This window comes from Oceanobacillus sp. E9, from assembly GCF_001741975.1.
GTDB classification, from domain to species: Bacteria; Bacillota; Bacilli; order Bacillales; family Amphibacillaceae; genus Oceanobacillus; species Oceanobacillus kimchii.
Map to the genome: position 1 here is coordinate 55420 of NZ_LSNA01000010.1, position 56506 is coordinate 111925.

The 56506-nt window shown below is 38.3% G+C and carries 76 protein-coding genes and 2 other annotated features (2 of these 78 running past the window's edge); of the genes, 6 read left to right on the forward strand and 70 right to left on the reverse strand.

The annotated features are described in order from the left end of the window. From AQ616_RS18015 to AQ616_RS18035, 6 genes are all read right to left on the reverse strand, one after another. A protein-coding gene (locus AQ616_RS18015; RefSeq protein ID WP_069686513.1) for a YqaJ viral recombinase family nuclease crosses the window boundary here: on the reverse strand, window positions 1-85 show its beginning. The gene continues 848 nt to the left of window position 1, outside the view; the window shows 85 of its 933 coding nt (coding positions 1-85); the start codon lies at window positions 83-85; its stop codon lies off the left edge, out of view. A gap of 89 nt (window positions 86-174) precedes the next feature. Then, window positions 175-390 carry a hypothetical protein gene (locus AQ616_RS18020; protein ID WP_017795158.1) on the reverse strand — a complete coding sequence of 72 codons (216 nt, stop codon included), beginning with the start codon at window positions 388-390 and terminating at the stop codon, window positions 175-177. Between the two features lie 10 nt (window positions 391-400). Then, window positions 401-529, reverse strand: a complete 129-nt coding sequence (locus AQ616_RS20130; RefSeq protein WP_017795157.1) for a hypothetical protein — start codon at window positions 527-529, stop codon at window positions 401-403. Continuing rightward, the gene (locus tag AQ616_RS18025; protein ID WP_017795156.1) at window positions 526-783 is read right to left on the reverse strand and encodes a hypothetical protein; all 258 of its coding nucleotides are present in this window, start codon (window positions 781-783) and stop codon (window positions 526-528) included. The genes AQ616_RS20130 and AQ616_RS18025 overlap by 4 nt, the downstream gene beginning before the upstream one ends. A gap of 3 nt (window positions 784-786) precedes the next feature. Next, window positions 787-981, reverse strand: coding sequence for a hypothetical protein (locus AQ616_RS18030; RefSeq protein ID WP_017795155.1), 195 nt, complete (start codon window positions 979-981; stop codon window positions 787-789). A 77-nt stretch (window positions 982-1058) separates the two neighbouring features. After that, window positions 1059-1403, reverse strand: coding sequence for a helix-turn-helix domain-containing protein (locus AQ616_RS18035; RefSeq protein ID WP_069686514.1), 345 nt, complete (start codon window positions 1401-1403; stop codon window positions 1059-1061). Window positions 1404-1643: 240 nt separating this feature from the next. Here AQ616_RS18035 and AQ616_RS18040 point away from each other — a divergent pair, with 240 nt between their 5' ends. After that, entirely contained in the window at window positions 1644-1919 is a 276-nt protein-coding gene (locus AQ616_RS18040; RefSeq protein ID WP_017795153.1) for a hypothetical protein, read from the forward strand. Here AQ616_RS18040 and AQ616_RS18045 read toward each other — a convergent pair. Continuing rightward, window positions 1916-2116: a hypothetical protein gene (locus AQ616_RS18045; protein ID WP_017795152.1), complete on the reverse strand. Its 201-nt coding sequence runs from the start codon at window positions 2114-2116 to the stop codon at window positions 1916-1918. The genes AQ616_RS18040 and AQ616_RS18045 overlap by 4 nt on opposite strands. Next, window positions 2117-2344, reverse strand: coding sequence for a helix-turn-helix transcriptional regulator (locus AQ616_RS18050; protein WP_017795151.1), 228 nt, complete (start codon window positions 2342-2344; stop codon window positions 2117-2119). A gap of 151 nt (window positions 2345-2495) precedes the next feature. Here AQ616_RS18050 and AQ616_RS18055 point away from each other — a divergent pair, with 151 nt between their 5' ends. From AQ616_RS18055 to AQ616_RS18075, 5 genes are all read left to right on the forward strand, one after another. After that, window positions 2496-2843 carry a helix-turn-helix domain-containing protein gene (locus AQ616_RS18055; RefSeq protein WP_017795150.1) on the forward strand — a complete coding sequence of 116 codons (348 nt, stop codon included), beginning with the start codon at window positions 2496-2498 and terminating at the stop codon, window positions 2841-2843. Window positions 2844-3034: 191 nt separating this feature from the next. After that, window positions 3035-3724: a hypothetical protein gene (locus tag AQ616_RS18060; RefSeq protein WP_069686515.1), complete on the forward strand. Its 690-nt coding sequence runs from the start codon at window positions 3035-3037 to the stop codon at window positions 3722-3724. Between the two features lie 22 nt (window positions 3725-3746). Further along, window positions 3747-3941, forward strand: coding sequence for a DUF6007 family protein (locus AQ616_RS19995; RefSeq protein WP_017795148.1), 195 nt, complete (start codon window positions 3747-3749; stop codon window positions 3939-3941). Window positions 3942-4184: 243 nt separating this feature from the next. Continuing rightward, window positions 4185-4670, forward strand: a complete 486-nt coding sequence (locus AQ616_RS18070) for an ImmA/IrrE family metallo-endopeptidase (protein ID WP_069686516.1) — start codon at window positions 4185-4187, stop codon at window positions 4668-4670. A gap of 14 nt (window positions 4671-4684) precedes the next feature. Then, entirely contained in the window at window positions 4685-5707 is a 1023-nt protein-coding gene (locus AQ616_RS18075; RefSeq protein ID WP_069686517.1) for a tyrosine-type recombinase/integrase, read from the forward strand. Window positions 5708-5857: 150 nt separating this feature from the next. Here the strand turns inward: AQ616_RS18075 and rpsI are convergent, their stop codons facing one another. The 62 genes from rpsI to AQ616_RS18380 all read right to left on the reverse strand — a co-directional run. Continuing rightward, entirely contained in the window at window positions 5858-6250 is a 393-nt protein-coding gene (rpsI, locus tag AQ616_RS18080; protein ID WP_017795145.1) for a 30S ribosomal protein S9, read from the reverse strand. A 19-nt stretch (window positions 6251-6269) separates the two neighbouring features. After that, on the reverse strand, window positions 6270-6707 hold the full coding sequence (rplM, locus tag AQ616_RS18085) for a 50S ribosomal protein L13 (protein ID WP_017795144.1): 438 nt from the start codon (window positions 6705-6707) through the stop codon (window positions 6270-6272). 163 nt (window positions 6708-6870) lie between these two features. Then, window positions 6871-7632 (reverse strand): tRNA pseudouridine(38-40) synthase TruA, encoded by a 762-nt coding sequence (truA, locus tag AQ616_RS18090; protein WP_069686518.1) that lies wholly within the window; start codon window positions 7630-7632, stop codon window positions 6871-6873. Window positions 7633-7658: 26 nt separating this feature from the next. Further along, complete coding sequence (locus tag AQ616_RS18095; protein ID WP_017795142.1) at window positions 7659-8456, reverse strand: energy-coupling factor transporter transmembrane component T family protein; 798 nt, start codon at window positions 8454-8456, stop codon at window positions 7659-7661. Beyond that, the gene (locus AQ616_RS18100) at window positions 8449-9318 is read right to left on the reverse strand and encodes an energy-coupling factor ABC transporter ATP-binding protein (protein WP_017795141.1); all 870 of its coding nucleotides are present in this window, start codon (window positions 9316-9318) and stop codon (window positions 8449-8451) included. The genes AQ616_RS18095 and AQ616_RS18100 overlap by 8 nt, the downstream gene beginning before the upstream one ends. Beyond that, the gene (locus AQ616_RS18105; protein WP_069686519.1) at window positions 9294-10133 is read right to left on the reverse strand and encodes an energy-coupling factor ABC transporter ATP-binding protein; all 840 of its coding nucleotides are present in this window, start codon (window positions 10131-10133) and stop codon (window positions 9294-9296) included. Before AQ616_RS18105 ends, AQ616_RS18100 begins: the two co-directional genes overlap by 25 nt. A gap of 410 nt (window positions 10134-10543) precedes the next feature. Further along, window positions 10544-10897, reverse strand: a complete 354-nt coding sequence (gene rplQ / locus AQ616_RS18110) for a 50S ribosomal protein L17 (protein WP_017795139.1) — start codon at window positions 10895-10897, stop codon at window positions 10544-10546. 45 nt (window positions 10898-10942) lie between these two features. Beyond that, window positions 10943-11887 carry a DNA-directed RNA polymerase subunit alpha gene (locus AQ616_RS18115; protein ID WP_017795138.1) on the reverse strand — a complete coding sequence of 315 codons (945 nt, stop codon included), beginning with the start codon at window positions 11885-11887 and terminating at the stop codon, window positions 10943-10945. A gap of 208 nt (window positions 11888-12095) precedes the next feature. After that, the gene (gene rpsK, locus AQ616_RS18120) at window positions 12096-12485 is read right to left on the reverse strand and encodes a 30S ribosomal protein S11 (RefSeq protein ID WP_017795137.1); all 390 of its coding nucleotides are present in this window, start codon (window positions 12483-12485) and stop codon (window positions 12096-12098) included. Between the two features lie 21 nt (window positions 12486-12506). Further along, complete coding sequence (rpsM, locus tag AQ616_RS18125) at window positions 12507-12872, reverse strand: 30S ribosomal protein S13 (protein WP_017795136.1); 366 nt, start codon at window positions 12870-12872, stop codon at window positions 12507-12509. Between the two features lie 23 nt (window positions 12873-12895). Beyond that, window positions 12896-13009, reverse strand: a complete 114-nt coding sequence (gene rpmJ, locus AQ616_RS18130) for a 50S ribosomal protein L36 (RefSeq protein WP_010095733.1) — start codon at window positions 13007-13009, stop codon at window positions 12896-12898. Between the two features lie 31 nt (window positions 13010-13040). Continuing rightward, window positions 13041-13259: a translation initiation factor IF-1 gene (infA, locus tag AQ616_RS18135; RefSeq protein ID WP_010652072.1), complete on the reverse strand. Its 219-nt coding sequence runs from the start codon at window positions 13257-13259 to the stop codon at window positions 13041-13043. Between the two features lie 461 nt (window positions 13260-13720). Then, window positions 13721-14368: an adenylate kinase gene (locus tag AQ616_RS18140; protein ID WP_011064543.1), complete on the reverse strand. Its 648-nt coding sequence runs from the start codon at window positions 14366-14368 to the stop codon at window positions 13721-13723. A gap of 32 nt (window positions 14369-14400) precedes the next feature. Beyond that, window positions 14401-15693: a preprotein translocase subunit SecY gene (gene secY / locus AQ616_RS18145; RefSeq protein ID WP_069686520.1), complete on the reverse strand. Its 1293-nt coding sequence runs from the start codon at window positions 15691-15693 to the stop codon at window positions 14401-14403. Window position 15694: 1 nt separating this feature from the next. Next, window positions 15695-16135, reverse strand: coding sequence for a 50S ribosomal protein L15 (gene rplO / locus AQ616_RS18150; RefSeq protein WP_011064541.1), 441 nt, complete (start codon window positions 16133-16135; stop codon window positions 15695-15697). Window positions 16136-16166: 31 nt separating this feature from the next. Next, window positions 16167-16349: a 50S ribosomal protein L30 gene (rpmD, locus tag AQ616_RS18155; protein WP_017795133.1), complete on the reverse strand. Its 183-nt coding sequence runs from the start codon at window positions 16347-16349 to the stop codon at window positions 16167-16169. Window positions 16350-16362: 13 nt separating this feature from the next. Further along, window positions 16363-16866, reverse strand: a complete 504-nt coding sequence (gene rpsE, locus AQ616_RS18160) for a 30S ribosomal protein S5 (RefSeq protein ID WP_017795132.1) — start codon at window positions 16864-16866, stop codon at window positions 16363-16365. A 23-nt stretch (window positions 16867-16889) separates the two neighbouring features. After that, a complete protein-coding gene (gene rplR, locus AQ616_RS18165) occupies window positions 16890-17249 on the reverse strand; it encodes a 50S ribosomal protein L18 (RefSeq protein WP_017795131.1) in 360 nt (119 codons plus the stop codon). Between the two features lie 30 nt (window positions 17250-17279). Beyond that, on the reverse strand, window positions 17280-17816 hold the full coding sequence (gene rplF / locus AQ616_RS18170) for a 50S ribosomal protein L6 (RefSeq protein WP_017795130.1): 537 nt from the start codon (window positions 17814-17816) through the stop codon (window positions 17280-17282). Between the two features lie 31 nt (window positions 17817-17847). Continuing rightward, window positions 17848-18246 (reverse strand): 30S ribosomal protein S8, encoded by a 399-nt coding sequence (rpsH, locus tag AQ616_RS18175; protein WP_017795129.1) that lies wholly within the window; start codon window positions 18244-18246, stop codon window positions 17848-17850. A 29-nt stretch (window positions 18247-18275) separates the two neighbouring features. Then, entirely contained in the window at window positions 18276-18461 is a 186-nt protein-coding gene (rpsN, locus tag AQ616_RS18180; protein ID WP_011064535.1) for a 30S ribosomal protein S14, read from the reverse strand. 29 nt (window positions 18462-18490) lie between these two features. Next, entirely contained in the window at window positions 18491-19030 is a 540-nt protein-coding gene (gene rplE, locus AQ616_RS18185; protein ID WP_017795128.1) for a 50S ribosomal protein L5, read from the reverse strand. 26 nt (window positions 19031-19056) lie between these two features. After that, the gene (gene rplX, locus AQ616_RS18190) at window positions 19057-19368 is read right to left on the reverse strand and encodes a 50S ribosomal protein L24 (protein WP_017795127.1); all 312 of its coding nucleotides are present in this window, start codon (window positions 19366-19368) and stop codon (window positions 19057-19059) included. A 34-nt stretch (window positions 19369-19402) separates the two neighbouring features. Beyond that, complete coding sequence (gene rplN / locus AQ616_RS18195; RefSeq protein ID WP_017795126.1) at window positions 19403-19771, reverse strand: 50S ribosomal protein L14; 369 nt, start codon at window positions 19769-19771, stop codon at window positions 19403-19405. A gap of 43 nt (window positions 19772-19814) precedes the next feature. Beyond that, on the reverse strand, window positions 19815-20078 hold the full coding sequence (rpsQ, locus tag AQ616_RS18200) for a 30S ribosomal protein S17 (protein WP_069686521.1): 264 nt from the start codon (window positions 20076-20078) through the stop codon (window positions 19815-19817). A gap of 25 nt (window positions 20079-20103) precedes the next feature. Then, window positions 20104-20304 carry a 50S ribosomal protein L29 gene (gene rpmC / locus AQ616_RS18205; RefSeq protein WP_011064530.1) on the reverse strand — a complete coding sequence of 67 codons (201 nt, stop codon included), beginning with the start codon at window positions 20302-20304 and terminating at the stop codon, window positions 20104-20106. Further along, on the reverse strand, window positions 20294-20728 hold the full coding sequence (rplP, locus tag AQ616_RS18210) for a 50S ribosomal protein L16 (RefSeq protein WP_011064529.1): 435 nt from the start codon (window positions 20726-20728) through the stop codon (window positions 20294-20296). The genes rpmC and rplP overlap by 11 nt, the downstream gene beginning before the upstream one ends. An 18-nt stretch (window positions 20729-20746) precedes the next feature. Then, window positions 20747-21388, reverse strand: coding sequence for a 30S ribosomal protein S3 (gene rpsC, locus AQ616_RS18215; RefSeq protein WP_017795125.1), 642 nt, complete (start codon window positions 21386-21388; stop codon window positions 20747-20749). A 3-nt stretch (window positions 21389-21391) separates the two neighbouring features. Further along, window positions 21392-21733 carry a 50S ribosomal protein L22 gene (gene rplV, locus AQ616_RS18220; protein WP_017795124.1) on the reverse strand — a complete coding sequence of 114 codons (342 nt, stop codon included), beginning with the start codon at window positions 21731-21733 and terminating at the stop codon, window positions 21392-21394. Between the two features lie 18 nt (window positions 21734-21751). Further along, window positions 21752-22030 carry a 30S ribosomal protein S19 gene (rpsS, locus tag AQ616_RS18225; protein WP_017795123.1) on the reverse strand — a complete coding sequence of 93 codons (279 nt, stop codon included), beginning with the start codon at window positions 22028-22030 and terminating at the stop codon, window positions 21752-21754. A gap of 58 nt (window positions 22031-22088) precedes the next feature. Further along, a complete protein-coding gene (gene rplB, locus AQ616_RS18230) occupies window positions 22089-22919 on the reverse strand; it encodes a 50S ribosomal protein L2 (RefSeq protein WP_017795122.1) in 831 nt (276 codons plus the stop codon). A 31-nt stretch (window positions 22920-22950) separates the two neighbouring features. Next, window positions 22951-23238 (reverse strand): 50S ribosomal protein L23, encoded by a 288-nt coding sequence (gene rplW / locus AQ616_RS18235; protein WP_017795121.1) that lies wholly within the window; start codon window positions 23236-23238, stop codon window positions 22951-22953. Further along, window positions 23238-23861, reverse strand: a complete 624-nt coding sequence (rplD, locus tag AQ616_RS18240; protein WP_017795120.1) for a 50S ribosomal protein L4 — start codon at window positions 23859-23861, stop codon at window positions 23238-23240. The genes rplW and rplD overlap by 1 nt, the downstream gene beginning before the upstream one ends. Window positions 23862-23887: 26 nt before the next feature. Then, window positions 23888-24517, reverse strand: a complete 630-nt coding sequence (gene rplC / locus AQ616_RS18245; protein WP_017795119.1) for a 50S ribosomal protein L3 — start codon at window positions 24515-24517, stop codon at window positions 23888-23890. Between the two features lie 28 nt (window positions 24518-24545). Further along, window positions 24546-24854 carry a 30S ribosomal protein S10 gene (gene rpsJ, locus AQ616_RS18250; RefSeq protein WP_011064521.1) on the reverse strand — a complete coding sequence of 103 codons (309 nt, stop codon included), beginning with the start codon at window positions 24852-24854 and terminating at the stop codon, window positions 24546-24548. A gap of 673 nt (window positions 24855-25527) precedes the next feature. Beyond that, a complete protein-coding gene (tuf, locus tag AQ616_RS18255) occupies window positions 25528-26718 on the reverse strand; it encodes an elongation factor Tu (protein ID WP_017795118.1) in 1191 nt (396 codons plus the stop codon). Window positions 26719-26828: 110 nt separating this feature from the next. Beyond that, complete coding sequence (gene fusA, locus AQ616_RS18260) at window positions 26829-28907, reverse strand: elongation factor G (RefSeq protein ID WP_017795117.1); 2079 nt, start codon at window positions 28905-28907, stop codon at window positions 26829-26831. Between the two features lie 44 nt (window positions 28908-28951). Then, window positions 28952-29422: a 30S ribosomal protein S7 gene (gene rpsG, locus AQ616_RS18265; protein ID WP_011064518.1), complete on the reverse strand. Its 471-nt coding sequence runs from the start codon at window positions 29420-29422 to the stop codon at window positions 28952-28954. Window positions 29423-29456: 34 nt separating this feature from the next. Then, a complete protein-coding gene (gene rpsL / locus AQ616_RS18270; protein ID WP_017795116.1) occupies window positions 29457-29873 on the reverse strand; it encodes a 30S ribosomal protein S12 in 417 nt (138 codons plus the stop codon). A 391-nt stretch (window positions 29874-30264) separates the two neighbouring features. After that, window positions 30265-33876, reverse strand: coding sequence for a DNA-directed RNA polymerase subunit beta' (rpoC, locus tag AQ616_RS18275; protein ID WP_017795115.1), 3612 nt, complete (start codon window positions 33874-33876; stop codon window positions 30265-30267). 111 nt (window positions 33877-33987) lie between these two features. Further along, window positions 33988-37527, reverse strand: coding sequence for a DNA-directed RNA polymerase subunit beta (gene rpoB / locus AQ616_RS18280; RefSeq protein ID WP_017795114.1), 3540 nt, complete (start codon window positions 37525-37527; stop codon window positions 33988-33990). Window positions 37528-37915: 388 nt separating this feature from the next. Further along, complete coding sequence (locus AQ616_RS18285; protein ID WP_017795113.1) at window positions 37916-38521, reverse strand: class I SAM-dependent methyltransferase; 606 nt, start codon at window positions 38519-38521, stop codon at window positions 37916-37918. A gap of 204 nt (window positions 38522-38725) precedes the next feature. Continuing rightward, a complete protein-coding gene (gene rplL, locus AQ616_RS18290) occupies window positions 38726-39088 on the reverse strand; it encodes a 50S ribosomal protein L7/L12 (protein ID WP_017795112.1) in 363 nt (120 codons plus the stop codon). A gap of 55 nt (window positions 39089-39143) precedes the next feature. Continuing rightward, complete coding sequence (gene rplJ / locus AQ616_RS18295; RefSeq protein WP_069686522.1) at window positions 39144-39644, reverse strand: 50S ribosomal protein L10; 501 nt, start codon at window positions 39642-39644, stop codon at window positions 39144-39146. An 85-nt stretch (window positions 39645-39729) separates the two neighbouring features. Beyond that, window positions 39730-39883, reverse strand: a sequence feature (ribosomal protein L10 leader region). 47 nt (window positions 39884-39930) lie between these two features. Continuing rightward, on the reverse strand, window positions 39931-40623 hold the full coding sequence (gene rplA / locus AQ616_RS18300; protein WP_017795110.1) for a 50S ribosomal protein L1: 693 nt from the start codon (window positions 40621-40623) through the stop codon (window positions 39931-39933). Between the two features lie 186 nt (window positions 40624-40809). Beyond that, complete coding sequence (gene rplK, locus AQ616_RS18305) at window positions 40810-41235, reverse strand: 50S ribosomal protein L11 (RefSeq protein ID WP_011064510.1); 426 nt, start codon at window positions 41233-41235, stop codon at window positions 40810-40812. Between the two features lie 160 nt (window positions 41236-41395). After that, window positions 41396-41932 (reverse strand): transcription termination/antitermination protein NusG, encoded by a 537-nt coding sequence (nusG, locus tag AQ616_RS18310; protein WP_069686527.1) that lies wholly within the window; start codon window positions 41930-41932, stop codon window positions 41396-41398. Between the two features lie 164 nt (window positions 41933-42096). Continuing rightward, window positions 42097-42270: a preprotein translocase subunit SecE gene (gene secE / locus AQ616_RS18315; RefSeq protein ID WP_017795109.1), complete on the reverse strand. Its 174-nt coding sequence runs from the start codon at window positions 42268-42270 to the stop codon at window positions 42097-42099. 172 nt (window positions 42271-42442) lie between these two features. Then, window positions 42443-42592 (reverse strand): 50S ribosomal protein L33, encoded by a 150-nt coding sequence (rpmG, locus tag AQ616_RS19360; protein ID WP_077595843.1) that lies wholly within the window; start codon window positions 42590-42592, stop codon window positions 42443-42445. Between the two features lie 168 nt (window positions 42593-42760). Next, window positions 42761-43414: an RNA polymerase sporulation sigma factor SigH gene (gene sigH, locus AQ616_RS18320; RefSeq protein ID WP_017795108.1), complete on the reverse strand. Its 654-nt coding sequence runs from the start codon at window positions 43412-43414 to the stop codon at window positions 42761-42763. 138 nt (window positions 43415-43552) lie between these two features. Beyond that, the gene (locus AQ616_RS18325; protein WP_017795107.1) at window positions 43553-44062 is read right to left on the reverse strand and encodes an NYN domain-containing protein; all 510 of its coding nucleotides are present in this window, start codon (window positions 44060-44062) and stop codon (window positions 43553-43555) included. Next, window positions 44062-44808, reverse strand: coding sequence for a 23S rRNA (guanosine(2251)-2'-O)-methyltransferase RlmB (rlmB, locus tag AQ616_RS18330; protein WP_017795106.1), 747 nt, complete (start codon window positions 44806-44808; stop codon window positions 44062-44064). Before rlmB ends, AQ616_RS18325 begins: the two co-directional genes overlap by 1 nt. Beyond that, the gene (locus AQ616_RS18335; protein ID WP_017795105.1) at window positions 44798-45214 is read right to left on the reverse strand and encodes a Mini-ribonuclease 3; all 417 of its coding nucleotides are present in this window, start codon (window positions 45212-45214) and stop codon (window positions 44798-44800) included. Before AQ616_RS18335 ends, rlmB begins: the two co-directional genes overlap by 11 nt. Continuing rightward, on the reverse strand, window positions 45214-46620 hold the full coding sequence (cysS, locus tag AQ616_RS18340; RefSeq protein ID WP_069686523.1) for a cysteine--tRNA ligase: 1407 nt from the start codon (window positions 46618-46620) through the stop codon (window positions 45214-45216). The genes AQ616_RS18335 and cysS overlap by 1 nt, the downstream gene beginning before the upstream one ends. Then, the gene (gene cysE, locus AQ616_RS18345) at window positions 46601-47278 is read right to left on the reverse strand and encodes a serine O-acetyltransferase (RefSeq protein WP_017795103.1); all 678 of its coding nucleotides are present in this window, start codon (window positions 47276-47278) and stop codon (window positions 46601-46603) included. Before cysE ends, cysS begins: the two co-directional genes overlap by 20 nt. A gap of 49 nt (window positions 47279-47327) precedes the next feature. Continuing rightward, window positions 47328-47554, reverse strand: a binding site (T-box leader). 71 nt (window positions 47555-47625) lie between these two features. Further along, on the reverse strand, window positions 47626-49095 hold the full coding sequence (gltX, locus tag AQ616_RS18350) for a glutamate--tRNA ligase (protein WP_069686524.1): 1470 nt from the start codon (window positions 49093-49095) through the stop codon (window positions 47626-47628). A gap of 122 nt (window positions 49096-49217) precedes the next feature. Continuing rightward, complete coding sequence (locus AQ616_RS18355) at window positions 49218-50306, reverse strand: PIN/TRAM domain-containing protein (RefSeq protein ID WP_026133668.1); 1089 nt, start codon at window positions 50304-50306, stop codon at window positions 49218-49220. A gap of 82 nt (window positions 50307-50388) precedes the next feature. Then, on the reverse strand, window positions 50389-51768 hold the full coding sequence (gene radA / locus AQ616_RS18360) for a DNA repair protein RadA (RefSeq protein WP_017795100.1): 1380 nt from the start codon (window positions 51766-51768) through the stop codon (window positions 50389-50391). A gap of 195 nt (window positions 51769-51963) precedes the next feature. After that, a complete protein-coding gene (gene clpC, locus AQ616_RS18365; RefSeq protein WP_017795099.1) occupies window positions 51964-54393 on the reverse strand; it encodes an ATP-dependent protease ATP-binding subunit ClpC in 2430 nt (809 codons plus the stop codon). A 160-nt stretch (window positions 54394-54553) separates the two neighbouring features. After that, window positions 54554-55618: a protein-arginine kinase McsB gene (mcsB, locus tag AQ616_RS18370; RefSeq protein ID WP_017795098.1), complete on the reverse strand. Its 1065-nt coding sequence runs from the start codon at window positions 55616-55618 to the stop codon at window positions 54554-54556. Beyond that, window positions 55615-56172 (reverse strand): protein-arginine kinase activator protein McsA, encoded by a 558-nt coding sequence (gene mcsA / locus AQ616_RS18375; RefSeq protein WP_069686525.1) that lies wholly within the window; start codon window positions 56170-56172, stop codon window positions 55615-55617. The genes mcsB and mcsA overlap by 4 nt, the downstream gene beginning before the upstream one ends. A gap of 22 nt (window positions 56173-56194) precedes the next feature. Then, on the reverse strand, window positions 56195-56506 hold the 3' portion of the coding sequence (locus tag AQ616_RS18380; protein WP_017795096.1) for a CtsR family transcriptional regulator. It continues 156 nt past the right edge of the window; only the last 312 of its 468 coding nucleotides appear in the window; its start codon lies off the right edge, out of view — the gene reads right to left on this strand; its stop codon occupies window positions 56195-56197.

The following is a 56506-nucleotide window of genomic DNA, read 5'->3' on the forward strand; positions in this document are numbered from 1 at the left end:
TGATGGAAGCGTCGCTCCCACCTATTCCTTTGGTACGTTCTAATAGCCATTCTTGCCTACTCATTTCAATTGTGTTTTTAACCATTGCTTCTACCTCCCGATTCCTTTATAATGGAGCCAATTAGAAATTTGCTCATGTTTCCTAAAAGAGTACCCACTGCCATGGGTGCTTTTTTATTGCGCAATTTTATATACTGCTCCATGTTGTTCCAGTACTTCTTTTGCATCATCACTTAACACCTCTACTAAATAAAACTCATCCGCAAAAATCAAAATCTCTTCACCAGTTAGAACTTCATTTCCTAGTCCATCCACCCCATATTCTTCTCTGCGATGACTCGTCTTTAAATAACCCGCTTGTTCCATTTCCTCAATCATTGGATGATCCATGATATACCTCCTAAATTAAAATGATTGTGATTATTGCTATAACAAGTGGCATTGCCATAATGACGTAGAATGCTCTCTCATCCTGTACGGTTGTTTCATCCGGTTCACCTATGAAGAAACTAATCATCCACTTTCTCATACCCAACGTTTTCCTATCTCTTCTCTGCGTTTTTCTTCTGCAAATATTGCTCTTAACAAACTATCTGCTTCTTTCGTAGATTTAATAGAAAAATCGATTCTCTTAATCTCTCTCAATGATCTATTTGCGTTCTCTGAATAAAGTACTGCTCTTTGTAGGTCTCCTGCTTTTAATGCCTTTCCTTCTTGCTCTCTGCAATACTTGTAACAGTATTTTTCGTCTTCTAATTGTTTTAGTAACTCTGCTATTGTCATTTGTCATCCTCCTACATAATCTCTTAATTTTTTTGGTGAAATATGATACGTCCATCTACTGGATAATTTAATAGCAGTACCAATAGGTAAAATATTTCTTTGTAACCCAACCCTTACAAATTGCTCTGATTTCCCAAGAACCTTAGCTGCATCAGATACTTTAACGTTAAGTGTTTCTTGTTCTTGCTTTAGTTCCACTTAAATGACCTCCTATAAATGGTTGATTAATAAGAAAAACAAAATGATAATACCGATATAAGCTACTCCGTCATCTTTCATATAATCATCCCTCCTAAACTTAGTAAGATGGTTCCTACGCCTGTTCCTGTGTTGACTATATTTGATAAGATCTCAATCGCTACATTAGGGTCTATGTTGAACAGTACAGACATCGCTAAATCGTGCGCTCCTGTTCGATTAACCCATCTGTTAAACTCTGCGATGCGAATTGGTAACTTACCACTTTCCATTCTTGAGATATTACTTCTAGATAGATGCATTTTTGAACCCAACTTTTCTTGACTCCAACCCTTGCGCTTTCTCATCTTTTTAAGCTGTTTTCCTATTTCCTCATCGCTTAATTCTTCCAGTTGTAGTTCACCTTGCTTGTAACCTAGCAATCTATTTCACCCCCTTGTGCATTGTCTGCACATTTGTCATATAGTGCAGGGGTTGCACAGTAACTCTTAGGTTGTGAAGTTATAATGTAATTACAGACCCCTCAGTTGGTTTTCTGTTTGCTTTCATGACCCCTTAGCTTGGTGGATTAAGGGGTTAAATAACTTCTTGAAATTTGTACCTCCTAATAGGAAATTTGTCCTTTTCTGTCGAATTATCTATACAGGAAGGAGGTGTAACATTTGTTAAAAAAATATCTAATATCTTTTCGGGAAGAAGATTTAAACAATGAATCATTAGACAATGCTATAAGAAGTAGAATTGAGCATCTTAGTCCCAAAACATGGTTTCAAATTTTCCCAAACCTTATATTGATTCAATCTGATCTTTCTATAGGTAAGATTCTTGCTGAAATTGAGACTATTTGTCAGAATAAACGTACTGTTATTACAGAAATATCAGATTGTGTAACTAACGAAGAACCACTAAATGATGCGCTAAAAGAATACGGATATTAGGATGAACATCTACGGACGTACTCTTTATATGCATTGATATACTCTTCTTTTGAAACTGGAGGATATTTAAAGCTCATACCAGGGAATAAATATTCAGTTTCTTGATTTGGTGAATCAAAGCTTATCGTCGATTTTTCGGCGATTTGCTTTTCCAGCTTTTTAATTCGCTTTTCTAATTGATCAATGCGTTTTTTCATTTATATAACCTCCTTAATGATATGTTTCGAATCGTTACATTGATAATCAAAAAAAAGAGTCCACTCAAAATCCAAAGAAGATGCTATCTTTTTGGCAACTAATACACTAGGGTTTCTTCTTCCTTGTTCTATCATTGTAAAATAAGATCTTTCAATATCAGATTTTCTAGCAACTTCAAACTGAGTCAGACCTTTTCTTATCCTTTTTTCTTTTAGCCATTGACGCACATTTACACCTCCTGTTTCGTTTCGTTACATTAAATAATAGTATCATTTAGTTACTTTGTCAATAAAAAAAGAATAAAAAGTTTCTATTTGTTACATAATATTTAAAGTAACGTTTTGTTACTATATTATTGTTTTAGGAGGGAGTTAGGTAATGGCCACTTTTCAAAATAGATTAATTGAACTTAGAAAATCCAAAAGAAAAACCCAAGAAGACATTTCGAAAATTATAGGAATAACAAGACCAGCTTACACAGCATATGAGAGAGGGACTAGGACACCTGACTATGAAATCCTTAAGGCGTTAGCTAACTTCTATAATGTTACTATTGATTATCTTTTAGGACATAGCGATCAACCTCACTTAACTGAGGATGAGGCATTTGAAGCTTTTAAAAATGACCCAGACTTAGAGAGATGGTATAAAGAATTACCTAAAAGTAAAGAAGAAGACCTACGTAGACTTAAAAAGATATGGGAAGCTTTTAAAGAAGATGATTAAAAATATACATTTTAGGTGCACATTTTTGTGCACCTTTTTTATGAAAAGATAAACTGACAAAAAACGTTATAAAATTATAGTCAGAAATAACCAAAATTTCTAAGGATTAAACAAATTGCATTGATTTATTACAAATATTACTTTACCATGACATTTGTAACAAAAATTATTTTCTATTTAGAAGGATTTTCATGTTTAAAAAACTTATTATTACCTTTATGATTGTGTTAGTGAGTATTACTACAGTTTTACCAAATGTCAGCGCGGCAACTAAGCAAAATGACGATTTAATAGACTTCGATGACCTAGAAGAAGTTGACTTAACTACAGTAACTAATCTAGATGAAGCATTGGGTAATGTAGGAATTACAAGAGATAATTTGCTAGATAATAATTATAAAGTTATAAGTGAAAACGTTAGTTTTATTAATGCTAAGAATACTGAAAATAACCGTTATTATAATTTTTACTTAGAGGGAAATGAAATTAAGTATTATAGTGTACAGGCAGAGAAAGATAATGGAAACGCTACTTTTGAATTATATGATATGAGTAATATTTTTATATTAAGTTCGGAAGTTGATAAATATGGAAACGTTGTTAAGGAAGAAACTTACATGGATAGACACCCTGAAAATGATGGTATCCAGCTCTTATCATCATCAGGTATTAATAAAGCAGCTTTTAAATGGGCTTGTATTTTTTCTAGTTACATAGCTTGTCTTGCTGTAGCTGCTGCTGCAGGAGCTGCTAGCGCTCTAGTATCCGGACCTTTTGGTGTAGCTGCAGGGTTTGCTGGTGGCAATGCATGTAGATATCTTTTCCAAACGGCGGTAGATAAGTATGGAGGAAAAGATAAAGCTTGTAAAGTGCTTTCGTAACGGCGGTGAGAGGATGTTTTAATTGACTGATATAAAAAGCATTTTTAAAAGAATGGGATGGCTCGATCTAATATTTATAATCCCAATGTTTTTGTTATTTTCATATTTACCTACTTATAATTTTTGGAGTATATTATTAAATGTGATTATTGTAATATTTTTTTCATTCGGTTTGGCAATGGTATTTCATATTATTGTTGATTCTATTAAAAGATAAAAATATTAATGAATTACTGTATAAAATCACAATCGTTCAGATATATCCAAATACTTCTAATACTAACCCTTGTTCCGTATTGGAATAAGGGTTAGTATTATGTATGTTATTAATTAAATAATTCTTAAATAGAAAATCTATAAAGCTCATCTAACGTAAGTGATTTCATGGTTTTTAGGATGCATCACCTAAATTTTTTTAATCAAAAACAGAACATATATTCTCATAAAGTGGGGTCACATCATGCTTACTACTACCAGAATTGAGAAAATTACTCAAAAATTATTGATGAAACTCCAAGTGAATCACCCCGAAGATTTAAACATCGATAGAATCACACAGGGGCTAGGAATCAAGGTTAAATATTGGGAGTTTGAAAGTGAAATTACAAAGAAAAAAGGGAAATATATTATCTTTCTAAATGAAAATTCAAACGAAGTTAAAAAATGGCTAAATTTGATACACGAAGTAGGGCATATCTTTCTACATGTGGGCAGACAAGAAAACTTGCCTTTTGAATTTGTACAACTACAAGAGTGGCAAGCAAACACATTTATGTATTATTTTTGTGTACCTACTTTTATGTTAGAAGATTTAAGAGTAATCACCCCTGATGAGGTGAGTCGTGTGTTTAACGTAGACTATAGCTTTTCTGTAAGAAGGATAGAAATGTATCAAAGTAGAAAAAATGCAGTCATGCAAAAACGAAGAACATTTGCTTATGTTTAAGGAGGTTTTGTTAGATGAGAAATCCAAATGGGTACGGTTCTATATATAAGCTGTCTAGCAACAGAAGAAAACCATTCGCTGTTGTAATTACTACCGGATGGAATGATGAAGGAAAGCAAAGACGAGAGTATCTAGGTTATTATAAAAGCAGAAAAGAGGCTATGGTAGCATTAGCTGATTACAACAATAATCCTTATGATTTATCATCTGGAAAGCTTACATTTAAAGAAGTATATGAAAAGTTTAAGAAAGAAAGGTTCCCTAAAATTTCAAAGTCGAACCAACTTGGCTACGAGATGAGTTTCAAGAGATCAGAGCCTTTACATGAAATGAAATTCAATGATATCAGAAAGGTACACCTGCAGACAGTGATTGATAATTGTGATAAGTCATGGGGCACTAAGAAGAAAATAAAAGTGTTATTTAATCAGATGTATAAACATGCTATGGAAAACGATCTGACGCATAAAGATTACGCTAGGTTTGTCGAGCTCCCAAAAAACGACTCCAAAAGCTCAAGGAAACCATTTACAATGGATGAAATTAATATTCTTTGGGAAAACATCGACCGCTTTGATGATATAGATTCAATTTTGATTATGATATACACCGGATTAAGACCCGGGGAACTTGTCGAAGTACAAAACAAAAAAATAGATTTGGATAAAAGATTTTTCCGAGGTGGATTTAAAACGGAAGCTGGTACGAATAGGTTAATACCTATCCACAAAAAAATTCATAAATTAATTGAAAACCGTATGGACCCTAATCATGAATATTTAATTACAAACTTTGAAGGAAATCAATTGAGCTATTATGTTTATTATCACGAAAAATTTAAAAAGATTATGGAACAGCTAGGCTTAAAGCACAAGCCACACGATTGCAGGCATACATTTGCGACCATGATGGATAATGCAGGAGCTAATAAATTGTCTATTAAACGCATAATGGGGCATGCATCCCAAGATATCACCGATAAAGTCTATACACACAAGGACATCGAGCAGCTACTTATAGCAATTGATATGCTATGAGAAAGGCTGCTTTCTCATCAAAATTAGATTGTATGCTATGTGTATGTTATATGTATGCTATGTGTGAATTTTTCCAGCTTTTTAAACGTCCTTAAACAAAGTAAAAACCCCCAACCACGTATGGTTGGAGGTTTTGTAAAACTTGGTATATTAACGTTTTGAGAACTGAGGTGCACGACGTGCTTTTTTAAGACCGTATTTTTTACGTTCTTTCATACGAGCGTCACGAGTAAGATATCCTTCTGCTTTAAGAGCTGAACGATACTCAGGATCTGCTTGTAATAATGCACGTGCGATACCGTGACGGATTGCACCTGCTTGACCAGTGAATCCACCGCCATCTACATTTACAAGAACATCATAAGTTCCTTGAGTTTCTGTAGCAGCTAATGGTTGGTTCAAGATTAAGAGTTGAGTTTCATATGGAAAATAGTCTTGTGCATCACGACCATTTATTGTTACATTACCTGTACCTGGTACTAAACGTACACGGGCAGTTGACTTTTTACGGCGTCCAGTGCCGTAGTATTGTACTTGTGCCAAATCATTTACCTCCCTTTAATTATCCGCGAAGCTCATAAACTTCTGGTTTTTGCGCTTGATGATTGTGCTCTGCTCCTCTGTAAACGTGCAATTTCTTGCCCATTTTACGTCCTAGAGGTCCTTTTGGAAGCATACCTTTAACCGCGATTTCAAGCATTTGCTCTGGGTATTTAGTACGCATTTCGTTAGCGTTACGCTCTTTTAATCCACCTGGGTGGTTAGAGTGACGATAGTACATTTTATCGTTGATTTTGTTACCAGTTAATTCGATTTTGTCAGCATTAATAATGATGACATTATCACCTGTGTCAGCGTGTGGTGTGTAAGTAGCTTTATGCTTTCCACGAAGGATAGATGCTACTTCACTTGCTAAACGACCAAGACGTTGTCCTTCAGCATCCACAACAAGCCATTTGCGTTCAATATTCGCTTCATTTGCCATGAAAGTTGTGCGCATGATAGTTTTCCCTCCATATATCAATCATTCATTTAAATTCGTTGTCAATATTTATATTCTAACATAATTAGATTCCGGGGCTAATCATGGTTTAGAAATAAAATGCCATATACCATAATATAACGACTAGCCGTAAAAGTCAAGCTGCCGGTGAAATAATTTGTTACTTTTCACTGCCATTTTCTTCATAGGAGACCCTCCATAAATACAAGCCTTGTGGAGCCAATGTTTTCCCTATTTGTTGACGATTTTTACTCGCTAATAAGTCGATAATATCTTTTGGATTTCGTTTTCCTTTTCCTACATCTAATAGGACACTCATCATAATGCGTACCATATTATATAAAAAACCGCTTCCTCGAAAAACAAATTCAATATTAGATCCTGTTTGGTGACAGGAAACATGATATAACGTACGAATCTTTGTCCCTTTCACCGATGATTTGGCTGAAGAAAAACTCGTAAAATCATGTGTCCCTTCTAGATATTTACAAGCTTCTTGCATTCGTTCAAAATCCAGTTTTCTAGGTTCGTGGTATACATACTCTCTCCGGAACACATCGGGATCTTCTTCATTAGAGACAAAATAGTGATATTCTTTTTCTTTCACACTATACCGAGCATGGAATTCTTCTGTTTTCTTTTCTACCTTTCGAATTCGCACATCATCCGGTAGTAATGTATTTAATGCTTGCTTCCAATTTCGTTCAGGGATTTCCAGTGGGCTGTCGAAGTGAATTACTTGTCCAACAGCATGAACACCCGTGTCCGTTCTACCGGACGCTTGAATTCGTATTGATTTACCTTTATGCATGTTGTACAACGCTTTTTCTACAACACCTTGTACCGTTCTATGGTCTGGCTGAACTTGAAATCCAGCAAAATCAGATCCATCATACGATACCGTGCATTTTAATCTTTCCACTTCCTTCAACCTCTTTCTTTCCCAGACTACATTCTTATTATGAATAAAGTAATTACGATAACTGCAAATCCAACCATAATACCGATATCCCTTGGTCCAATTTTTAGTTCACGTAATTTACTGCGCCCTTCTCCTCCTTGATATCCACGCGCTTCCATAGCCATTGCCAGATCTTCTGCACGTTTAAATGCACTTACAAATAGCGGAACCAGTAATGGAATGACCGCCATCACACGATCTTTAATCGGACCTGTACGAAAATCAACACCGCGTGATGCTTGTGCGCGAGAGATTTTATCTGTCTCTTGCATTAATGTCGGAATAAAACGCAATGAAATAGACATCATTAATGCTAGTTCATGTACGGGGAACTTTACCTTTTTTAAAGGATGAAGCATATCCTCTACAGCATCTGTAATCTCTATAGGTGTTGTCGTTAGCGTTAATAGTGACGTTACTAATATCAATAGAAAGAAACGCAATGAAATCGCAAAACCTTGAATAAGCCCGCCTGAATAGATTTCTATAAACCAAAAGTCTAAAAGTAATGTACCTTCCTTTGTCACGAATAAGTGTAGAATAAATGTAAAAACAATTAAAAACCAAACTGGTATTAATCCTTTTGCGACAAATCGTATTGGCACTCGTGAAGAAAACATACATAAAAGTGCAAACGCAGTTAATAAACTATAGCTCGGAACATTATTGGCGAAAAAAACGATAAAAACGAAAAAGAATACGATCGTTATTTTCGTACGTGGATCTAAACGATGTACGATGGAGTTTCCTGGAACGTATTGACCGATAATTAAAGCATTATTCATGTCGGCCACCTTCCAATCTCCGCTTCATCTCTGCAGCTATATCTACAATAGATTCGTTTTGATATACAAGATTATCATTAAAACGATGATTATATTTATCTATAAAGTCAATAACTTCTGGGGTGTCCAATTGAACTTGTTGAAGATTTTCCCTTTGTCTCAGCACTTCAAGAGGTTTTCCCTCCATAAATTTCTTCCCTTTATTCAGGATTATTACTTTATCCGCATACTTGAGCGCATCTTCCATATTGTGTGTAACGAATATTGTTGTTAAATTTTGCTTCTGATGTATGTCATTGAACATGTTCATCATTTCTTTCTGTCCACGTGGATCTAAACCTGCAGTTGGTTCGTCCAATACTAATACTTTTGGTTTCATCGCCAGTACTCCTGCAATGGCAACACGACGCTTCTGCCCACCACTTAAATCAAATGGGGACCGTTCTAGCACCGAATCAGGTAAGCCCACCGAAGGCAATATTGAAGCAATACGTTTCTTGATTTCTTGTTCGTTTACACCAAAGTTTTGTGGACCAAACGCAATATCCTTATATACCGTCTCTTCAAACAGTTGATGCTCGGGATATTGAAAAACGACTCCTACTTTACTGCGTAGATTTCGGATATCTTTTGGTTTTCCTTCTTGGTTAAGAACAAAATCTCCGACCCGCACTTCGCCACGAGACGGAATGGTTAAACCATTCAAATGTTGTATCAGTGTAGATTTACCTGAACCTGTATGTCCAATAATAGCTACAAAGGAGCCAGATTCGATGGTAAAGTTTAAATCCTCTATAGCTCGATGTTCAAAAGGTGTATTTTCTTGATATATATAGCTTACATTCTTGAATGATATGTCCATAGTTCCTCCAACAGTTCCTCATGACTTAACGGTGAATTTTCAATTGCGACTCCGTTGCTACGGAATGCATCGCTTAAATGCGCCACAAAAGGAACATCCAATCCGATTTCCCGAAGCGCTTCTTTTCTTTTGAATAGTTGGCTTGGAGTTGTCTCATCCCATCGTTCTCCATTATTCATAACAATTACACGATCAGCTCGAGTTATTTCTTGTAAATCATGTGTAATTGTAATCAACGACAATCCTTGTGAATCTTGAATCGAGTTTACGGTCTGCATAATTTCTTTTCTGCCTATTGGATCTAGCATTGCGGTCGCTTCATCTAATATTAGTATCTTGGGTGAAATAGCTAATACACTTGCAATAGCTACACGCTGTTTTTGTCCACCCGATAAACGATGAGGCTCCGTTAGCAGATAATCTTGCATACGAACAGCTTGTAAGGTTTCATCGATTCTCTTTTTCATGATTTCTCTTGGAATTCCCCGATTCTCCATCCCAAAAGCAACATCGTCTTGAACAGTTGCACCAACAAACTGGTTATCAGGATTTTGAAACACCATACCAACTTCTTTTCGAATGTCCCATATCGAATTTTCATCTACTTTAGTACCGTCTATATAAATTTCCCCTTCTTGTGGGAATAGCAATCCATTTAAAAGCTTCGCGATCGTCGATTTCCCAGAACCATTATGGCCAATAATAGCTAGCCATTCATCTTCATAAATTTCAAAAGAGCAATTCTTTAATACCCATGGTCCTTCTTCGTCATAACGAAACGACACATTTCTAAACTCTACTATTTTATGACTCATCTATAAGCCTCCTCTAATACCTCAGCAACCGTATGATGCCTTTACTCAACTAGCACTACTATGCGTCCGGTAATTATTATAACATCGGGGGATTAATCTGTGGAATGACACATTTGGGGTTAGTAATGAAAAGCTTAGCGTAGTTCAAACAGCCATCAAAATTCATTTGTTCCTATTGATTAAGCTTCGATTTATTATATAACTCTACTTGTAAAAGTCCAGTCGATATAATGGGTAATAGAAAAAATAAAGATTCTATGTAGAAACAGCTTAGTTCTTCCTTCGAAATGGTTGTTAGAGCTTATTTAAAAAATACTAATTGTAAATCACATAATTATATCTACAAAAAAAGGGCTTGGATTAACCTCTGAGAGAGATTGAGTCCTGCCCCTTGCCGCATGTAGAGTAGATTAAACCAATTCGATGATTGCCATTTTAGCGCCATCGCCTTGGCGTTCATTAAGTTTAAGAACGCGTGTGTATCCACCTTGTCTATCTTCATAGCGTGCAGCAACATCATCAAATAACTTTTGAATAACGTTGTTGTCTTCATCAGCTTCTTTGTTGTATAAGAATGCTGCAGCTTGACGACGAGCATGTAAATCGCCACGTTTTCCTAGCGTAATCATTTTTTCTACAACCGATTTTAACTCTTTCGCTTTTGCTTCTGTTGTTTCAATCCGTTCATGAATAATCAAATCAGATGCAAGGTTGCGAAGAAGAGCCATACGACTGTCTGTTTTACGTCCTAACTTTCTAGCCACGGACTATCCCTCCCTTTTTCGAAACTCTAAAGGTGACTGGTTGGATCAGTCATCATCTCGTAGACCTAATCCTAGGTCTTCTAATTTTACTTTTACTTCTTCTAAAGATTTACGTCCTAAATTACGAACTTTCATCATATCTTCTTCTGACTTATTCGCAAGTTCTTGAACCGTGTTGATTCCAGCACGTTTCAAGCAGTTGTAAGATCTAACAGATAGATCAAGTTCTTCGATGGTCATTTCCATAACCTTCTCTTTTTGATCCTCTTCTTTTTCCACCATGATTTCGGCATTTTGTGCTTCATCTGTTAAACCTACAAAAATATTAAGATGTTCTGTGATGATTTTGGCACCTAAAGAAACAGCTTCTTCAGGACGAATGCTTCCATCCGTAGATACATCCAATGTTAATTTATCATAGTTTGCCACTTGACCTACACGAGTGTTTTCCACTTGATAAGTCACGCGCGAAACAGGTGTGAAGATGGAGTCGATCGGAATGACACCGATTGGTTGATCATCACTTTTGTTCTCTTCTGCTGGACGATAACCACGGCCTCGCTCTGCAATAAGCTTCATATGAAGATTGCCTTTGCTGTTAAGCGTTGCAATATGCAAATCCGGGTTCATTACTTCCACATCACTGTCATATGTTAAGTCTGCAGCAGTTACAGCACCTTCACCTTGAACATCAATTTCTAATGTCTTTGGTTCTTCAGAGTAAATTTTTAGAGCTAGTTTCTTAAGATTGAGGATAATTGTTGTAACATCTTCTACAACACCTTCAACTGTTGAAAACTCATGTAAAGCTCCATCAATTTGTACTGTGGTTACAGCAGCACCTGGCAGTGAGGATAATAAGATACGACGCAAGGAGTTTCCAAGTGTGGCACCATATCCACGTTCAAGCGGTTCAACCACGAATTTTCCAAATGTAGCATTCTCGCTAATTTCAACCGTTTCAATCTTTGGCTTTTCGATTTCGATCATTCCATAAACCCTCCTTTAAAACGTCGAAACCCCGGCTAGACATATGGTCTAACCGAAATTCCTCAAATAAGGCAGTTGGCGTTTCTGCGCTACCTGTATTTCTTTCGTACGATCTGTCTCGGATGTCGTTAATTTAATCCATATAACTTATAAACCGTTAAGCTCTATCATCCATTATAGACAGGGTGACAAATTCTATACGGTATAATTAAACACGACGACGTTTTGGTGGGCGGCAACCATTATGAGGTACTGGAGTTACATCAACAATAGCTGTAACTTCTAGACCAGCAGCCTGTAAAGAACGGATTGCAGCTTCACGTCCTGCACCAGGGCCTTTAACAGTTACTTCTAAAGTTTTCATTCCGTTTTCGATAGCAGACTTAGCTGCTGTTTCAGCTGCCATTTGAGCTGCGAACGGAGTTGATTTTTTTGAACCTTTAAAACCTAATGCACCAGATGAACTCCATCCAATAGCATTACCGCGAGTATCCGTAATTGTAACAATTGTATTGTTAAAAGTAGAACGGATATGAGCAATACCAGATTCTATATTCTTTTTCACACGACGTTTACGTGTATTCGTTTTACGTGCCATTCGTTAGCTTACCTCCTTACATTACTTTTTCTTGTTAGCCATTGTCTTACGTGGGCCTTTACGAGTACGAGAGTTGTTCTTTGTTTTTTGACCACGAACTGGTAATCCGCGACGGTGACGAATTCCGCGATAAGAACCGATTTCGATCAAACGTTTGATGTTTAGTGACACTTCACGGCGTAAATCACCTTCAGTGTTGTATTGACCAACTGCTTGACGGATTCTACCTAATTCATCTTCGGTTAAGTCACGTACACGAGTGTCCTCAGAAACGCCTGCTTCTTTAAGGATTTGTTGTGCAGTAGTTTTTCCTACTCCATAGATATAAGTTAAAGAAATTACTACACGTTTATCACGTGGAATATCAATACCTGCAATACGTGCCATAGCTTAGTAGCACCTCCTGTTTATTAGCCTTGTTTTTGCTTGTGTTTCGGATTTTCACAAATCACCATTACTTTACCTTTGCGTTTGATGACTTTGCATTTCTCGCAAATTGGTTTTACTGATGCTCTTACCTTCATCATCATTACCTCCTTTTATATCGGAGCTCGTTTATTTATAACGGTACGTAATTCGTCCTCTGGTTAAATCATACGGAGAAAGTTCAACCGTTACTTTATCGCCTGGTAAAATGCGAATAAAGTGCATACGGATTTTACCAGATACATGCGCCAAAACTGTATGGCCATTCTCAAGCTCTACTTTAAACATCGCATTTGGCAATGTATCTGTTACTGTACCTTCTACTTCAATAACATCATCTTTCGCCATCGTGTGATCTCCCTTCTTCAAATCAGTCACAACCTTATCTACATTAGGACAAACCGTAACTTCCTATTTGTGACACGACCAGTTTCTAGAAGGCTGTATGGTTTCACGGGGAAACACAGCAAGTTACTCTGTGCTGCTCCATCTTCTTTATATGGTCGATCGACTTCACGCTATCCCCGTCGGCCAGCAGCAGGACAAACCGGTCGTTCACAATCATAAAATGAATTGTGTACTGACCTCAAGCCAGTTCCTGCTTCATACGCACAAACTGACCCTACTCGGAATCGATTTGTCATCGTATATCAGCGCTAACCATCACTTAGGCAATCGTTAGTATTTATATCAAGGTTGAATAACCAATCATTTCTGTTACTACTTCCTAAGCAATACACATTACTTATTTCATTATAACTTTTCAGTACTAGAAATGCATCTAAACTGAATAGTAGATAATAAGTGAATTATTTTTTCTCTAAAATGGATTCAATATCTTGGAAAACAACATTGATATCTCGATCTCCGTTTACTTTCACAAGATAACCTTTATCTTGATAAAAATCAAGTAATGGTTGTGTTTGCTCTATATTAACAGCTAAACGGTTTTTAACTGTTTCTGGTTGGTCATCATCTCGCTGAATTAACTGGGAGCCATCTTTATCACAGATGCCTTCCTCTTTAGGAGGGTTATACACCACATGATAAGCTGTTCCGCAAGTCGGACAAATTCTCCGTCCAGTTAAACGCTCTACCAATTTTTCTTCTGGTACATCCACATGGATGACATAATCTATTGACTTACCTAGGTCAGACAGTAGATTTTGTAATTCTTCTGCTTGTCGAGTTGTGCGAGGGAATCCATCTAAAAGGAAACCATTTGCACAATCGTCCATCGCTAGGCGTTCCTTAACAATCCCAACAGTAACTTCATCTGGAACAAGATCACCTTGATCCATAAATTCCTTTGCTTTTTTACCGAGTTCAGTGCCCTCTTTAATAGCTAATCGGAACATATCTCCTGTTGAAATATGAGGGATGTTATATTTTTCATTAATTTTTGCAGCCTGTGTGCCTTTACCAGCACCAGGTAAGCCCATCAAAATCAAATTCAATTGCTTCCCCTCGCTTTTGTTGGCTTCTTCAGTTACTTAATGAATCCTTTGTAGTGACGCTTCACGAGCTGTCCTTCTAATTGTTTCATTGTTTGTAATGCAACACCTACAACGATTAGTAAGCTTGTGCCGCCAATTTGTACTGCAGAAGGTAGATTCGCAAGACTACCTAAGATCATCGGGAATACAGAGACAACCGCTAAGAACAGTGCGCCAACAAAAGTTAATCTGTTAATCACGCGAGTCAAGTATTCTTCCGTATTATGACCCGGACGAATTCCTGGAATATATCCACCTTGTTTTTGTAGATTCTCAGACATTTGCTCTGGATTAACCTGAACAAATGTATAGAAATATGTGAAAGCAATTATCATCGCTACATAGATGACCATTCCCACGGGGGAAGTATAATCAAATGTTCTAGTGATGAAATCTGCTACTTGATTCCCTTCAAAGAAACCAGCAATTGTCGTCGGTGCCATCATAAATGCAATTGCAAAGATTACTGGAATAACCCCTGCAGCATTCACCTTAATTGGTAGGTGAGTAGATTGGCCACCTACTGGCGAACGATTCACTAGCTTTTTAGCATATTGAACCGGAATCTTACGCAATGCTTGGTTTACAAAAATAACTCCAACTGTTACAGCAACTGCTACTAGAGCAATCAGGGCAACAATAACGATGTTAATAAACAAATCATTTCCAGGATTAGAGAAATACTGGGAGTATAACTGTCCTACACCGTTAGGAACTGCGGCTACGATACCAGCGAAGATAATGATAGAAATACCATTACCTACTCCATGTGCTGTAATTTGTTCACCCATCCACATAAGGAATGCCGTACCACCTGTAAGAACGATCGCAATCGTTAAGAATTTCATAACATTAGGGTCTGCAATTAACATGCCGCCTGCCATCGCATTGAAACCGACTGACATCGCAATTGCTTGAACGAAAGCAAGAACAATTGTCCCGTAACGAGTTACTTGAGCAATTTTCTTACGTCCCATTTCCCCTTGTTTCTTCCATTCTGCAAACTTAGGTACTACATCCATTTGCAGTAGCTGCATGATGATGGATGCTGTAATATAAGGCATTATCCCCATCGCAAAGATAGAAAAGTTCTGCAAGGCTCCACCACCAAATGTGTTTAAGAAGCCAAATACATTTTGCTCGTTCATAAAGTCGATTGCTGCTTTATCCGTAAATGGTACAGGAATAAACGTACCGAGCCGGAATACAATCAACATTAATAATGTGAAAATGATTTTATTTCTAATATCAGCTACGCGCATAAAATTGGAGAGTGTACGAAACAAATTAAATCACCTCAGATTGACCGCCCGCTGTCTCAATCGCTTCTTTTGCGGAAGCGGAGAACTTATGAGCTTTTACTGTTAGTTTCTTTTCTAAAGTACCTTTACCAAGTATCTTAATTCCAGCATTTAGTTTGCTAACGACACCTGTCTCTAGTAATAGCTCTGGTGTGATTTCAGTGCCTTCCTCAAAACGATTTAACGTATCAAGGTTAACAATTGCGTACTCTTTACGATTCACATTGGTGAATCCGCGCTTAGGTAGACGTTGGAATAAAGGCATTTGACCACCTTCAAATCCTGGACGTACACCGCCGCCTGAACGTGCTTTTTGTCCTTTGTGTCCACGGCCGGAAGTTTTTCCGTTACCAGAAGACATGCCTCGACCAACACGATTTCTCTCTTTACGAGTTCCTTCTGCTGCCTTCAATTCATGAAGTTTCATGCGAGCACCTCCTCTTTACACTAATGATTAATTAAACTTCTTTAACTGTCAATAAGTGGGACACTCTGTTTACCATACCACGAACGGCTGGAGTATCTTCACGTACAACGGATTGACGAATTTTCTTTAACCCTAAAGCTTCGACTGTTTTCTTTTGAACATCAGTGCCACCGATGACACTGCGAGTGAGGGTTATTTCCAATTTTTTAGCCATAGTGTTTCCCTCCTTATCCTAACAGTTCTTCAACAGACTTTCCACGTAATTTAGCTACGTCCTCAGCTGTCTTCAAGTTTGTTAATCCGTTTAAAGTAGCACGGATCATATTGATTGGTGTGTTAGATCCTAATGATTTTGTTAGGATGTCACCTACACCAGCTAATTCTAAGATTGCACGAACTGGTCCACCAGAGATAACTCCAGTACCCTCTGCAGCTGGTTTCATTAATACGTTACCAGAACCAAACTGTCCGTGAATTTCATGTGGAATTGTAGTACCAACGATTGGTACAGTAATTAAGTTTTTCTTCGCATCATCTACAGCTTTTTTAATAGCTTCTGGAACTTCTTGTGCTTTACCAGTACCAAAACCTACATGACCGTTTTTGTCACCAACAACAACAAGTGCTGCAAAGCGGAAACGACGTCCACCTTTAACAACCTTTGCGACACGGTTTACCGTAACAACGCGTTCTTCAAGATCTAATTTGTTCGGATCAATGTTAGTGTTCATACAATGGTTACCTCCTTTATCTTTTAAAATTCAAGACCTTCCTCGCGGGCAGCCTCTGCCAATGCTTTGATGCGGCCATGATATAAATATCCTCCACGATCAAAAACAACTGATTTGTAACCTTTATCGATAGCACGTTTCGCAATCGCTGCGCCAACTTGCTTAGCAGATTCAACGTTTCCTCCGTCGATCCCTAGCTCTTTATCAGCAGTAGAAGCACTTGCAACAGTAACACCTGCGATATCATCGATCAATTGAGCGTAAATGTTCTTATTAGAACGGTATACGTTTAAACGAGGACGTTCCGCTGTTCCTGAAAGTGTTCTACGTACACGATTATGACGTTTTTTACGAATGACATTTTTGTCAGGTTTTGTAATCATCTGGGTCACTCCTTTCTCGCCTAACTAAGCTTACTTAGCAGTTTTACCTTCTTTACGACGTACATATTCATCCGCATAGCGAATACCTTTACCTTTATAAGGCTCTGGTGGACGGATTGCACGAATATTCGCTGCAATTGCACCTACTAATTCTTTGTCGATACCTTTAACAGTAATCTGTGTGTTTTTAGGAACTTCGATTTCAATACCGTCGATTGCTTCAAGTTCTACAGGGTGAGAATAACCAGCGTTAATTACAGTTTTGTTACCTTGCTTTTGCGCGCGGTAACCAACACCGTTAATTTCCAATGATTTTTCAAAACCTTTACTTACACCAATTACCATATTGTTGATCAAGCTACGAGTTGTACCGTGTAAAGCACGGTGCTCTTTATGATCACTTGGGCGTTCAACTGTTAGTACATTATCTTCAATATTGATTTTCATATCAGGATGTAGATCTCTACTTAATTCGCCTTTAGGGCCTTTAACAGTGATTGTGTTGTTATCAAACTTAAGCTCTACACCTTCAGGAATCTCTACAGGTTTCAATCCTACACGAGACATACCTAGCACCTCCTCATTTAAAAATTAGTGATTACCAAACGTACGCTAGTACTTCGCCACCAACAGCTTGAGAGCGTGCTTCTTTGTCAGAAAGCAGACCGTTAGATGTTGATACGATTGCAATACCTAAACCGTTAAGTACACGTGGAACTTCATCAGCTTTGGCATAAACACGTAAACCTGGTTTACTAATACGTTTGATACCTGAAATTACTTTTTCTTCATTTGCGCTATATTTTAAGAAGATACGCAATACACCTTGTTTGTTGTCTTCGATTAACTCGTAATCTTTAACAAACCCTTCACGCTTAAGGATATCAGCGATATCTTTTTTAATATTTGAAGCAGGAAGCTCTAGCTTCTCATGTTTTACCATGTTTGCATTACGAATACGAGTAAGCATATCTGCAATTGGATCTGTCATAACCATTACTAATTACCTCCTTCCCGAATCGGGGTTTACCAACTTGCTTTTTTGACACCAGGAATTTGACCTTTATAGGCAAGTTCACGGAAACAAATACGGCAAAGTTTAAATTTACGAATTACTGAATGTGGACGTCCGCAGCGTTCGCAACGAGTGTACTCTTGCACTTTGAATTTTTGCGGGCGTTTTTGTTTCGCAATCATTGATTTTTTAGCCACAATTTTCCCTCCTTGTATTAGCTTTTAGCTTATTTTTGGAAAGGCATGCCTAGCTGAGCTAAAAGTTCACGAGCTTCTTCGTCAGTGTTGGAAGTTGTTACTACAACGATATCCATACCACGAATTTTGCTTACCTTATCATAATTAATTTCTGGGAAAATCAATTGTTCTTTCACACCTAGAGTGTAGTTTCCACGACCGTCGAAAGCTTTCTTAGAGATACCACGGAAGTCACGAACACGTGGAAGAGAAACTGCAACCAGTTTTTGCAAGAACTCATACATACGCTCACCACGAAGAGTTACTTTTGCACCGATTGGCATTCCTTCACGTAGACGGAATCCAGCGATAGACTTCTTCGCACGAGTGATCAATGGTTTTTGACCAGAAATTAGAGAAAGTTCTTCTACAGCACTATCTAATGCTTTAGAGTTTTGAACTGCATCACCAACACCCATGTTAATAATGATTTTTTCGATTTTTGGTACTTCCATTACGGAATTGTAATTAAATTTATCCATTAAAGATGACACGATTTCATCTTGATATTTCTGTTTCAATTCGTTCATAGTGTAGCCCTCCTTTCACAGACAACTTATTTATCTAATGCTTCACCGGATTTTTTAGCGATGCGGATTTTCTTACCATCTTTCACTTCGTATCCAACACGAGTTGGTTCACCGGATTTCGGATCAATTGGTAATACATTAGAGACATGAATTGGAGCTTCGATATTAAGAATTCCACCTTGTGGATTCTCTTGAGAAGGCTTCGCGTGTTTTTGAACCATGTTGATGCCTTCTACTAATACGCGCTCATTCTTCGGAAATGCTTCTAATACAGTACCTTCCTTACCACGGTCTTTCCCGGATAGTACTTTAACTTTATCACCTTTTTTTACATGCATGCTTTACGCACCTCCTTGACAAGGTAATTCTTTCTTATAAAACTTCTGGAGCTAGAGATACGATTTTCATGAATTGAGCTTCACGTAATTCACGTGCAACCGGTCCGAAGATACGAGTTCCTCTTGGACTTTTATCATCACGAATAATTACGGCAGCATTTTCATCAAAACGAATGTATGAACCATCTTTACGACGTGCACCAGATTTAGAACGAACGATAACTGCTTTAACAACTTCACCTTTTTTGACAACGCCGCCTGGTGTTGCTTGTTTCACCGTGCAAACAATTACATCACCAATGTTAGCAGTTTTACGACCAGATCCACCTAATACTTTGATGGTTAATACTTCACGAGCACCAGAGTTATCTGCAACTTTTAAACGAGTTTCTTGTTGAATCATAACGCTGTGACCTCCCTTCGGAATCCTTCCGAGCGAACTTTAATTATATAATTACCGCTTCTTCCGTAACTTCTACTAAACGGAAACGTTTTGTAGCTGATAACGGACGAGTTTCCATGATACGAACTACATCACCATTTTTAGCAACGTTGTTTTCATCATGTGCTTTGAATTTTTTAGAATACTTAACACGTTTTCCATATAACTTATGGAATTTATACGTCTCAACTAAAACAGTTATTGTTTTATCCATTTTGTCAGAAACGACACGGCCAGTATAAACTTTACGATCATTACGTTCAGTCATTGAGGCTAACCTCCTCTCTGTAGAATCAGTTATTTACGCTTAATTCGCGTTGGCGAATAACAGTTTTCATACGAGCAATTGATTTACGAACTTCACGGATACGTGCAGTGTTTTCCAATTGGCCAGTAGCTAGTTGGAAACGTAAATTAAATAACTCTTCTTTTAAAGATTTTACTTTTTGTTCAATTTCGGCAGTGGTTAGATCTCTTATTTCATTAGCCTTCATTGCTTTCACCACCAATTTCTTCACGTTTTACGAATTTTGTTTTTACAGGTAGTTTGTGGGAAGCAAGACGTAATGCTTCACGAGCAACCTCTTCCGATACACCTGCGATTTCAAACATAATCTTTCCTGGTTTTACAACTGCTACCCATCCTTCAGGAGCACCTTTACCAGAACCCATTCGAACTTCTAAAGGCTTAGCTGTGTATGGTTTGTCTGGGAAAATTTTAATCCAAACTTTACCACCACGTTTCATGTAACGAGTCATTGCGATACGAGCAGCCTCGATTTGGCGACTTGTAATCCAAGATGCTTCAGTAGCTTGTAAGCCATACTCACCAAAAGCAACGGTAGTTCCACCTTTTGCTTGGCCTCTCATTTTACCACGATGTTGTCTACGATATTTAACACGTTTAGGCATTAACATAGTAATGAGCCCCCTCCTTTACTTATTAGTTTTAGTTGGAAGGACTTCTCCACGATAGATCCATACTTTAACGCCTAGTTTACCGTACGTAGTATCAGCTTCTGCTGTACCATAGTCAATATCTGCACGTAAAGTATGAAGTGGCACTGTACCTTCACTGTAGTGTTCCGCACGAGCGATATCTGCACCGCCAAGACGTCCGGATACTTGTGTTTTAATTCCTTTTGCTCCTCCACGCATTGCACGTTGGATAGCTTGTTTTTGAGCACGACGGAAAGAAATACGATTTTCTAATTGACGAGCAATGCTATCAGCAACCAATGTTGCATCTAAATCAACTTTCTTGATTTCTACAATATTGATGTGAACTCGTTTGCCAGTCAAGTTGTTTAATGATTTACGTAAAGCTTCTACTTCAGAACCGCCTTTACCAATTACCATTCCTGGTTTACCAGTATGGATCGTAATGTTTACACGGTTTGCAGCACGCTCGATTTCAATAGAAGAAACAGCAGCTGTGCTTAGACGATTTTCAAGATATTCTCTGATTTTAATATCTTCATGTAGCAAGTCTGCATAGTCTTTGCCAGCATACCATTTAGACTCCCAGTCTTTAATGATACCTACGCGAAGACCCGTTGGATTTATTTTTTGACCCACTGACTATCCCTCCTTCTTTTCAGTTACCACAACTGTAATGTGGCTTGTGCGCTTGTTAATTCTGCTTGCGCGTCCTTGAGCACGTGGACGGAAACGTTTCAATGTAGCACCCTCATTTACGAATGCTTCTGAAATGATAAGACTGTCTGCGTCCATTTCATAGTTGTGTTCTGCATTTGCGATTGCAGATTTTAATACTTTTTCTACGACTGGAGAAGCTCCACGCTGTGTATGATTTAAAATAGCGATTGCTTCGCCAACCTCTTTTCCTCGAATTAGATCTACAACTAAACGAACCTTACGAGGAGCAATACGAACTGATTTCGCAACGGCTTTAGCTTGCATGCCTAGTACCTCCTCTCATTAGCGTTTTGTTTTCTTATCGTCACCAGCGTGTCCTCTATACGTACGAGTTGGTGCGAATTCACCTAATTTATGACCGACCATATCTTCTGTAATATAAACCGGCACATGTTTGCGTCCATCATAAACTGCAATAGTATGACCTACAAATGTTGGGAAAATTGTAGAGCGACGAGACCATGTTTTAATAACTTGTTTCTTGTCGTCTGTGTTAAGCACTTCAATTTTCTTCATTAAATGGTCATCTGCGAAAGGTCCTTTTTTCAAGCTACGACCCATGGATAAGCCTCCTTCCCGGGTTTCGAGACGGGTGTTACTTCCCGTCCGTTACTTTAGTTTATTTTTTACGTTTACGAACGATATACTTATCAGATGGTTTATTACGCTGACGCGTTTTGTAACCAAGTGTTGGTTTGCCCCATGGTGACATTGGTGATTTACGTCCGATTGGAGCGCGTCCTTCACCACCACCGTGTGGGTGATCGTTAGGGTTCATAACAGAACCACGTACTGTTGGACGAACACCTTTCCAACGAGAGCGTCCAGCTTTACCTACACGTACTAGTTCATGTTCGATGTTACCAACTTGACCAAGTGTTGCGCGGCAAGTAGATAATACTAAACGAACTTCGCCTGAAGAAAGTCTTACTAAAGTATACTTTTCTTCACGTCCTAGGATTTGAGCTTCTGCACCAGCAGAACGCGCTAATTGTCCACCACGACCTGGTTTTAACTCGATGTTGTGGATAACACTACCTACTGGGATATTTGCAAGTGGTAATGCGTTACCTAACTTAATATCTGCTTTTTCGCCAGATTCAATTTCTTGCCCTACTTTTAGTCCTTTAGGAGCAATGATGTAACGCTTTTCACCGTCAGCATAATGAATCAAAGCGATGTTCGCTGAACGGTTTGGATCATATTCGATTGTAGCAACGCGTCCTGGTATACCATCTTTATCACGTTTGAAATCGATGATACGATATTGACGTTTATGACCGCCGCCTTGATGACGAACCGTTAATTTCCCTTGGTTGTTACGACCGCCGCGTTTTTTAATTGGGCTTAGTAGGGATTTCTCTGGAGTATCTGTAGTAATCTCTGCGAAATCTGACACAGACATATTACGTCTACCATTAGAGGTTGGTTTGAATTTTTTAATCGCCATCGTTGTCCCTCCTTCTCACTGAATATATTTTTTAAGCTTCAAAGAAATCTAGTTCTTTGCTGTCTTCTGTTAGTTGAACAACAGCTTTTTTGCGATTCGGGCGATATCCACCGTAACGGCCCATTCGCTTAAATTTACCTTTTTGATTCATTGTGTTTACTTTTTCAACTTTAACACCAAAGATTGTTTCTACAGCATCTTTGATTTCAGTTTTATTTGCTTTTGGGGATACTTCAAACGTATATTTTTTTTCTGCCATTAAATCAGCGGAATGTTCCGTGATGACAGGGCGTTTAATTACATCGCGTAGATCTTTCATTATGCGAGCACCTCCCCTGCTTTTTCAGCTGCATCTTTTGTGATGATCAGCTTGTCATGCGTAAGCAAGTCAAGAATATTTAATTCTTCAACAGTTAATACTGTAACATTTTGTAGGTTGTTAGCAGAACGAACTACAGTTTCATCTTTCTCAGAAAGAACGATAAGTGCTTTCGCGTCTACTTGAAGACCTTTTAAGATATTTATGATCTCTTTTGTTTTTGGAGCATCAATAGCGATGTTCTCTAAAACAAATAAACTTTCTTCATTTACTTTAGAAGATAATGCAGATCTTAATGCTAAACGACGTACTTTCTTTGGCAATTTGTAGCTGTAGCTACGTGGAGTTGGTCCAAACACAGTTCCACCGCCTACCCATTGTGGTGAGCGAGTTGAACCTTGACGTGCACGACCAGTTCCTTTTTGACGCCATGGTTTACGTCCGCCACCGCGTACATCAGAGCGGTTTTTAACAGCATGAGTACCTTGACGTAATGATGCACGTTGCATAACTACTGCTTCGTGTAGTACATGAGTATTTGGCTCAATTCCAAAAACAGAATCGTTTAACTCGATGTCTCCAACATTGCTTCCGTCTTGTTTTAAAAGTGCTACTTTAGGCATGACATATCCTCCCTTCGTTTGTGTGATTAGTTACCTTTCACTGCACTTGTGATTTTAACGTAAGATTTTTTCGCGCCAGGCACGTTACCTTTAATTAATAGTAGATTCTTGTCAGTATCTACACTTACAACTTCAAGGTTTTGGATCGTTACTTGTTCAGACCCCATATGACCTGGTAGCTTTTTACCTTTGAATACACGCATTGGATCAATTACACCCATTGCACCTGGAGCTCTATGAAAATGAGAACCGTGTGTAGTAGGCCCACGTTGTTGACCATGACGTTTGATTACACCTTGGAAACCTTTCCCTTTAGATGTACCTGTTACGTCAATTTTTTCTCCAGACTCAAAGATGTCAACCTTGATCTCTTGCCCAACTTCAAAGCTATCAACCTCTGCGCCACGGATTTCACGAACGTAGCGCTTAGGGGCAGTGCCTGCTTTCTCAGCATGACCTTTTTCCGCTTTATTAGTACGTGATTCCTTTTTATCAGCAAAACCGATTTGCAACGCTTCGTAACCATCATTTTCTAATGTTTTCTTTTGCAATATAACATTTGGCTCAGCTTCAATTACTGTTACTGGAATTAACTCTCCATTATCAGAGAATAACTGAGTCATGCCGATTTTACGACCTAAGATTCCTTTCGTCATCCGTTACACCTCCTATATTTAGAACGAATTATAATTTAATTTCAATATCTACACCTGATGGTAAGTCTAAACGCATTAGCGCATCAACTGTTTTCGGTGTAGGCTCGAGAATATCGATTAAACGTTTATGTGTGCGCATCTCGAATTGCTCACGAGAGTCTTTGTACTTATGCACTGCACGCAAAACTGTATAAACAGATTTCTCAGTTGGTAATGGAATCGGACCAGACACTTTCGCTCCAGAACGTTTCGCAGTATCCACGATTTTTTCAGCAGATTGATCTAAAATACGATGATCATATGCTTTTAAACGGATTCTGATTTTCTCTTTTGCCATTATTTTCCCTCCTTTATCGCCCATATTCATATAGACATTCTCCGCGGAAATTTCTCGACACCCTCGCCATGGCAAAGGGGCCGGGTGTGCCAACAACCTTCCGCATCAACGCACCAAGTGACCAACATTAATAGTATACTAAAAACTATTGGTCAATGCAAGCTTATTATATGAACACCTATAAGTTTGCACAGTTTTTTATTATACATAGTTTCATAAGTAAATGCAAGGGGGTTTGAAACTTTTTATTGGAGAAAGTAAATCCTTTAATTTCCTATGAAGAAAGAATAAATTAAGGCTTGAATGTTCGTCATCCTATTTAAATTTAAATGAAAAGAATTTAGCGCGTACTGGAATAACTTATTATCCATCTATATATGTCATTTTCAAAGTTCTTTAATTTATCTGTTTAGCATTTTCTATATTTTATTTACTCCATCGAATCAATTTCATAGTAAGATATTTCAGATGAAAACTTAAGGCACCTTGTTGGGTTTCCTTGCCCAATCTCCGTTCCAATTCTACAATACCGACATTTCTATATCACTATTATTAGTACTTAATTTGATATTGTTAATTATGATGTTAGCTAAAACTAACCCCCAATTAGTCTTATAATACATAATAAAAAAACAGACAACGGAATTCCATTGTCTGTTTTTACTTATATTACTTATTTTTGGATAGAAGAAACAACGCCAGAACCTACTGTACGTCCACCTTCACGGATTGAGAAACGAGTTCCGTCTTCAATCGCGATTGGAGAAATAAGTTCAACAGTCATTTCAATGTTATCTCCAGGCATTACCATTTCAGTTCCTTCTGGTAGTTCGATTACACCAGTTACATCCGTAGTACGGAAGTAGAACTGAGGGCGGTAGTTAGAGAAGAATGGAGTATGACGTCCACCTTCATCTTTAGATAATACATAAACTTCAGCTTTGAAGTTAGTATGTGGAGTGATTGAACCTGGTTTAGCTAATACTTGACCACGGTTGATGTCTTCACGAGCAACCCCACGAAGAAGTGCACCAATGTTGTCACCAGCTTCAGCATAGTCAAGAAGCTTACGGAACATTTCTACTCCAGTAACAGTTGTTTTAGAAGAATCTTCAGCAAGACCGATGATTTCTACTTCATCACCAACACTTACTTGTCCGCGCTCAACACGTCCAGTTGCAACAGTACCACGTCCAGTAATAGAGAATACATCCTCAACTGGCATCATGAATGGTTTATCAGTGTCACGGTCTGGAGTTGGAACGTATTCGTCAACTGCAGCCATTAATTCAACGATTCTTTCTTCGTATTCAGCATCGCCTTCAAGAGCTTTAAGTGCAGAACCTTTAATAACTGGTAGATCATCACCAGGGAAGTCATATTCAGTTAATAGATCGCGAACTTCCATTTCTACTAATTCAAGAAGCTCTTCATCGTCTACCATGTCTGTTTTGTTAAGGAATACTACGATTGTAGGAACCCCAACGTTACGAGAAAGTAGGATGTGCTCACGAGTTTGTGGCATTGGGCCATCAGCAGCAGATACTACAAGGATAGCTCCGTCCATTTGTGCAGCACCAGTGATCATGTTTTTAACATAGTCAGCGTGACCTGGGCAGTCCACGTGTGCATAGTGACGAGTTTCAGTTTCATATTCTACGTGAGAAGTTGCGATTGTAATTCCGCGTTCTTTCTCTTCTGGAGCACCATCGATTTGGTCATAAGCCATAGCATCTCCGCTACCGTTTCTTTTAGCCATTACAGTAGTGATAGCTGCAGTTAAAGTAGTTTTACCATGGTCAACGTGTCCAATAGTACCAATGTTAACGTGACTTTTCGAGCGATCGAATTTTTCTTTAGACATTTATGTTTCCTCCTTTAATTAAATACCAATTTGTATTAGTGCCAAGAAATACAGATTTGTATTTCTCAGCCTTTACTAAATGTTATACGTTAGATTTACGAAAAAATCAATTATTCACCAGCATTTTTCTTGATAATTTCTTCAGTAATGCTTTTCGGTGTTTCTTCGTAGTGATCAAAGTGCATTGTGTATACACCGCGACCTTGTGTGTTCGAACGTAGTGCAGTTGCATAACCAAACATTTCTGCAAGTGGTACGAACGCTTTAACAACTTGTGCTGTACCGCGTGCTTCCATACCTTCTACGCGTCCACGACGGGATGTTACGTCACCCATAATGTCTCCCATGTATTCTTCTGGTACAACAACTTCAACTCTCATCATTGGCTCAAGAAGAACTGGTTTACATTTGTTTTTAGCAGCTTTTAGCGCCATAGATGCAGCAACTTTAAACGCCATTTCGTTCGAGTCAACATCATGGTAGCTACCATCATAAAGTGTTGCTTTGATATCGATTAACGGATATCCAGCAAGAACTCCGTTTTCCATTGATTCTTCGATACCTTGTTGAACTGCTGGAATGTATTCACGAGGAACTACACCACCAACAATTTTGTTTTCAAATTCAAATCCGGCACCTTCTTCGTTTGGTTCAAATTTAACCCAAACGTGACCGAATTGTCCGCGTCCACCAGACTGACGTACGAATTTACCTTCAACTTCAGCAGATCCACGGAATGTCTCACGATAAGAAACTTGAGGCGCACCTACTTGAGCTCCTACTTTGAACTCACGTTTCAAACGATCAACAATGATATCAAGGTGAAGTTCACCCATACCAGAGATAATAGTTTGACCAGTTTCCGGGTTTGTTTCAGTACGGAAAGTTGGATCCTCTTCAGCTAATTTAGATAATGCAATTGCCATCTTATCTTGGTCAGCTTTTGTTTCCGGCTCAATCGCAACAGAAATAACTGGTTCTGGGAAGTCCATAGACTCTAAGATAACAAGGTTCTTTTCATCACAAAGCGTATCCCCTGTAGAAGTATCTTTCAAACCAACTGCTGCAGCAATTTCACCTGAATATGCTCTTGAGATTTCTTCTCGAGAGTTAGCGTGCATTTGTAGAATACGTCCTACACGCTCACGCTTATCTTTTACTGAGTTTTTCACGTATGAACCAGAATCTAATGTTCCAGAGTACACACGGAAGAATGTAAGTTTACCAACATAAGGATCTGTCATTACTTTAAAAGCTAATGCAGAGAAAGGCTCATCATCAGAAGATGGACGAGTTACTTTTTCCTCTGTACCAGGAATGATACCTTCGATTGGAGGCACATCTGTTGGCGCAGGTAGGTAATCAAGTACTGCGTCTAGCATTAACTGAACACCTTTGTTCTTAAATGCTGAACCACAAAGTACTGGATAAAAATCAACATTAAGTGTTGCTTGACGAATAGCAGATTTCAACTCATCGTTGGAGATTTCTTCTCCTTCAAGATATTTCATCATAAGCTCTTCATCAGTTTCTGCAACAGCTTCGATTAAGCTTGCACGTAACTCTTCTGCTTCATCTTTTAATTCAGCAGGAATTTCACGTGTTTCGGAACGTTGACCTAAATCATCTAAATAGAAGTATGCATCCATTGTGATTAAGTCAATAATTCCGTTAAAATCATCTTCAGCACCAATTGGCATCTGAATTGGATGTGCATTAGCACCTAGGCGTTCTTTTAATGTACCCGTAGAATACAAGAAATCAGCACCTGTTTTATCCATTTTATTGATAAATACGATACGTGGTACACCATAAGTTGTTGCTTGGCGCCATACCGTTTCAGTTTGTGGCTCAACTCCAGATTGTGCATCTAGTACAGTCACCGCACCATCAAGTACACGTAAGGAACGTTCAACCTCTACAGTGAAGTCTACGTGTCCCGGAGTATCAATGATGTTGATACGGTGATCTCTCCAAGCGGCTGTTGTTGCAGCAGACGTGATTGTAATACCACGTTCTTGCTCTTGCTCCATCCAGTCCATTTGAGAAGCACCTTCGTGAGTTTCACCAATTTTGTGAATGCGTCCTGTATAGAAAAGAATACGCTCAGTAGTGGTTGTTTTACCCGCATCAATGTGGGCCATAATACCAATATTACGCGTCTTTTCCAAGGAGAACTCTCTAGCCATGTATTCTTCTCCTTCCTAAATTGAAAGCTTTTGTTAGATTAATATTACCAACGGTAGTGAGCGAATGCTTTGTTCGCTTCTGCCATTTTATGCATATCTTCACGTCTCTTAACAGCAGCTCCTGTGTTATTAGAAGCATCAAGAATTTCATTAGCAAGACGTTCTTCCATTGTTTTCTCTCCACGTAAACGTGAATAGTTAACAATATAGCGTAGTCCTAATGCTTGACGACGTTCTGGACGAACTTCTACTGGTACTTGATAGTTAGATCCACCCACACGGCGTGCGCGAACTTCAAGTACAGGCATTACGTTTTTCATAGCTTGCTCAAAAACTTCCATAGCGTTTTGTCCACTTCTTTCAGCGACTAATTCAAACGCATTATAAAGAATTTTTTGTGCTTTCCCACGCTTTCCATCAACCATAATTTGATTAATTAAGCGAGTTACTAACTTAGATTTATAAAGCGGATCTGGCAATACATCACGTTTTGGTACTGGTCCTTTACGAGGCATCGTTACATCCTCCTTTCTTCTAGATGATTATTTCTTATTTCTTTTTAGGTCTTTTAGTTCCGTACTTGGAACGTCCTTGCATACGGCCTTCAACACCTGCAGTGTCAAGCGCTCCACGTACAATATGGTAACGTACACCCGGTAAGTCTTTTACACGACCGCCACGGATTAGTACAACACTGTGCTCTTGAAGGTTGTGACCAATTCCAGGAATGTATGCAGTTACTTCCATGTTGTTAGACAAACGCACACGCGCATATTTACGAAGTGCAGAGTTTGGTTTCTTTGGAGTAAGTGTACCAACACGAGTACATACACCACGCTTTTGAGGGGCGTTTTCATCAGTCATTTTCTTCTTAAAGCTGTTGTAGCCTTTATTAAGTGCAGGAGAGTCAGATTTTTTTGTTTTGCTGACACGACCTTTACGCACTAGCTGATTTATAGTAGGCATGATTTTATCCTCCCTTCATTTGTTTATGTGATTAATCAATCAGTGACCGTAGAATCATGTTTTGTAATGCCACACATCCAGGTGGTTCATCTTTAGGGAAAAAATAACGTCTCTGCGTATTATATACACAAAAACCTTATATCTCTTTGTATCAATCAACATATAGTCACTGTTCGTTGATTAGTCTAGTAATAAATTTAGTGTTATCTTGTAAACCGTAAGTTCCGATTACACTTTTTACAACCGAAAATACTTAGTAAGCATAATCGGAAGCACCTTGAATATAGTACCATTCTAGAATTTTAATGTCAATATCAAAAAGGTATTTTTTTGGTGCTTCCGATTGCTTATTATAATTGTCGCTTAAAAGTCTTTATAGGACTTCAACCATTTAAACTGTTTGAGTTTCTTCTTCTGAAGATTCTTCAACAGTTTCTGGCGTATCTAATCCTGATTCGAGATTACGATACTGAGGCATTCCAGTACCAGCTGGTACAAGCTTACCAATAATAACATTCTCTTTCAGACCTAGAAGTTCATCACGTTTTCCTTTGATTGCAGCATCTGTAAGAACACGTGTTGTTTCTTGGAATGATGCAGCAGATAAGAAGGAATCAGTTTCTAGTGACGCTTTTGTAATACCAAGTAGAACTGGGCGCCCAGTTGCAGGTTCTCCGTCTTCCATTAATACTTTATGGTTCGCTTCTTTGAATTGATGCAATTCAAGTAAGGAGCCAGGTAATACTTCCGTATCTCCGGAAGATACGATGCGAATCTTACGCAACATTTGACGAACCATTACTTCAACGTGTTTATCGCCGATTTCTACCCCTTGCATACGGTATACTCGTTGTACTTCTTTAAGCAAGTAATCCTGTACCCCTTCAACACCTTTAATTTGTAAGAGTTCTTTTGGATCAACGGAACCTTCCGTCAACTCTTGACCAGCTTCTACGGTGTCTCCGATTGCTACTTTCATTCTTGCGTTATAAGGTACTGCGTAACTACGTTGTTCCACTGCGCCTTGAACAACAATCTCTTGTTTATCTTTTACTTCTTTGAATTCTTGTACGGTTCCATCAATTTCAGTAATTACCGCTTGCCCTTTCGGATTACGTGCCTCAAATAACTCCTGAATACGAGGTAAACCTTGTGTGATGTCATCTCCTGCTACCCCACCTGTGTGGAAGGTACGCATTGTAAGCTGGGTTCCTGGCTCACCGATGGATTGTGCAGCAATAATCCCTACTGCTTCTCCTACTTCTACATCAGAACCAGTTGCTAAATTACGACCATAACATTTTTGACACACGCCGTGCTTCGTATTACAAGTGAAAGCAGAACGAATAATTACTTCTTTTATACCGGATTCAACAATTGTTTTCGCTTGGTCTTCAGAAATAAGCTCATTCTTTTCAACAAGCACTTCTCCAGTTTCTGGATGTTTTACATTTTCAAAAGAAGTTCTTCCAATCAAACGATCCAATAGTGGCTCGATTACTTCAGATCCCTCTTCTAATGCTGAAACAGTTAATCCTCGATCAGTTCCACAATCGTCTTCACGAATAATTACATCTTGTGCAACATCAACAAGTCGACGAGTTAAGTAACCTGAGTCAGCTGTTTTCAATGCTGTATCGGCAAGACCTTTACGAGCACCGTGAGTGGAAATAAAGTATTCCATTACAGTTAAGCCTTCTCGGAAACTTGATTTAATAGGTATCTCGATAATTTTACCAGCTGGATCGGCCATCAAACCACGCATACCAGCAAGCTGCGTAAAGTTAGACGCGTTACCACGAGCACCAGAATCACTCATCATAAAGATAGGGTTACGGTTGCTCAAGGAATCCATCAACTTATCTTGAATAACGTCTTTAGCTTCAGACCAAATAGCGATTACTCGATCATAACGTTCCTCTTCGGTAATTAAACCACGACGGAACTGTTTGAGTACTTTATCCACTTTAGTTTGAGCTTCATCTAAAATCCCTTGTTTTTCACCAAGTACAACAATATCAGAAATACCGACCGTCATACCTGCTTTGGTAGAATAACTAAATCCTAAGTCTTTCATACGGTCAAGCATTTTTGATGTCTCTGTGATTTGGAATCGTTTGAAGACTTCAGCAATGATATCTCCTAAGAAACCTTTTTTAAACGGTTTGACAAGTTCACGACTTTGGATTTCTTCTTTAATAGACGTACCAGGATCAACAAAATAATTCTCTGGTGTTTTTTCTTCAAGATTCAACTGTGTTGGTTCATTGATATACGGGAACGAATCCGGAAGAATCTCATTAAAGATTAACTTACCTACAGTAGTTAGTAATAATTTGTTGTTTTGCTCTTCTGTAAATGTTTTGTTATTTAAGCTTGACGCTTGAACAGCAACACGAGTATGCAGATGAGCATAACCAGTTTGGTATGCAATTAATGCTTCGTTTGTATCTTTAAAGTAAGAGCCTTCTCCGATAGCATTTTCACGTTCCAATGTTAGGTAATAGTTACCTAATACCATATCCTGTGACGGTGTAACTACTGGTTTACCGTCTTTTGGATTTAGAATGTTTTGAGCAGCCAACATCAAGATGCGTGCTTCTGCTTGCGCTTCTGCACCAAGTGGTACGTGAACCGCCATTTGGTCACCGTCAAAGTCTGCGTTATAAGCTGTACATACTAGCGGATGCAGACGAATTGCTCGCCCATCTACAAGAGTTGGCTCAAACGCCTGGATTCCTAAACGGTGAAGTGTAGGTGCGCGGTTTAGAAGTACTGGGTGTTCTTTAATAACATCTTCCAGCACATCCCATACATCTGGGTGTACGCGCTCGATTTTACGTTTTGCTGATTTTATATTATGAGCTAATCCTCTAGAAACAAGCTCTTTCATAATAAATGGTTTAAATAATTCTAATGCCATCTCTCTAGGCAATCCACATTGATACATTTTCAAATGTGGTCCTACGACGATAACGGAACGACCAGAGTAGTCAACACGTTTACCAAGTAAGTTTTGACGGAAACGACCCTGCTTCCCTTTCAACATATGAGATAGAGATTTTAAAGGACGATTTCCAGGTCCTGTAACCGGACGGCCACGACGACCATTATCGATTAACGCATCAACAGCTTCTTGTAACATACGTTTTTCATTTTGAACGATGATGCTAGGCGCACCTAAATCAAGAAGGCGTTTCAATCGGTTATTACGATTTATAACTCGACGATATAGATCGTTCAAGTCAGAAGTCGCAAAACGTCCACCATCCAACTGAACCATTGGACGTATTTCTGGAGGAATTACCGGTAGAACATCTAAAACCATCCAGCTAGAATCATTACCAGAATTACGGAATGCTTCCATAACCTCTAAACGTTTAATTGCTCTTGTTCTACGTTGTCCTTGCGCAGATTTCAATTCTTCTCTTAATGCATCCACCTCTTTTTCAAGGTCGATGTCTTGAAGAAGTTTGCGGATTGCTTCCGCACCCATTTGCGCTTTAAACGTATTGCCGTACTTATCATAATAAGAACGGAATTCTTTCTCAGAAAGCAATTGTTTTTTCTCAAGTGGTGTACTTCCTGGATCTGTAACGATATATGCTGCAAAGTAAATAACTTCTTCTAACGCACGTGGCGACATATCCAATACTAACCCCATACGACTTGGGATTCCTTTGAAATACCAAATGTGTGAAACTGGAGCTGCAAGCTCGATATGTCCCATACGTTCACGACGTACTTTCGCTTTTGTTACTTCTACTCCACAACGATCACAAACGACGCCTTTATATCGTACGCGCTTGTATTTACCACAATGACATTCCCAGTCTTTCTGTGGTCCAAAGATACGCTCACAGAAAAGACCATCTTTTTCCGGTTTCAATGTACGATAGTTAATCGTTTCCGGCTTTTTAACTTCACCGTATGACCAAGAACGAATCTTTTCAGGTGATGCGAGACCTATTTTCATGTACTCAAAATTATTTACATCCAACAAGGGGCAATCCTCCCTTTTTAATGTGCGATTTTACCACTGGATCAGATTATTTATAGAAAGCAACAGAAAGGTTCTCGGATTGTCACCCTAAAACCTTCTGTGCTAATTGTTTTATTCACTTTCTTCGACATCAATGTTTAGCTTTGTTGCTGCCTGAACTTCTTCTTCCTCTAATTCGCGCATATCAATTTCGTCTTCACTGCTGGAAAGCATTTTAACATCCATTCCAAGACTTTGAAGCTCTTTAATTAATACTTTAAAGGATTCTGGGACGCCAGGTTCTGGAACATTATCACCCTTAACAATTGCTTCGTATGTCTTCACACGACCAACTGTGTCATCCGATTTAACGGTAAGGATTTCTTGTAGTGTATAAGCAGCTCCATATGCTTCGAGTGCCCATACCTCCATCTCACCAAAACGCTGTCCACCAAACTGCGCTTTACCACCGAGTGGTTGTTGTGTAACAAGTGAGTATGGTCCAGTTGAACGAGCGTGCAGCTTATCATCAACCATGTGTGCAAGTTTAATCATATACATAACACCTACGGATACACGGTTATCAAATGCTTCACCAGTTCTTCCGTCGTATAAGACAGATTTTGCATCACGAGGCATGCCTGCTTCTTCAAGAGTTTCCCAAACATCTTCCTCACGTGCACCATCAAATACTGGGCTGGCCACATGTATACCTAGCTGTCTTGCAGCCATTCCCAAATGAAGCTCAAACACCTGTCCGATATTCATACGAGAAGGTACACCTAATGGGTTTAACATAATGTCGATCGGTGTTCCATCTGGTAGATATGGCATATCTTCTTCCGGTAATATTTTGGAGATAACCCCTTTGTTACCGTGACGACCTGCCATTTTATCTCCTTCATGGATTTTACGTTTTTGTACGATATAAGCGCGTACGAGTTGATTTACACCTGGTGGTAACTCGTCACCGTCTTCACGGTTGAATATCTTCACGTCAAGAACAATACCGCCACCGCCGTGTGGTACACGTAGAGATGTGTCACGTACTTCACGAGCTTTTTCACCAAAAATGGCGTGTAATAGGCGTTCTTCTGCAGAAAGCTCTGTTACTCCTTTTGGTGTTACCTTACCTACAAGGATATCTCCGTCTGTTACTTCCGCACCAACACGAATAATACCATGCTCATCAAGATTTTTCAGTGCATCTTCACCAACGTTTGGAATATCTCTTGTAATTTCTTCTGGCCCTAATTTTGTGTCACGAGCTTCCGATTCAAATTCTTCAATATGAATGGATGTATATACATCATCTTTCACAAGACGCTCACTCATGATGATTGCATCCTCATAGTTATAACCTTCCCAAGTCATGAAACCAACTAAAACGTTTTGACCTAGTGCAAGTTCACCGTCTTCCATAGAAGGTCCATCTGCAAGAACTTCGCCTTTTGTTACACGATCTCCTTGACTTACAATCGGACGCTGATTATAACACGTTCCTTGGTTAGAACGTTTATATTTTTGTAATCCATAACGATCTAAGTCGCCTTCAACTTCTTTACCATCAACAACAGAAATACGACGAACGTAAACTTCTTTTGCCTCAACGCGTTCAATCACACCGTCATGACGACAAATAACTGCAGCACCTGAATCTTTTCCGTTTACATACTCCATACCAGTTCCTACGATTGGAGCTTGTGGCTTCATCAATGGAACTGCTTGACGTTGCATGTTTGCACCCATTAGTGCACGGTTCGAGTCATCATTTTCCAAGAATGGAATACATGCTGTCGCAGCAGAAACAACCTGTTTCGGTGATACGTCCATGTAATCAATCTTATCGCGTGAAACTACGATGTTGTCTTCTTGGAAACGCGCAATTACTTCTTCGTTTTGGAAACGACTATCCTCATCTAACGGAGAGTTTGCTTGGGCAACAATATAGTTGTCCTGTTCATCCGCCGTCAGGTAATCAATTTTATTTGTTACTTTACCAGTTTCAGGGTCTACTCGACGATAAGGAGACTCAATAAAACCAAATTTATTCACTTTCGCATAACTAGATAACGAGTTTATCAACCCGATATTCGGACCCTCCGGAGTTTCGATCGGACACATACGTCCATAGTGGGAATAGTGTACGTCTCGAACTTCAAAGCCTGCACGCTCACGTGTAAGACCACCTGGTCCTAGGGCAGATAGACGACGTTTATGCGTTAGCTCACCTAGTGGATTTGTTTGATCCATAAATTGAGATAGCTGTGAGCTACCGAAGAATTCTTTAATTGATGCAATAACCGGTCGGATATTGATTAGTTGTTGTGGTGTAACGCTTGAAGTATCTTGGATAGACATTCTTTCGCGAACCACACGTTCCATACGAGACAATCCGATACGGAATTGATTTTGTAATAATTCTCCAACAGAACGCAAGCGACGATTACCTAAGTGGTCAATATCATCCGTTCCTCCAACTTCATGAAGCAAGTTGAAGAAATAGCTAATGGAAGATAAGATATCAGCCGGAGTAATGTTTTTAACATCATTAGTAACTCCGCCATTACCTATCACAGTAAGTTCTCTTTCTCCATTAGGATCTGTCGGGTCAACAATCTTAACAGATTGAATCGTGATTTCGTCTTCTAACACACCTTCATGAGGGGATAGAACAGATTCCCCAAAACGATCTTCTGCACGCTCTAAGTAAGGGAGGATTTTATCTAATAATTTTCGTTCTAACTTATCTCCCTTTTCTGCTATTACTTCACCAGTTTCTGGATCAACAATTGGTTCAGCTAAGATTTGATTAAACAAACGATTCTTCATGTGAAGTTTTTTATTCATTTTATAACGTCCAACATGCGCTAAGTCATAACGCTTTGGATCGAAGAAACGAGATACTAACAAGCTCTTTGCGTTTTCTACAGTAGGTGGTTCACCAGGGCGTAAACGCTCATAGATTTCTAATAGAGCTTTTTCAGCATTCTCTGTATTGTCTTTTTCTAGTGTATTACGTAAATATTCGTTTTCACCAAGCAAATCTGTGATTTCTTGATCTGTACCAAATCCTAATGCACGCAAGAGCACAGTGATTGGTAACTTACGAGTACGATCAATACGAACATACGCGATATCTTTTGCATCTGTTTCAAATTCCAACCACGCTCCGCGGTTTGGAATTACTGTTGCAGCAATGCCTCGTTTTCCGTTCTTGTCGATTTTCTCGTTATAGTATACGCTCGGAGAACGTACAAGTTGCGATACGATTACTCGTTCCGCACCATTAATAATGAATGTTCCCGTTTCTGTCATAAGAGGGAAATCACCCATAAATACTTCTTGTTCCTTTACTTCACCGGTTTCATTATTAATTAAACGAACCTTCACGCGAAGCGGAGCATTGTACGTTACGTCTCTTTCCTTCGCTTCATCTACAGGGTACTTTGGATCACCTAAACTATAATCAACAAATTCAAGCGATAGATTTCCTGTAAAGTCTTCGATTGGAGAAATATCCTGAAACATTTCTCGTAAACCTTCTTCCAAGAACCAATCGTAAGAAGCGGTTTGGATTTCGATTAGGTTTGGTAATTCCAACACCTCACTGATACGCGCATAGCTCCTGCGTTGGCGGTGCCGTCCATACTGAACTAGTTGACCTGTCAACTGCTTCACCCCTTAAATCTTACATTTAAATAGTATTTTAACTATAAAAATGTGAATCATATTTAAAAGAACTTACTGATACTATTAATCAGTTATGTTCTTTGAAACTAACAACATCTAACAAGTAATCATCTGGCTATCAAAATGAATCATACGATATGCAGATGGTCTCATTCAGCAATAATTCTTATACAATCATAATCTGATTGTACAGATTGCTAAAAATTTGGTAAACTATAGAAAACAATGAACCGGTCAGTATTTTTTCCGATTCTATCAGTTTTACCTGTAATGATTAAAATATACATTTTCTTTTAATGAATATACCCCTTGACAAGAGTATCCTCATTCTACCATCTTCCTATCTTAGCATACCCGAAAGCGATGGTCAAACGCTTTGCGCTTTTAAAATAAAATAACCTTTATCTTTTTTCACTATCTCTACATTACCAAACAAATCATCTAGCTTGTCTTTGGCAGACGGGGCACCTTGCTTTTTCTGTATAACCACCCATAACTCTCCATTAGGAAGCAATAATTCCTTCGCACCCTCAAAAATCTGATGCACTACCTTTTTTCCCGCACGAATCGGCGGATTTGTAACCACCGCAGCAAAACGGGATTCATCATCAATGGCACTGTATAAATCGCTTGTTTGTATAGTTACATTCGTTACATTATTTGCACTCGCGTTCTTTTTCGCTAATTCTACCGCTCGTTCATTGACGTCAATCATTGAAACTTCACGCTCATTGAATTCCGCTGCTAATGATAGCCCGATTGGCCCATATCCACAACCTACATCAAGTATATCTCCATTAATTTGAGGCTCTTGAAATTGTTCGATAAGCAAACGAGAACCAAAATCTATATCATTCTTTGAAAAGACACCTATATCACTTGTGAAACGAAAGGTTCGACCTCGCAATTCATACATCCACGTTCTTGGTGAAGTTTTCGACTGAGGATTATTGGAAAAGTAATGCTCTGACATATAGGCACCTACTTTACTATGAAATGTTTGTTGGAGATTCTATATCTAAAAAACAAACCACCGATTAATCGAAAAATATCCTAGCTGACTAGCATGTGCTTTTTCTTCTATAACGGTGGTTTACTTCTATTACTACCCCTTACGGAGGTTTCGTGATAAAGAGCCCGCCAAAAAACGGCGAGCTCCCTCTTTATTTAGCTTTCCTTATTTAACTTCTACAGTAGCTCCAGCTTCTTCAAGTTTACCTTGAACTTCTTCAGCTTCTTCTTTAGAAACGCCTTCTTTGATTGCTTTAGGAGCGTTATCTACTAGGTCTTTAGCATCTTTTAAGCCAAGACCAGTGATTTCACGTACTGCTTTAACAACTTTGATCTTAGATGCACCAGCACTGTTAAGAACAACGTCAAATTCAGTTTTTTCTTCTTCAGCAGCTCCGCCAGCAGCTCCTGCAGCAGCAACCGGTGCAGCAGCAGTTACTCCAAATTCTTCTTCAATAGCTTTTACTAAGTCGTTAAGTTCTAATACAGACATTTCTTTAATTGCGCTAATCATTTCTTCTTTAGTCATGATTGAATCCTCCTATTAATTGTAATTAATTTTTATTTGTAAACCGATTGGTGTGTTACGCACCTTGTTCTTCTTTTTGCTCAGCAACAGCTTTTGTAACATAAGCGAAGTTACGAACTGGAGCTTGAAGTACGCTAAGCAACATAGAAACCATACCTTCGTAGTTCGGAAGGTTTGCAAGCTCTGTGATTTGATCAAGTGTAGCGACTTGTCCTTCAATTACGCCACCTTTGATTTCCAATGCCTCATGCTCTTTCTTGAAGTTATTCAAGATACGTGCTGGTGCTACGACATCTTCGTTACTAAACGCGATAGCTGTAGGTCCAGTTAACGTATCGTTTAAGTCTGTAAGTTCCACAGCTTCAACCGCACGACGAGTCATTGTATTTTTGTAAACTTTAAAATCGATACCAGCTTCACGAAGCTCTTTACGTAATGCAGTAACTTCTGCTACGTCAAGACCACGATAGTCAACAACTACAGCTGTTTGGCTAGCACGGAATTTTTCAGCGATTTCTTCAACCACTTGTTTCTTTTTCTCAATGATACCTGACATTGTTCCACCTCCTATAAAGTTCCTCATTACACCGTTCGTTTGTGCTTTACATATTCGTACAGAACGTAAAATCTTTACGTTAGAGTTAGACATGTAAAAAGCTCTCATGCAGACATGAGAGCTTATATATGGCAGATAGCAATGCTTTAATAACGCGAAACTATCTTCATCATAAACACCTCGGCAGGATAATTAAGCTATAAAGCCCCCGCTGTCTACGGTATAACGTATTCTTTTTATTACCTGAATTAGTATATCGAACGTTACGACAAAAGTCAACTACCAATTAACGGTAGTTAGAAACATCTACTTTAATTCCAGGTCCCATAGTAGAAGTGATAGAAACGTTCTTCATGTAAATACCTTTAGAAGATTGAGGTTTCACTTTTACTAATTGTTCTGTTAATGCAACGAAGTTATCCACTAATTTTTGATCATCAAAAGAAATTTTTCCGATCGGTACGTGAATGTTTGCTGACTTGTCTACTCGATATTCTACTTTACCAGCTTTAATATCGTTAACAGCTTTCTCAACTTCGAATGTTACTGTACCAGTTTTAGGGTTTGGCATTAAACCTTTTGGTCCAAGCACACGACCAAGTTTCCCTACTTCAGCCATCATATCAGGTGTAGCTACGATTACATCAAATTCAAACCAACCTTGGTTGATTTTGTTAATGTAGTCTGCTTCACCTACATAATCTGCGCCAGCAGCTTCTGCTTCCTTCGCTTTTTCACCTTTAGCAAATACCAATACACGTTGTGTTTTCCCAGTGCCGTGTGGTAACACCATAGCACCGCGGATTTGTTGGTCTGCTTTCTTAGGATCTACGCCAAGACGGAAAGCCGCTTCTACAGTTTCATCAAAATTTGCTTTAGCTGCTTTTTTAGCTAATTCAACAGCTTCTTTAATTTCATATGATTTAGAGCGATCAACAAGCTTTAATGCTTCTTGATGCTTCTTACCGATTTTTGCCATTTTATTTCCTCCTCTATTGTGGTTATAACGGTTGTACCTCCCACTTATAAAAGCACAAGGCTTTTATCAAGCACATTAACACAAACACCGTGTTAGCATCTCACGAATAAGGCTGCGGATGTCATCCAGCCGCAACCTCTTATTGTAAACTTCAATCAAATCTTATTGATTGAATAGCGGAATCGATTAGTCTTCAATCGTGATTCCCATACTGCGTGCAGTTCCTTCTACCATACGCATTGCCGCATCAACGTCAGCTGCGTTTAAATCAGGCATTTTCGTTTCAGCGATTTCTTTAACTTGATCGCGTTTAACAGAAGCGACCTTGTTTTTGTTTGGCTCACCAGAACCAGACTCAATTCCAGCTGCTTTTTTCAATAGTACTGCTGCCGGTGGAGTCTTAGTAATAAATGTAAATGAACGGTCCTCGAATACCGTAATTTCAACAGGAATAATCATACCCGCTTGATCTTGTGTTCGAGCGTTGAATTCTTTACAGAATCCCATAATATTAACACCTGCTTGACCTAGTGCTGGTCCTACCGGCGGCGCTGGGTTAGCTTTACCAGCTGGGATTTGCAATTTAACTAATTTAATTACTTTTTTAGCCACGAGACACACCTCCTTAAAGTCCGTGATGTGGTAATAGGGTTATAAGATTTGGTAAACCCTCCCACTCAAATTTACCATCTGCACCAACTCGGGGCACATGAATAACAAAAGAATTTTAGCATGTATTTCGAAAAAATGCAAGCTTTTAGTGATGGAGAATTTATGATAATTTTTCTACTTGTGAAAAGTCTAGTTCTACTGGAGTTTCTCTACCAAACATATTTACATGCACCTTAATTTTTTGCTTGTCCGCATCTATATGTTCGATAGACCCTGTGAAGTCCGTGAACGGTCCATCTGTAACGCGGACATTTTCTTTTATCTCAAAATCTACTTGTACCGTTGGTTCAGATACACCCATACGTTTTAGTACTACATCAATCTCGCCAGGCATTAGTGGAGTTGGTTTTGCACCATGTCCACTAGAACCTACGAATCCAGTTACACCTGGTGTATTACGAACGACATACCATGAATCATCTGTCATCACCATCTCGGTTAACACATATCCGGGGAATGACTTTTTCTTCACCATTTTCTTCTTGCCGTTTTTGATCTCAGCCTCTTCATCTTCTGGGACAATTACTCGAAAGATCTTATCTTCCATCCCCATTGATTCAACACGTTTTTCTAGATTCATTTTTACTTTGTTTTCATACCCTGAGTAAGTATGAACGACATACCAATTTTTCTCCATCTTCATTAGGACAATATGTTGTCCTTCCCTCCCTTGCAATTCATTATATGAAACACACCAACACTATTTTAAGAGTTTTCTTCCAACATTAAAAAACCCGCAAATGCCGGGTTTTTAGTTTAAATATATATGCGCTTAGTACAGTATACCTTATTATAGCTTAATTATTCAAAAAATGCATTTAAAATTTGAGAAATCCCTAAATCTACGACAAAAAAGAATACAGCCATGAAAATTACTGTAGAAATAACGACCACAGTGTAATTTCTAAGTTCCTTTCCTTTTGGCCAACTTACCTTTTTCATCTCTCTAGATACATTTCTTAAAAACTTAAACATTCTTTGTACCCCCCGAACCCACACGATTCTATATAAAAACAAAACTTTATCCACCGGGATTTATCACCCCACTGATCTTACCTAAATAAAACAGTTTGACCGTCTGATAATTCCCTCTCTCGAGAGCGAATCTTGCAGACAGTTATGGCGCATAATGTTAAATTGCATTCTTTTATTTCGTCTCGCGATGTAATGTATGTTTCCCGCATGTTTTGCAATACTTTTTTACTTCTAATCTTGTAGATTGATTGGATACATTTTTGTTTGTCGAATAATTCCTGCTTGAACATACAGCACATGCCAATGTAATTTTTGTACTCATTATTCCACCCCTTACGAAGGGATTATAGACTATATTACTGTAGCACCTAGCACGAATTATGTCAACGGCATCACAACAATCTATCACTTCTATTACAAGAAACAGTAAAATTTTCCCATAATTTTCAGATTCTTATTGTCGTTTTCTGTCGATAAGTTTTTTTATAATTTACAATGAAACTCCATTCGATTCCATCAGTTGCTCTAGTTTTCGTTTTACTCGCTGGAGCGCATTATCAATCGACTTCACATGACGGTTTAAATGCTCTGATATCTCTTGATATGTGCGTCCATCTAAATATAATTGCAATACTTTCTTTTCTAAGTCGCTTAATAATTTCGATAATTTGTGTTCCAACGTTCCATAATCTTCTTGACTAATCAATAATTCTTGTGGATCGACATCGATGGATCCACCTATTATGTCTAGCAAAGTTCTGTCTGATTCTTCATCATAAATTGGCTTGTCCAAAGAAACGTATGAATTTAATGGAATATGTTTTTGACGGGTTGCTGTTTTTATTGCCGTAATAATTTGTCTTGTTACACATAATTCTGCAAATGCTTTAAAAGAGGAGAGCTTGTCCACATCATAATCACGTATTGCTTTATAAAGACCAATCATCCCCTCTTGAATAATGTCCTCTTTATCAGCACCCACCAAAAAATATGTCCGTGCTTTTCCTCGTACAAAACTAATGTATCGTTGTATAAGGAGGTCTAGCGCATGACTATTCCCTTGACGAATGAATTTTAGCAAATCAGTATCATCAAGCTGTTCTAATCCCTTGTTGGTCGTGTCTATTTGCCCGATATTCACCAAAGATCGCCTCCTGCAATTCCGCTTCTATAAGTATAGGAAATATTATACAGGAAGCGTTTTAATACCGTCAACTTGACCTAAACTCCAAAAAAGTCATAATTTGTCGAATTGTATGATTTTGATGAGACGTACGAGCTACTATTCCCCTCTTCGCATTTGTTCGAACTTTTCCATGATTTCTTTATCAATTTTTATTTTTGCTTGTGGTTTTGTTTTTCGATGGACTTCTAAACTAATATGAATCTCTCTATCCATATCTTGCACTTCTATAAGTAACTCTCGAGCAGATTTACGAAGTGCACCTTGTCCAAAAATAGTCCGTTGTTCTGCGTAATCCGAGGTCGCTACATAGACTTGAGTTTGGATGTTTTTCACTTCTTTAACCAATTTTTCGATACATTCGTCTGCCGTTTCTTTTTCTTTCGTATAAATAATCTCAATGTTAAATTTTTGTTGTTTATTCTCTACACCACGTACATAATAAGCATCGAAAACGAGAATCACATGCTTTCCAGTAAAAGCTTGATATTCCGCTAACACTTCAATGAGTCGATCTCTTGCCTGACCAATATCTTTTTCCTTAAGCCGTTGTAATTCTCCCCAAGCACCAATTACGTTATATCCATCGACAATCAAGACTTCTTTCATTACTGATCCCCGAGAGAATAACGTTTACGATAGACTTCATAAAGTAAAAGCCCACAAGCTACCGACGCATTGAGTGAAGATACTTGTCCGACCATCGGCAAGCCCACTGTCCAGTCACATTTTTTTCGAACGAGACGACTCATACCTTTACCTTCGTTACCAATAACGATACCAATAGGTAACGATCCATCTAATTTTCGATAGTCTTCATCTGCTTCCGCTTCAGTTCCAACAATCCAAACATGTCGTTCTTTTAATTCATCAATGGTGTTAGACATATTGGTTACACGCACAACTGGAATATGTTCTATTGCTCCTGCTGCTGTTTTTGCTACAGTTGCGGTTAATCCAACAGAACGTCGTTTAGGAATAATAACACCATGGACACCTGTTGCATCTGCGCTTCGTAATATCGAACCTAAGTTATGGGGGTCTTCTAATTCATCTAATAAGATAAAGAAGGGGTCCTCTCCACGTTCATTTGCCCGATTAAATAAATCGTCTAATGTGGCGTACGTATAAGAAGCTACATATGCTATCACTCCTTGATGATTCCCCAATTCCATCTGATCTAATTTTGAACGTGGCACCTTTTGTACAATTGTTCCAGCCTCTCTTGCTAATTGATTAATTTTTTGAAATGTGGAACCTTGTATTTGCTCTGTAACCATTACTTTATTCACTGATCGCCCAGACTTCAAAGCTTCTATAACTGGGTTCCTTCCCATAATGACTTCATTGTCCATGGTTATCTCTCCTTTCTTCCACGTATTGAATTGCTTTTTGAATAAGTTCTTCTAATCGACCTTGGTTCTTCAACATATAATGATACCCAATTAGTGCCTCAAACGCGGTACTATACCGATACGTTTGGACACTTATATTTTTTGGTACCGAACCCGATTTAGCATTCCTTCCCCGAGAAACAACTTTTTGTTCTTCTTCGGTAAGAAATCCGTCAACTTCCAACCAACGTAAAATGACCATTGCCTGAGTTTTTCCCGCGACATACGATGTTGCAGACTGATGTAACTTATTAGGATTTACCGTACCATGTTCTAAAAGATATTCTCGAATATATAATTCATAAATAGAATCACCTATATAAGCAAGGGCAAGGCTTTTTAGCTGCTTCACATCACTTTGTTTCATTACTTACCTCTTTTCCAACGAACACCTTGTGGAGTATCTTCGAGTACTATACTTTTTTCTTTGAGCATATCACGAATCTCATCTGCTCTACTGAAATTGCGGTTTTTACGGGCTTCATTTCTTTCTTCAATTAACGCTTCAATTGTTTCATCAAGTAATATTTCTTCATCTTCTAAAATATTAATTCCCAATACTGTTAGAATCTGTGCAATCGCATCTTGAAAAGCATCTATAACTTTAGTAGAAGTTTGATTTTCTTGAAGATAAACATTCGCTTCCTTCGATAAATCAAATAAAACAGAAATTGCATTAGCTGTATTGAAATCGTCGTCCATATCTTGTTCAAAATTACTCATTGCAGCTTCTACCATTTGCAGCCACTTAGCATCATTGTTAGTTAGATTTAAGCTTGAATCGCGTCGATGAGACAGATTATGATAAGCTGTTTGAATCCGTTCTAAGCTCGTTTTTGCACTCTCAAGTAGTTCTTCTGTAAAGTTAATTGGATTACGATAATGAACAGATAACATAAAGAAGCGTAACACTCTTGGATCATGCGCTTGGATTAAGTCTCTTGCAAGTACAAAGTTACCGAGTGACTTCGACATTTTCTCATTATCAATATTAATATACCCATTATGCATCCAATAGTTTGCAAAAGGCTTCCCGTTCATTGCTTCCGATTGCGCTATTTCATTTTCATGATGTGGGAAGGTTAAATCCTGCCCACCAGCATGAATATCAATCGTATCCCCTAAGTGTTTCTTTACCATTGCCGAGCATTCAATATGCCAACCCGGTCTTCCTTCCCCCCAAGGAGATTTCCAAGCAATTTCATCGTCTTTTGCCTTCTTCCATAATGCAAAATCAAGTGGATCTTCTTTTTTCTCTCCTACTTGAATGCGTGCTCCAGAACGTAATTCATCAATTGATTGATGAGATAATTTGCCATAAGAGTCAAAGGATCTTGGTTTAAAATACACGTCTCCATCCGCTTCATACGCATAGCCTTTATCAATTAAGGCTGAAATGAAAGCAATAATATCATCCATCGTATCCATTACTCTCGGGTTTTTTGTAGCTTTTTTTACTCCAAGTGCTCCAACGTCTTCTAAATACGCATTTACAAATCTATCCGCAAGTGCGGGAACTTCTTCACCGACTTCTTTTGCCGTTTTAATGATTTTATCATCAACATCCGTGAAGTTTAATACATAATCTACATCAAATCCTCTATATTCTAAATATCGTCGAACGGTATCAAACACAATCGCGGGTCTTGCATTACCAATATGGATGTAGTTATACACGGTTGGGCCGCATACATACATTTTTACCTTTCCCTCTTCCATTGGTTTAAACGTTTCTTTTTGTCTTGTTAACGTATTATATATTTGAATGGTCATTTTCTAAAGTTCTCCTTTCCTCTTTCAACGAAGCAATTTCCGCTGTTAACTCGTCTATTTGTGTCTGTAAATTTTCACACTTATCAGAGACAGGATCTGGTATTTTATGATGATCGAGGTCTCTTCGTACTCTTTTTCCATCTTGTACGACTACTTGCCCAGGAACACCTACAACCGTGGAATTATCTGGGACATCCTTGAGCACGACTGATCCGCCACCGACTTTTGAATTTTCACCAATCGTAATCGCACCAAGTACTTTGGCGCCAGTTGCAATCAGCGCATTATCCTTTAGAGTCGGATGGCGTTTACCTTTTTCTTTACCGGTACCACCAAGGGTTACTCCTTGAAAAATGGTAACATTATTGCCTATCTCACATGTTTCTCCGATGACAACTCCCATCCCATGATCAATAAATAATCGACGGCCTATTTTTGCTCCAGGATGGATTTCGATTCCAGTGAAAAACCGACTTAATTGTGAAATCACACGTGCAATAAACAATAATCGCTTATTATAAAACCAATGGGCAACACGATGTGACCATACAGCATGTAATCCCGAATACGTAAGCATTACTTCAACATACGTTCTAGCAGCTGGGTCCTGCTCAAATACAACATCCATATCCTCTTTCATCATTTTAAAAATACCCAAACGGAAAACCTCCTTCCTGCATTAAAAAAGCGTCTCTGTGTATGATATACACAGAGACGCCTCTCGCGCGGTTCCACTCTGTTTAGAGAAGGGTTATACCATTACTTCTCTCAACTTGACTCCTATAACGGCAGAGTTCCCGCTGTGATGTACTCTACATTTTCCATCACAGACTCCGAGGAGCACTTCAGATTAATTGCTTAAAGCCACTTTCAGCAAACGTGGTTCTCTCTGTGTAAACAAATTAATCTTACTTTCCCTCTTCTACGTTTTATCTATTTTAATAGCTCATATTTATCGGGTTTCTATATGCTTAATATATTACAAATTCGCCTAAATGTGAATCCTTATGCTCCCATTTCTTTCAATAGTTTATCCAATCGATCAAGAATAATGTCTCTACCTAGTAACTCAATCGCAAATGGCAGTTCAGGGCCATGCATTTGACCAGTTGTCGCAACACGAATTGGCATGAATAATTTTTTACCACGATGACCAGTTTCTTTCTGTGTTGCTTTAAATTGAGCTTTTATAGAGTCTTTATCAAACGATTCCAAGTGAATCAACTTATCCGTAAAAACTTGTAGCACTTCCGGAACTTGTTCCCCATTAAGCACTTCCCATGCTGCTTCATCATAAGAAAGTTCTTTTTGGAAAAATAGTTCTGTAAGTTCAACAATCTCCGCACCATAACGTAACTGTTCACGATAAAGCGAGATCACATTTTCTGCCCATTGACGAGTTTCTTCATCCATTTCCTCTGGCAGTTTTCCTGCTTTTATTAAATGCGGCAATGCAAGATCAATAACTCTATCAAGATCCGCTGCTTTAATGTACTCGTTATTCATCCATTTCAGTTTATGTTGGTCAAAGATTGCAGCAGAAGTAGATAGACGTTCTGGATCAAAAATTTCAATCAGTTGCGCTTGTGTGAACATCTCTTCTTCCCCAACCGGAGACCATCCGAGTAAGCTAATGAAATTAAACATCGCTTCAGGTAAATAGCCAAGATTACGATATTGCTCAATAAATTGGAGAATATGTTCATCACGCTTACTTAATTTCTTTCGCTCTTCATTAAGGATAAGTGTCATATGTCCATAACGTGGAGCTTCCCAACCAAATGCATCAAATATCATCATTTGCTTCGGAGTATTCGAGATATGTTCTTCCCCACGCAAAACATCACTGATTTTCATTAAATGATCATCAATCGCTACTGCAAAATTATAGGTTGGAATTCCATTCTTCTTCACGATAACCCAGTCACCAAAATCACTTGACTCGAATGTAATCGGTCCGCGCACTAGATCATTAAATGTATACGTAGTGTTCTCTGGAACTCGGAAACGAATACTTGGTTGACGACCTTCTGCTTCAAATTGTTCGATCTGTTCTGGTGTTAAATCTCGATGAGCTCCAGAATATTTTGGAACTTGTCCATTTTGGCGTTGCTCTTCACGTTCTGCTTCTAATTCATCTTCTGTCATATAGCATTTATAAGCTAAATTCTTCGCAAATAATTCATCAAGGTATCTTTGATAAATATCAAGGCGTTCCGTTTGACGATAAGGGCCGTACTCTCCACCGATATCAGCACCTTCATCCCACTGGAGCCCTAACCATTTTAAGTATTTTAATTGGCTTTCTTCGCCACCTTCAACATTTCTTTTATCATCTGTATCTTCCGTACGGATAATAAACTTTCCATCAAAATGCTTTGCATATAAATAATTAAATAATGCAGTTCGTGCATTCCCAATATGCAAATGTCCGGTTGGACTTGGAGCATAACGCACGCGAACTTCTTGATTCATTACTTGTTGCCTCCTTAGGAAATAAATATGAATTCGCTTATCATCGAATAAGTTCTATATGAAAAAGTGATAACATATTTCATGTTATCACTTTTCTTCGTCCTTTATCAGTTATACCCTTTTTAGAGCGCTTTTTCAAGTAATTTTGGTTTTGCAAATATCATTCTACCTGCAGAAGTTTGTAAAACACTCGTAATAACTACTTCAATATTTTTTCCAATATAGTCTCTGCCTTCTTCAACGACAATCATCGTACCATCATCTAAATAAGCAACACCTTGGTTTTGCTCTTTCCCATCTTTAATAACCTGTACATGTAATTCTTCACCAGGTAATACGACTGGTTTTACCGCATTCGCTAGGTCATTAATGTTCAGAACGTTTACTCCTTGAAAATCACAAACCTTATTCAAGTTAAAATCGTTCGTCACGACAATACCATTGATTACTTTCGCTAATTTAATCAGTTTACTATCAACCTCTTGGATATCCTCAAAGTCTCCCTCATATATTTCCACATTAATCGGTAATTCCTTTTGAATACGATTTAAGATATCCAATCCACGACGACCACGATTACGTTTTAACGTGTCCGATGAATCAGCAATATGCTGTAATTCTCCTAAAACAAATTGTGGAATGACTATGGTTCCTTCTAGAAAGTTCGTTTGACAAATGTCTGCAATTCTTCCATCAATAATTACACTTGTATCTAAAATCTTCGCCTTTGGTTTATCAGCCGGTGCTGCATTTTCTTCTGGAATACGACGTCCCTTTTTATTCGCCCGCATTAAATTGCCAAATTCTTCACGTCTTCGAAAGCCTACTTGGAATCCTAAGTATCCAAAGGTAATCATAATGAAAAATGGTAATACCTGTGACAAGATATGAATTCCTGTATCTTGAAGCGGTATATTGATAAAATACGCAATCACTAAACCTACGATCAGACCAATACTTCCAAAAAATAAATCCATCGCTGGGAGTTTAATAAGCGCATCCTCAACCCAGCGTAAGAAACCTGCAATATAATCAACCAATAAGTAGGAGAGTATGAAGAATATAATAGCACCAATAATCATACCTAATATCGGCGAATTCAACCATGCAGGATCTGTTACGTTTAACAAACTAAAAATTTCCGGTATATATAAATACCCGACGGTACCACCTAATATAATAAAGAATAAATGAACTATCTTTTTAAGCACCATCGCTCACCTCCTAACCCTAGTATTGCCTATTATTTGGAAAAGTATCCCATAAGGTTTTTTCATAGAATAAAAAGAAATATTAATGACGTAATCCAATATCTAAAGCCTCTTGTACACTTGATACACCAATGACATCAATTCCACTAGGATAATTCCAACCATCCAAATTATTTTTTGGACATATTACGCGTTTAAAACCTAATTTCGCCGCTTCTTGTACACGTTGCTCAATTCGAGAAACCCTTCTAATCTCACCAGTTAAACCTACTTCACCTACAAAAATATCATTCGGATTCGTTGGTTGATTTCGAAAGCTAGAAGCGATACTTACAGCTAATGCTAGATCAATAGCTGGCTCATCTAACTTTACGCCGCCAGCAACTTTTATATATGCGTCTTGATTTTGAAGCATCAAACCGACACGTTTTTCTAAAACGGCCATTAACAACGGTACACGATTATGGTCTATTCCTGTTGCAGTACGACGAGGATTTCCAAAGCTAGTGGGAGAAATTAATGCTTGAATTTCTACCAATACCGTTCTCGTTCCTTCCATCGATGCTACAACTGTCGACCCAGCTGCCCCTTCTGATCGTTCTTCTAGAAATATCTCAGACGGATTCATTACTTCTCGTAATCCCTCTTCTTTCATCTCAAATATTCCCATTTCATTCGTACTACCAAAACGGTTCTTTACTCCTCGTAATATACGATATGTGTGATGACGCTCGCCTTCAAAATATAGAACAGCATCTACCATATGTTCTAATAATCGAGGACCAGCAATGGAACCTTCTTTTGTTACATGACCAACAATAAAAATAGGTATTCCATTTGATTTTGCTATTTTCATTAGCTCCATTGTACATTCACGTACTTGAGAAACACTTCCTGGAGCACTCGTTACTTCTTCTTTAAATATGGTTTGTATCGAATCGATTACTACAAAGGACGGTTTTACTTCTTCTACCTGTTTACTAATATCATATAAATTGGTTTCTGATAAAACATACAACTGATCTGTTGCAATATCGAGTCGATCTGCACGTAATTTTGTTTGACGAGTTGATTCCTCTCCAGAAACATAAAGTACTGACATATCTTTTTCTGCTAATTGAGAGGATATTTGGAGTAATAAGGTTGACTTACCAATACCCGGATCTCCTCCAATTAAAACAAGTGAACCTAGTACAATTCCGCCACCTAGCACTCTGTTGAACTCTTTCATGTTCGTAGTAATTCTAGGTTCTTTCTTCGATTCAATCGCTGTGATTTTTTCAGGCTTACCTGCACCTGCAGATGTCGTACTAGTAGCATAGCCTGTCCGACCTTTAACCGAAGCTGGATCTATTTCCTCCACCATGGTATTCCATTGATGACAAGCCGGACATTTTCCCATCCATTTAGCTGATTCATATCCACATTCCTGACATACAAACTTTGTTTTTCGTTTTGCCAAATTTATTAACCCCTTCTCTATTATTGTAGCCTATTTTTTTATGTAGTAGGTTACAGAAAGCTATCAATTTACAAATTCATCTTCCATATTTATGCCACAACCAGGCGTTTTGACATAAAAATCCCTTAAATGGAAATAAAAGCTAGAAGAATCAAGTCCTCTAGCTTTATTTCTATTCCATCATATTACCTTTTTCTATGGTAAAACAATAAATTCACCTTTATTATTTAATCCAATTTTAACCTGTTGTTCTTTTTCAATGGCTCCTTTTAATAGCTCCTCTGATAACAAGTCTTCGATATTTTTTTGAATGGATCGACGTAATGGTCGAGCACCGTATTCTGGATCGAAGCCTTCATTAGCTATTTTTTCAACTGCCTTATCCGTTAATGATAAATGAAGGTCTTGTTCTTTTAATCGTTTTTGTAATTGTTTCACCATCAATGTCACAATATCCTTCATATGTTCTTTTTCTAAAGAGTGGAATACAATAGTTTCATCAATACGGTTTAGGAACTCTGGACGGAAAGCTTTCTTCAATTCTTCCATCACTTTTGATTTCATATCTTTATAGTCTTTCTCCTCATCATCTAAAGAGAAACCAACGTATTTATTTCTTTTTAATTCACTTGCCCCAACATTGGAAGTCATGATGATAACTGTATTACGAAAATCAACCACTCTTCCTTTTGAATCGGTTAGGCGACCATCTTCAAGCACTTGTAAAAGAATATTAAATACTTCTGGATGAGCTTTTTCCACCTCGTCTAATAGAACCACAGAGTAAGGCTTACGACGAACTTTCTCAGTTAATTGTCCACCTTCATCATATCCAACATATCCTGGCGGCGAACCGACCAATCGTGAAGTTGCATGTCTTTCCATATACTCTGACATATCAATACGGATCATTGCATCTTCATCTGCAAACATTACTTCTGCTAGCGCACGAGCAAGTTCTGTTTTACCTACTCCAGTTGGTCCTAAGAATATAAATGAACCTATTGGACGTTTTGGATCTTTTAATCCTGCACGAGCACGTCGTATCGCTTTAGCAACTGCATTAACAGCTTCAGACTGCCCAATAACACGGTCATGAAGGATTTCTTCCATGTTAAGAAGACGATCGCTTTCATCTTTTGTTAATTTAGATACGGGTACCCCCGTCCATATAGAAACAACCGCAGCAATATCTTCCATGGTAACTTCTGAATCTGTTTGTCCTTGTTTTTCTTTCCATTCATTTTTCGTCGTTTCTAACTCTTCACGGAAACGTTGCTCTGAGTCTCGTAAAGATGCAGCTTTTTCAAATTCCTGACTTTGTACTGCAGCATCTTTTTCTTTACGTACCTCATCTAGTTTTTGCTCCAGCTCTTTTAAGTTTGGTGGAACAGTATACGAACGTAATCGAACTTTTGATCCGGCTTCGTCGATTAAATCAATCGCTTTGTCTGGCAAGAAACGATCGGTAATATAGCGGTCTGATAATGACGCTGCTGCTTCAATTGCTTCATCGGTAATCGTCACGCGGTGATGCGCTTCATAACGATCACGCAAGCCATTTAAAATTTGAATTGTTTCTTCCAATGTTGGTTCGTCTACTTGAATTGGTTGGAAACGTCGTTCTAATGCAGCGTCTTTTTCAATATATTTTCGATACTCATCTAGCGTCGTTGCACCAATACATTGTAATTCTCCACGTGCAAGAGATGGTTTTAGGATATTCGAAGCATCAATAGCCCCTTCTGCTCCTCCAGCTCCAATAAGTGTGTGTAACTCATCAATGAATAGAATAATATTACCTGCTTGACGAATTTCTTCCATTACTTTCTTTAAGCGGTCTTCAAATTCCCCGCGATATTTCGTACCAGCAACAACCGTACCCATATCTAATGTCATTACTCGTTTATCACGTAAAGTTTCTGGCACTTCATTATCAATAATTTGCTGGGCAAGCCCTTCAGCTACAGCTGTTTTACCTACACCAGGTTCCCCAATCAATACCGGATTGTTTTTTGTACGACGGCTAAGCACTTGAATCACTCGTTCAATTTCTTTAGAACGCCCAATTACCGGGTCAATTTTGCCTTCTTTTGCACTTACAGTTAAATCTCTGGCTAATGAATCCAACGTCGGTGTGCTTGCATTTGACTGTTGTCCTGAACGTCCTTGACGACCAGCTTGCGATTCATTACTTCCTAACAGTTGCAGTACTTGTTGTCTTGCTTTATTAAGACTTACACCTAAATTATTAAGAACTCTGGCAGCGACACCTTCTCCTTCTCTGATCAAGCCCAGTAAGATGTGCTCTGTACCTACATAAGAATGCCCTAGTTTTCGTGCTTCATCTTGAGAAAGTTCTACTACTTTTTTTGCACGAGGTGTATAGTGAATCGATTGCGTAGGTTGTTTACCCACTCCGATTAATTTCTCTACTTCTTCTTGAATTTTCGAAACCTCTAAACCTAGAGATTGTAAAGCTTTTGCTGCGATTCCTTCTCCTTCGCGTACAAGCCCTAGCAAAATGTGTTCTGTTCCAATGTTATTATGGCCTAGACGTACTGCTTCTTCCTGCGATAGTGCAAGTACTTTCTGTGCTCTTTCTGTAAAGCGTCCAAACATCATAAGGATTTTCCTCCTATTATTCTGAGATTTAATCGATATCGGTAGGTCGAATATCGGCTATATATTTGAATGTATTTATCCGAAGAAACAAAAGCCTTCTAACTTATTCCCTTGCATTCCATGTCTCTAAACATTTTATTAAACAGGTAAAGAAAGGACGTTACTCTTCCAGCTTCAATCTCTCACGAATAACTGACGCACGTAAAATATCACGCTCATCTGGTCGAAGAGATCGATTCGCATAATGTTGTAAAAAGCCTGGCTGTGTAAGAACCATTAATTCATTCAGAATGTTCCCTGAAGTATTGTCTATCCAACCTAAGTCAATTCCTAGACGAACATCCGAAATACATTTAGATGCTTCTTTAGAATCAATGATACGGCTATATGCTAGTGTCCCGTATGAACGAAAAATACGATCCTCTAATTTTTTTCCTGTTCTTTCTAGTATATGATTACGTGCCATTCGTTCATGCTCAATTAGTTGATGAACAACACTCTCTAAATCATCTACAATATCTTGTTCGGATTTACCTAAGGTGATTTGGTTTGACACTTGAAATATATTTCCAAGCGCCTCACTTCCTTCTCCATAAATCCCTCTTACCACAAGACCAAATTGACTAATCGCAGGTATTAGACGATTAATCTGTTTGGTTAGCACCAATGCAGGTAAGTGCATCATCACGGAAGCTCTCATTCCTGTTCCAACATTCGTCGGGCAACTTGTTAAGTACCCTTTTGTCTCGTCAAATGCATAATCGACTTTTTCTTCTAACCAATCATCTAATGCAAATGATTGCTCTAAAGCGGTTTTTAATTGAAGACCTGGATAATATACTTGTATGCGAAGATGATCTTCCTCATTAACCATTATGGACACTTGCTCATTTTCCGAGATTAATGTACCAGCATAATCGGAATGTTTTATTAAATGTGGACTTATTAGATGTTTTTCCACTAGTACACTTTTTTCAACTGGTGATAAATCTGTCAAAGGAACATACTGCAAATCTTTATAAGTTTGAAAAGATTTATTTGCATACTCATCTCGAATAAATTCTTGAATCTCCACTAATTTTTCTTCATTAGCTAATATAGGATACGTTTGATCGGCAAAATTTCTAGCAAGTCTAATTCGACTACTCATCACGATATCTTTATCCGGTCCTTCCTCACGCATCCAAGGGCTAATTGCTTGATCAATAAATTTATCTAATGTCATTGATCATCACCCTCTTTCAAATCATCTTTCTTCGAAGCCTTTGCTTGTAGTTCCTTAATTTTATCTCTATACTCAGCAGCTTTTTCAAACTCTTCATTATCAATAAAGTTTTTTAATTCTTGTTTGTACATTTCGATCTGGCGTCTAGTTTGTAGATTTATTCCTGTTCGTTTAGGAATTTTTCCATTATGTTTTGTGTTTCCTGCATGAACTCTGCGAAATATTGGTTCAACTTTTTGTGCAAATGAAGAATAACAATTAGCACAACCGAACTTTCCAATTTTTTTAAACTCAGAAAAAGTCATTCCACATGAAGAGCATTTTATTTCTTTTAACTGTTTCATTTGATTCTTACTTGTTGAATTCATATTTAATGTTTCTACATTAAATAATCCAGTTAGTAGGTCATGAAGGGAATACCCTTCTTCAGGGAAAGTAACATAACCTTTTTTCTTTGCACACGCCTCACAAAGACTTAACTTTCGTTCCTCTCCATTAATAACATGTTTAAAATGAAGTGTCGCTGGGTTTTCATGACATTCTTGGCATTCCAAAATCCATTCCCCCTTACATGAATTATTTATTCAAATACTTCAGTGTTGTTAACATAGAGATTAAAATACGAGCACGAATTTCATCTCTTATAGGTAATTGAAAAGCAAGCGTCGTTCTATCTATTGCAGAAAGCATTAGTTTAGCTTCTCGTTCTGTAACTAGATCCTCTTCTAATAACCTTTCCAAAATATCTATTGCTGATCGTTGTGGGATAGAATCACCAATTAATTGGATAATCTCATCAATTAATACAGCTTGACTTTGATGCTGAATTCGCATAATCCGAATGTATCCACCGCCACCACGTTTACTCTCAACAATATATCCTTTCTC

Bases quoted from the DNA above. Each gene is read 5' to 3' on its own strand.
- AQ616_RS18325 (WP_017795107.1), bottom strand. From the start codon at position 44,062: ATGAAAGAAGTCTTGATTGTCGATGGATATAACGTAATTGGTGCTTGG.
- rplF (WP_017795130.1), bottom strand. From the start codon at position 17,816: ATGTCTCGTGTAGGATTGAAACCTGTAGAGATTCCTGAAGGTGTAGAG.
- rpsK (WP_017795137.1), bottom strand. From the start codon at position 12,485: ATGGCACGTAAAACGAATACACGTAAACGTCGTGTGAAAAAGAATATA.
- rplB (WP_017795122.1), bottom strand. From the start codon at position 22,919: ATGGCGATTAAAAAATTCAAACCAACCTCTAATGGTAGACGTAATATG.
- rpsQ (WP_069686521.1), bottom strand. From the start codon at position 20,078: ATGACTGAACGTAATGATCGTAAAGTTTATACTGGCCGTGTCGTTTCT.
- AQ616_RS18020 (WP_017795158.1), bottom strand. From the start codon at position 390: ATGGATCATCCAATGATTGAGGAAATGGAACAAGCGGGTTATTTAAAG.
- rpsG (WP_011064518.1), bottom strand. From the start codon at position 29,422: ATGCCTCGTAAAGGACCAGTACCAAAACGTGATGTATTGCCAGATCCG.
- rpsH (WP_017795129.1), bottom strand. From the start codon at position 18,246: ATGGTTATGACAGATCCAATTGCAGATATGCTTACTCGTATTCGTAAT.
- AQ616_RS20130 (WP_017795157.1), bottom strand. From the start codon at position 529: ATGAGAAAGTGGATGATTAGTTTCTTCATAGGTGAACCGGATGAAACA.
- rpmD (WP_017795133.1), bottom strand. From the start codon at position 16,349: ATGGCTAAAAAATTGGAAATAACCCTCACTCGCAGTGTCATCGGTGGC.
- rpmJ (WP_010095733.1), bottom strand. From the start codon at position 13,009: ATGAAGGTAAGAGCATCAGTAAAACCAATTTGCGAGAAATGCAAAGTC.
- rpmC (WP_011064530.1), bottom strand. From the start codon at position 20,304: ATGAAGGCTAATGAAATAAGAGATCTAACCACTGCCGAAATTGAACAA.
- AQ616_RS18075 (WP_069686517.1), top strand. From the start codon at position 4,685: ATGAGAAATCCAAATGGGTACGGTTCTATATATAAGCTGTCTAGCAAC.
- rpsM (WP_017795136.1), bottom strand. From the start codon at position 12,872: ATGGCACGTATTGCAGGTATTGATATTCCACGTGATAAACGTGTAGTA.
- rpsL (WP_017795116.1), bottom strand. From the start codon at position 29,873: ATGCCTACTATAAATCAGCTAGTGCGTAAAGGTCGTGTCAGCAAAACA.
- rpsE (WP_017795132.1), bottom strand. From the start codon at position 16,866: ATGAACACTAACATTGATCCGAACAAATTAGATCTTGAAGAACGCGTT.
- AQ616_RS18060 (WP_069686515.1), top strand. From the start codon at position 3,035: ATGTTTAAAAAACTTATTATTACCTTTATGATTGTGTTAGTGAGTATT.
- rplP (WP_011064529.1), bottom strand. From the start codon at position 20,728: ATGTTAATGCCTAAACGTGTTAAATATCGTAGACAACATCGTGGTAAA.
- tuf (WP_017795118.1), bottom strand. From the start codon at position 26,718: ATGTCTAAAGAAAAATTCGATCGCTCGAAAAGTCACGTTAACATTGGT.
- AQ616_RS18105 (WP_069686519.1), bottom strand. From the start codon at position 10,133: ATGAGTCATAAAATAGTAGAGTTTAGAAATGTGTCGTTTCGTTATGAC.
- rlmB (WP_017795106.1), bottom strand. From the start codon at position 44,808: ATGGACAATGAAGTCATTATGGGAAGGAACCCAGTTATAGAAGCTTTG.
- AQ616_RS18115 (WP_017795138.1), bottom strand. From the start codon at position 11,887: ATGATCGAAATCGAAAAGCCAAAGATTGAAACGGTTGAAATTAGCGAG.
- clpC (WP_017795099.1), bottom strand. From the start codon at position 54,393: ATGATGTTTGGACGCTTTACAGAAAGAGCACAGAAAGTACTTGCACTA.
- rpsS (WP_017795123.1), bottom strand. From the start codon at position 22,030: ATGGGTCGTAGCTTGAAAAAAGGACCTTTCGCAGATGACCATTTAATG.
- rplX (WP_017795127.1), bottom strand. From the start codon at position 19,368: ATGCATGTAAAAAAAGGTGATAAAGTTAAAGTACTATCCGGGAAAGAC.
- AQ616_RS18095 (WP_017795142.1), bottom strand. From the start codon at position 8,456: ATGAATAATGCTTTAATTATCGGTCAATACGTTCCAGGAAACTCCATC.
- rplA (WP_017795110.1), bottom strand. From the start codon at position 40,623: ATGGCAAAAATCGGTAAGAAGCATCAAGAAGCATTAAAGCTTGTTGAT.
- AQ616_RS18100 (WP_017795141.1), bottom strand. From the start codon at position 9,318: ATGGACATATCATTCAAGAATGTAAGCTATATATATCAAGAAAATACA.
- AQ616_RS18285 (WP_017795113.1), bottom strand. From the start codon at position 38,521: ATGTCAGAGCATTACTTTTCCAATAATCCTCAGTCGAAAACTTCACCA.
- rplL (WP_017795112.1), bottom strand. From the start codon at position 39,088: ATGACTAAAGAAGAAATGATTAGCGCAATTAAAGAAATGTCTGTATTA.
- AQ616_RS18025 (WP_017795156.1), bottom strand. From the start codon at position 783: ATGACAATAGCAGAGTTACTAAAACAATTAGAAGACGAAAAATACTGT.
- AQ616_RS18070 (WP_069686516.1), top strand. From the start codon at position 4,185: ATGCTTACTACTACCAGAATTGAGAAAATTACTCAAAAATTATTGATG.
- cysS (WP_069686523.1), bottom strand. From the start codon at position 46,620: ATGACCATTCAAATATATAATACGTTAACAAGACAAAAAGAAACGTTT.
- gltX (WP_069686524.1), bottom strand. From the start codon at position 49,095: ATGAATCAAGAAGTTCGCGTGCGTTATGCTCCAAGTCCAACCGGACAT.
- rplM (WP_017795144.1), bottom strand. From the start codon at position 6,707: ATGCGCACAACTTTCATGGCAAATGAAGCGAATATTGAACGCAAATGG.
- rplN (WP_017795126.1), bottom strand. From the start codon at position 19,771: ATGATTCAACAAGAAACTCGTTTAAAAGTTGCAGATAACTCTGGTGCT.
- rplE (WP_017795128.1), bottom strand. From the start codon at position 19,030: ATGAACGAATTGAAACAGAAATATCAAGATGAAATCGTGTCATCTTTA.
- rplC (WP_017795119.1), bottom strand. From the start codon at position 24,517: ATGACGAAAGGAATCTTAGGTCGTAAAATCGGCATGACTCAGTTATTC.
- rpsJ (WP_011064521.1), bottom strand. From the start codon at position 24,854: ATGGCAAAAGAGAAAATCAGAATCCGTTTAAAAGCATATGATCATCGT.
- rplW (WP_017795121.1), bottom strand. From the start codon at position 23,238: ATGAAAGATCTACGCGATGTAATTAAACGCCCTGTCATCACGGAACAT.
- rplO (WP_011064541.1), bottom strand. From the start codon at position 16,135: ATGAAACTTCATGAATTGAAGGCAGCAGAAGGAACTCGTAAAGAGAGA.
- AQ616_RS18045 (WP_017795152.1), bottom strand. From the start codon at position 2,116: ATGAAAAAACGCATTGATCAATTAGAAAAGCGAATTAAAAAGCTGGAA.
- AQ616_RS18335 (WP_017795105.1), bottom strand. From the start codon at position 45,214: ATGAAACAAAGTGATGTGAAGCAGCTAAAAAGCCTTGCCCTTGCTTAT.
- secE (WP_017795109.1), bottom strand. From the start codon at position 42,270: ATGTTTAAGTTTTTAAGAAATGTATCTAGAGAGATGAAAAAGGTAAGT.
- rplD (WP_017795120.1), bottom strand. From the start codon at position 23,861: ATGCCTAAAGTAGCACTTTTAAAACAAGACGGAAGCAATGTTGGAGAC.
- rplV (WP_017795124.1), bottom strand. From the start codon at position 21,733: ATGCAAGCTAAAGCCGTTGCGAAATCAGTTCGTATTGCTCCTCGTAAG.
- nusG (WP_069686527.1), bottom strand. From the start codon at position 41,932: ATGGAGAAAAATTGGTATGTCGTTCATACTTACTCAGGGTATGAAAAC.
- rpmG (WP_077595843.1), bottom strand. From the start codon at position 42,592: ATGAGTACAAAAATTACATTGGCATGTGCTGTATGTTCAAGCAGGAAT.
- mcsB (WP_017795098.1), bottom strand. From the start codon at position 55,618: ATGACATTAGATAAATTTATTGATCAAGCAATTAGCCCTTGGATGCGT.
- rplR (WP_017795131.1), bottom strand. From the start codon at position 17,249: ATGATTACAAAACCTGACAAAAATGTCATTCGTAAAAAACGTCATAAT.
- AQ616_RS18055 (WP_017795150.1), top strand. From the start codon at position 2,496: ATGGCCACTTTTCAAAATAGATTAATTGAACTTAGAAAATCCAAAAGA.
- infA (WP_010652072.1), bottom strand. From the start codon at position 13,259: ATGGCGAAAGATGATGTTATTGAAGTAGAAGGTACAGTAACAGATACA.
- fusA (WP_017795117.1), bottom strand. From the start codon at position 28,907: ATGGCTAGAGAGTTCTCCTTGGAAAAGACGCGTAATATTGGTATTATG.
- rplJ (WP_069686522.1), bottom strand. From the start codon at position 39,644: ATGTCAGGTATCATTGAGAAAAAGAAACAAGTGGTTGAAGAAATCGCT.